Raw genomic sequence first — 49,430 nt, 5'->3', positions numbered from 1 at the left:
GCCCCACCCCCCTCGCCGGACAGCCGCCGTGAGAGCTCGACCCGGTTGGCGACGCCGAGCTTGCGGTAGATGCGCGTCAGGTTCGCCTCGACCGTCTTGGGCGAGACGAACAGCTGGTCCGCGATCTGGCGCGTGGTGTTCCCGGCCGCCGCCAGCTGCGCCACGCGCGCCTCGGTCTCGGTGAGCTCGGCGGGTCCGGCGCTGCGCACCCCGACCCGGCCCAGTTCGCGACGGGCCCGCACGGCGAGGGCCTCGGCGCCGAGGTCGTCGAAGATCCGCACGGCCTCGTCGAGGTGGTCCCGCGCCCCGGCCTTCTCCTTGAATCGCCTACGGACCTGACCCGCGGCGAGCAGCGCCCGCGCCCGGTCGTAGGGCAGCCCGGCTCGGTCGAGGCCCGCGACCGCCGCGTCGGCCGCGGCCGTGGCGGAGCCGACGTCCCCGCCTGCGGCGAAGACCAGCGCCCGCCCGCGGCGGCACGCCGCCAGCCCCGAGGTACGGCCCAGCAGCGCGGACCGCTGCTCCAGCGCGTCGAGGACGCCGGCCGCCCCGTCCAGATCGCCGAGCGCGACCAGCGCCTCGGCGTGGTCGGCCTGCCATCGCCGCAGGAACGGCTCGTGCAGGTCCGCCGCGGTGGCGCGCTCGGCGCAGCGGGTGAACCACGTGTCCGCCCCGCGCGCATCGCCCCCCGCCATGGCGAGGACGGCGCGCAATCCGGCGCCGCGGCACGCGGCCCAGTCGCTGCTGTACGGGCCCGCACCGCAGCCCAGCTCCTCCGCCGCCGCCTCGGCGATCCGCGATCGCCCCCGGTAGGCCGCCACCAGCCCGCGGACGAACCGCGCCTCGACGACGTCGCGCTCCCGCCCGATCGCGTGCGCCGCGTCCACGCCCTGCTCGGCGTGTCGTTCGGCCGCGTCCCACTCGCCGAGCCAGAGACAGGCCTGGGCGAGCTGGAGGTGGGCGAAACAGCGGGAAGTCGTGTCGACCGCGCGGCGGAGGAGGCCGGTGAGGATCGAGTGCGCCGCGGCGGTGTCGTCGTCGCGTGCGAGCAGCACCGCCCGCAGTGCCGCCGCGCTGTCGGCGGGCGGGACCGGCGCGTCGGCCTCGAGCGCGTCGGCTCGGGCCAGCAATTGCTCGTCCCGCTCGCCGTAGGCCAGCGACTCCGTCGCCACCACCGCCTTGACCGCCTCCGCCCGCAGGTGCGCGGACAGTCCGTGGTACTGGTCGGCGAGCTTCAGCGCGTGCCGGGCGTGGTCCGCCGCCGCCGGCGGGTCGTCGGGGCGGGCCCGGGCCAGCAGCACCTGCGCGGTGACCTGCACGTCGGGCTCGTCGGTGGCCGCGAGCGCCGCGGCGCAGTGCTGCGCGGCCCGGGCGGGGTGACGACGGTCGAGGTCCACCTCGGCCAGCACCAGGTGCGCACGGGCGGTCGAGGACGCGGACACGCCGCGGTCACGGACGGTCGCGGCGTAGCCGGCCGCTGCCGGGAGGTCCCCGGCGCGGGCCGCGGCGCGGGCCGCGGCGAGCAGGCGGGCCCAGCGATCCTCGTCGCCGGGCGGGGTGAGCTCGACGGCCAGCGCGAGCAGGCCGGACGCCCGGCCGGCCTCCGCCCCCTCGGCAGCGCGCGCGAGCTCCGCGGCCACCCGCGCGTCAGGCGCACGCTCCGCGTGGCCGAGGTGCCAGACGCGTGCCGCTCCTGCAGTGACGTCGGCGAGCCGTCGATGGAGGTCTCGGAGCCGTGAGCCGGGCAGCACCTCCCGTGCGACCGCACCGACCAGGGGCCGATCCAGCGTCACCCGGTCGCGGTCGATCCTGAGCAGCCCTGCATGCTCGGGGGGCTCGGCCGCAGCCAGCAGACCCGCGGCCTGCAGTTCGGTGGCCGAGGGAGGGAACGACAGGCCGGCCGCGACGAGAACCTCGATGCCCGCGACGGGCAGCGCGCGGATTCGCTCGGCCATCTCGTCGGCGACCCCTGCGGGAAGCACCGTCCGGGGCTCCGCTGTTCCGCCGTCGAGCGCACCGGCCACAGCGAGCGCGAGACCGGGGTTGCCGCCGGCCACCTCCACGGCCCGTCGCAGGTCAGCGGGAGGCAATGTGCGGCCGTGACCTTCCCAGGCGATCCGGTGGATCGTCGCGTCCGGCAGGGGCCCGAGGGCGAGCACGGCCGCGGTGTCGAGAACCGGGCGTGCCCCTTCCGCAACCGTCAGTACGAGCACGGCCCCGGCCGGGGGCAGGCGACGGGCGGCGAAGGCGAGCACCGCGGCCGTGGCGTCGTCTGTGTACTGCGCGTCGTCGATCGCGACGAGCACCGGAGCGCCGGCGGCGAGGTGGGCCAGTACGCCGATCAGCGCGATCCCGGCTTCGCGCACGCCGGGCCCCGCTTCCCCAGCCCGCCGCAGCAGGACCAGCTCGAGGGCATGCCGCTGCGGTTCCGGCAGGAACGCCAGGTCGTGCACGTCGGAGAGCAGGTCGCCGAGCACGGCGTGCGGCAGGCCCCGCTCTGCGCGGGTGGGCCGCGCCATCAGGACGTTGAACCCCTGCTCGCGCGCGGTCGCGACCACCGCGTCCAGCAGGCACGTCTTGCCGATCCCGCGCTCGCCCTCGACGCGGAGCACCCCACCCGCGGTGCGGGCACCGTGCAGGAGCGCGGTGAGCCGGGCGAGCTCCGCGTCGCGCCCGGTAATCGACGGCGACGACGACACGGCCGCGCGCAGACCGGTGGACCACCCCGCGGTCATCAGGCCTCCGTGGAGGATCGGCGACTCGTGCGTAGGAGGAATCGTCGCAAGCGCCCGAAACGTGACGTGTGCCGCAAAGGGCCGCAGCGAGCACGACCCGGTCATGCCGCTCAGGCGCTACGCGGGGTTTTCCCGGGCGTTGATGTGGGCGAGGCGAACCACACAATCCAGCAGCTGCCCGAAGCGCTCGGCCGTGGGCACCCGCCCGTGCCCCGCCTCGACCCGACATTCGAGCCAGCTGACGTTGGGCTGGCTGAAGCCCCGCGAGAAGTCGATCGGGGGCACGAATCTGACGTGCGGGAGCCAGCTGTGACTACCGTGCCCGAGGCGGGCGACCTCGTCGATCAGGCCGGCCCCGCGCAGGCGTTGCTCCAGTTGCGGGTCCGGCTCGGGCAGTCCGATGAACGCGCCCAGCGGCCCGGCGAAGATCGAGTCCGGGTCCAATGATGCGGTGAACACGAGTTGGTCCTCGGCGAACGGATTCAGGCTGACCCTCCGCCGTTGGCAGCTCCACGGCTGGCGTCCGTCCAGGCCGACACACCGGACGGTGAATTGGTCCACGGGATTCGACGGCCCGTGGTCGCCTACGCCTGTGGGCCTCGGGTCGGTCCTCTCGGGCCACGCCTCGATGTGGAAGCCCTGATAGAGGCCGCGTAGATGCAGCTTGCTGACGCCGGCGGTGCTGGTGAGCCGCCCGGTGTCCACCGTCGCACCCGTCAGAAGTGGAGCCAGCGCGGTCAGTCCGGTGTGGACCTGCGCCTTTCTGGCTCGCGGCCGGCCGACGCCGAAGTAGTACGCGGTCGCCACAATGGCGATCAAGCCCAGGGTTTCGACGATCACGAGGTCCTCCCACCCGACCCGAAGCAGGCCCGACAGCCGAACCGACGGTTCCACACAATCCGGAAAGTCTCGCAGCGTGAGGCCGAGACGTTACAAATCCGGCGGGTCCGGCTCCGGCCTTGCCTGAGCATCATCGACGGATGAGCCCCGACCGCATGCCACGCCGGGATGAATCGGCGCGCGTACGGCAGAGCGGTCAGGCTTCGTCGCCGGCCGGGTTCGGGCGCCGCCACCGTCGCAGCGCAGGGTGCGTCCCTGCGATCACCGCCACCGCCAGCACGCACGCCAGTGCCCCGCTGACCGCCGCCGCCGAGGCCGATCCAGGCCGGCGACCAGCCCGGCCCGCGCGTCGCCGAGTCCCGGCCCACCCGCACCGACCGCGTACTGCGCCGAGATGATTCGCCCGCGGAACCCGTCCGGCGTCTCCAACTGCACGAGCTGGTCACCGCGCCGGGCAGCAGCCCGGACGCCGCCCCAGCGACCGCGACTGCGGTGAGGAACAGCCCCAGCGTGTGCGGGTCGCCGCATCGCGCAGCACATCGGGGTGCTTCTTCGGTCCTGCCACAGAGACTCCACGGCCCGACGGCCATGATCACCGGTCTCCGGGCTACCCGGGGAAGCTCAATCCGCCGCTCGGCGCTGCCACGTCGGCGCTCCCAGAGGCCGCTCGCCGCTTCGTCCCGCCGCGGAGTTTGATCACAGGTACTCTGGTCGAGTCAGGTTGGGCGGGCATCGTTACCCAGTGGACGGCATGTGCCGTGCAGGTTGCCGCCTGGCGTTTGCCTCGCACGGTCCCGGGCCAGGTTCCACCACGCCTGACGACCGCCGCGGCCGGCCGGAGGAGAATCCCATGAGCTCGGCTCGACACGGAATCGACAACGACGGCAGGTCCAGCTGGTCCGACGCTCAAGCCGCCTATCAGAGCAGCTGCACGACCCAGAGCAGGCAGGCAGCACGCGTCGTCGCCGGCCGCGCCATCGATCTCGACGACTGCACCGAACTGCTGGCCATGCTCGGGCTCGACGCACGGACGGCCCGCTCAGCTTGATGCCCGCGGGTGCCCCGGTCGCGCCCGTGCATCTCGGCGAGACGGCTGGCCGCGCCCGGAGACAGTAGCCGGCCGCGGTGCGTGGCCGTCGGTGTGTGTTCGTGTACAGCCACGACGTGAAACGTTGTTGTGGGTGTCGGGAGTTTTCCTCCAGGCACGGGCGGAGAAGCCCCCGCCACGGACAGGCCCGGCTCGTCGCATCGGCGGCGCTGACCTTTTCGTGCACTTCTCGGAGATCCAGGGCGGCGGTTACCAGTCGCTCGAGGAGAACCAGCGTGTGCAGTTCGAGGTCGGTCAGGGCCAGAAGGGCCCGCAGGCCACCGCGTCTCCGTCATCTGATCCGACCCCGCATTCCCCGGGCGGTGTATCCACCCGGATCGAGGTCGACCAGCGGGCCCCGTTTCTGTCGAGCGGGGCCCGGTGGGCGGACCTCGCAGTGGAGCGCGGCCGGTTCGTGCCCGGACGTCAATGGGCACGGCAACGCATGTAGCCGGCCCCGGGCCAGCCGGCCGGACATGTCCGAGGACGTGCTCCCCCACCGCCGCAGCGCGGTGACCGGCCAACGGCGCCCACCGGGACCGGGCCTCTCGGCTGCGGGACACTCGGTTCCCAGGAGCATAGTGCAGTGACCAACGACGACGAGCGCATCGCGCTGTTCCTCGACTACGAGAACCTCGCCATCGGGGCCCGAGACGGGCTGGGGGTCTCGCCCTTCGACTTCGGCCCGATCGCCGACGCGCTCGCCGAGCGTGGCCGCGTGGTGTCCCGGCGCGCGTACGCCGACTGGTCGTACTTCGATGAGGACCGCAGGCTGCTGACCAGGGCGCAGGTCGAGCTGATCGAGATCCCGCAGCGCATGGGCGGCGCCCGGAAGAACGCGGCCGACGTCAAGATGGCCGTCGACGCCATCGAGCTCGCCTTCGAGCGCGGCTTCATCACGACCTTCGCCATCGCCACCGGCGACTCCGACTTCACCCCGCTCGTGCACAAGCTGCGCGAGCTGGACAAGCGGGTGATCGGCATCGGCGTCCAGTCCTCGACCTCGGCCCTGCTGCCGCCCGCCTGCGACGAGTTCCTCTTCTACGACCGCCTGCCCGGTGTCGAACCGACGCAGGTGGCCCGCCGTGGCCGCGGACGCGGACGACCCTCGACATCGCCCCCGCCCGAGCCGGCCGTGACGCCGCCCCCGGAGCCCGTCGAGGTGGTCCCGGCCGCCGCCGCCGAGGAGCCTGTCGCGACGAGCGAGGAGCTCGACGTCGCCCCGCTCGTGGCGCGCACGCTCGCCGGCCTGCAGCGCCACTCCGACGGGCCCGTACTGGCGTCCCGCCTCAAGCGCGCGATCCTGCGCAAGGACCCCACGTTCGACGAGGCCGACCACGGGTTCCGCGGCTTCGGGGAGCTGCTGCGCCAGCTCGAGAACCAAGGGGTCATCGAGCTGAGCCGGGGCAGTGCGCAAGGCGATCCGGAGGTGACGTTCCCGGAAGACGCCTCGGCCGACGACGACGCCTTCCGGCTGCTCGTCGACGTGGTCCGGCAGCTGCAGTCCACCGGATCACACCCCCAGCTCAGCGGGCTCAAGGACCAGCTGCGCAAGCGGTTGCCCACCTTCAGCGAGAAGCGCTACGGCTTCAACACCTTCCTGTCGTTCACCAAGGCCGCTCGCGCCCGCGACCTGATCGCGATGGAGTGGGACGACGAGACCGGCGACTACCTCCTGACCGTGCCCACGACATGAGAGGCCCTGCCTCAATAAGAGGTTCTTGAGTCGGCGCCAACACACGATGCTGCAGGCGCAGCGGCAGCAGCTGGGTGACGCCATGGCGGCTCTCGCCGGTCGGCGCCACCGCCAGCGGGACGCCACCGCCGTGGCCCGGTGGCCCGGGGAGCGACGGCGACGAGGGGTTCGCGGAGTGCAGCGGTCGCGAGAGCCAGGTTCATTCCCGGCCGCGATCGCGGGATCGGAGAGCGTGGACGAACCACGACCTGACGGCTCTCCGGCCCGTTGATCAGCCACCGTTCACCGTGATCACCCATCGTCCGTTTCCGCAGTTCAAGGCGATCAACGGCGATCAGCGAGCCATCCCGCAGTTCGCGGTGATCTGACGTAGTAGCGGGGATAAGCGTGGGGATTCCCGCGGGGACGACCCCTCACGGCAACAACGTCAGCGCAGGCACGTGCGCCGGGCGGACGACGGTGAAGTGCCGGCGATCCAGCGTCGCGACCTCGCTCACACCGAGGCGCTCCGCCGGCGCGACGACGGTCGCATCCGTGGTCCCCAACGGCAGATCGCCATAGGTCGTCACCAGTTCGGAGACTCGCCGATAATCCTCCTGACGGAGCTCGACGGGCTCGAAATCCCCATCCGCCAACGCCGTCAGGAACAGCGACTCCAACCGAGCGCCCGGCTCCCGCGCCAGCAGGTAACCACTTCGGCCACGACCGTCCCCGGCACCAGCAACCGACGACCGGCGAGGTGCAGACCTGCGAACAGCTCCACGCACTCGTGGTGACGATCGTCGCCGGCGAGCGCCGCGGCCACGATCGGGCCGGTATCGCAGAGGATCACGCCGGACGGCCGAAGCCCTCGCCCAGGATCTCCTCCGACCGCTCCGCCACATCGCTACGGCTGGCCCGGCCCGAACCGAAGAACGCCGGCGGCCACGACCGCTGCCGCGCCGCACTCCGATGCCGACGGACGTCGGCGAGCACGACCGGCACCTCGTCCTCCGGCAACCGCTCGACAAGCTCGCGCAGCTCATCCCGCTCCGCACTCACGGCCGCCAGAGTAACCATGACCTCAGCCGGGCGACCCGTACGACGCGGGTACCGCCGGCACCCGCCGATGGACGACGCGCACACCCGAGGGTCCACGGCGCCAACAACCACCGCGTTTACGCCGACTACGTCGTCCCGGCGGCCAACGAACTGTTCGCCCGCAACATCAGCACCCCGGCCAGCTTCTCCTATCGGACCGTCCTCCCCCATTTCGCAGTGTGGGGCTACGACGTCTCGGTCGATAGACCCAACGACGAGTTCCTCTCCCTCGGGGAGGCACGCGCGGACGGCAGATCGTTCGTACTGACCGGTACGGGAAGGGTCGTCCTCCAGACGCCGGCGGCCTTCGCTCCTGGCAGCAGGCACCAGGTCACCGCCACCGCGCAGGATGGCGGCGTGGTCGAACAGACGGTAACGGCCGGCCCCGGCGGCCAGCTCGAGATCACCATCGATCTGGGCGGCGACCAGCAGGTGGATCAGACCACGCTGACCGACGTGCTTGCGATCGGCGCTGTGCACTCCACGAGGGTCCAGATCGCGTAGGAAAGGCCGCCATCGGTCACATGCGAGTTGCCCTGGGTGCCCCGTCAAGCATCACGGACGGGGCACCCCGCGCACGCGACAAACCTGAGCTGGCACCATCAGACCCCGGGAAGATCCAACCGCGAATCGGTCTTTGACGTTACGGACGAAATTAGACCACGTGGTCGATACTCGTCCTTGACGTCGGTTGATGACCGAGTGTTAAGGTCGCGGACATGGACGGACGCGCCGCCGAGTACCTGGCCACGGCCCGTCGACGGGTCGCCATGGGCGACGTCGACGCGGCCGGAATTCTGTACTTCGCGGCACCGTACCGCTGGCTGGAGGAGCTCTTCACGGGCTGGCTGAAGGATGCCGGCCACCCGGTGAGTGCGATGCTCCGTAGCCAGGTGGCGTGTCCATGCGTCGCCTCGGCGGCGACCTACCTGGCTCCGCTCTCCCTTGACGATGAGATCACGCTCACGCTGCAGCCGTCGAGCATCGGCACCACCTCCTTCGCGGTGACCGCGGAGGCGCGGCGGGTGGACGACGGCGCAGTCGCGGTTCGAGCCACCGGCTGGCATGTCTGGGCAGCCTTCGACGGTCCGGATCACCCGAACATCTCCCCACAGGTACTGCCGGGGTGGCTGCAGAGCGAACTGACCTCGATCGAACTGACGCAGCCCTGCATCTCCGAGCGCTCGCGCGTGTCACCCGATGCCCAGCTAACCTGAGCTGTCTCGGTGGAACGCTCGTTGATGGCCCACCGGTCGGGCTCGTCGTCGCCCGCGATGTCGATCCGGGCGAACCAGGCCGGCCGGGACCTGGCTGTCGTCCGGATCACGGCGACGTGTGACGGTCCGCCGGCGAAGGTGTGACGGCAGGAATCAGGCACCAGAACCCACGCGGGCGGTCGCGGCGACCGTTTTCGTGAACTGGATGACAAGAGCGGTAGCAAGGAGGTCATCGGCGGTGACGGCAGAGGCGAGATCAGGGCCTGCCCCGAGCAGGGTTGCGCGTCGTCGCGATCGCAAGGTGGCCGACATTCTCTCTGCAGCTGCAGACGTCCTGTCCGAACGTGGTTTCCACGGCATGAGCTTGGACGAGGTTGCCGACCGGCTGGATCTGACCAAGGCCTCGCTCTACCACTACTTCCCGAGCAGGGAAGAGCTGGTCAGTGCCTGCTTGGAGACACTGGCGACCACGGCGAACGAACGACTGCGACAGACAGCCGGTGCGGTGTCCGGTACTGCCGCCGAGCGGCTCGGCATGTTGATCAGGGCTCAGCTGGACATGGTCGTGCGGGAGTACCCGCAGATGGCTCGGTTGTTCCTGCAGCCGCTGGATTGGCCGGAGCTGTACCGCCAGCGCAGCCGGGCGCTGCGGGTCGAGCACGATGAGATCTTCCGCTCGGTCGTGCGGGAGGGGATCCGGAGCGGAGAGTTCAACGTCGACGAGGACGTGGCCATGCACAACCTCTATGGCGCGATGAACAACGTGCCGGTGTGGTTCCGCGGCCGCCGCAAGAAGGATGTCGACGACATGGCCGCAAAGGTCGCCGACAACCTGCTCCGGTTGTTCCTTCCGCCGGCCTCATCGTCCTCCGCGTGATCTTCACTTCCCCGCAGAGCTGCGCTGTACGTGCCACGGTTGGGCCTCGAACTGCACACCGTCCGAAGCCCAATCTGGAAAGGTCCGCGAGAGCGACGAAGCGCTAGCCCACCTGGCGCTGCCGGCCCTGCCAGTAGGGCTCGCGCAGGGCGCGGCGGAAGACCTTGCCAACCGCGGTTTTGGGCACCTCGTCGACGATGTCCAGTGACAGTGGCTTCTTGTAGTTGGCCAAGCCGGTGGCCTTGCAGTGGGCCTGCAGGTCCTCCAGCGTCAGCCGTTCGCCGGGGTGCAGCGACACGCAGGCTTTGACCGCCTCTCCCCATTTCTCGTGGGGCACGCCGATGACGACGACCTCGTTCACCGCGGGATGTGCGGAGATGACGTCCTCGACCTCGCGCGGATAGACGTTGAGGCCGCCACTGATGATCATGTCGTTCTTGCGGTCGACGATCGTGACGTAGTCGTCCTCGTCACGGACCGCGAGATCGCCCATCCGGAACCACCCGTCGACGTAGGAGTTCGCGGTCGCCTCGGGTTGGTTCCAGTACCCGACTGAGACGGCGTCGCCGCGTACCCGCAGTTCGCCCATCTCTCCGCGCGGCATCTCGTGGCCGTCCTCATCGGCCACCCGAACGTCGAAGAACGGCGAGGGCCGACCGCACGATGCCAACCGGTCCGGGTGATTTTCGAGTGCATCGACGTGCTCGTCCGGGTAGAGGATGGTGTTGTAGATCGTGCCGCCCTCGGTGGATCCGTAGCCCTGCAGGAAGATCGGGCCGAAGATCTCCATCGCCTTGCGCAGCACCACCGGCGCGATCGGCGAGCCCGAGTAGTAGATGCAGCGCAGGCTGCTCAGGTCGCGGTTGGCGGCGTCCGGGTCGTGGGCGAGGGCGTTGATGATGGCAGGAGCGAGGATCGTGTGCGTGATCTGCTCGCGCTCGACGACGTCGAAGAACAGCTTCGGGTCGAAGTGGCCGAGCATCACCGAACGGGCGCCGCGGTAGAGCGCGGGGGCGGTCAGGATGCCGGACTGGTGCGAGAGCGGTCCGACGTGCAGCAGCGCGCAGTCCGGACCCATGTCCCCCATGATCGTGGCCAGGATGTTGCGATAGGTGGCCACCCAGTTGCGGTGCTGGTAGATCGCACCCTTGTAGTGCCCGGTCGTTCCCGAGGTGTGGAAGATCAGGTATGGCGTGTCCTCGCTCAGAGCTACGGGCTCGTACGGCGCAGAAGCACTGATCAGCTGTTCGTAGTCGCCGCTATCGGCGAGGCCGATGACCCGTGCCGGCGGCGCCTGGCCCGAATCGATGAGGTCCTGGATGACGGCGCTGAACTCCGGCCCGGTGACGACGACCTTGGGCGTGAGGTCGGTGAGCACCCAGGCGAACTCACGGGCGCCGTCGCGGGAGTTCAGCCGGCCCCGGACGGCGCCGATCATGGAGACCGCGTTGTCGAGCTCGACCCACTCGTTGCGGTTGTTCATCAGGGCGACGACCCGATCCCCCGGCGCCACTCCCAGATCGACTAGGGCCGTGGCGAGCCGACGGCTGCGGTCCCACATCTGCCGATAGGTCAGAGAGCCCGAGTCATCCACCAACGCGATGCGATCGGCGAACCTCCGGACTGCGGACTCGACGAATTCGTGCACCAGGTGAGCCATGCCTCTCCCTTCGAGAGGTGTGCCAGATGAGCGGGTTCCCGAGCCCGCGGGCGTGTCCAGAACGCTAGGGTCGTGCGCGGATTCAGTCAACTATAGAGTCAAAGTTCGTTCAGACAGATACTGTTTGACCCCAAGGTTGACCAAGGTCCACGGCGTCCCCAATGGAGCCTGGACCGAGGGGCGGAGCGGTCGGGTCTGCGGTGACGGACCTGGGAGGGCGGGAACATGAAGATCGACCATCAGGTGGACGCACCGCCGCAATGCGTGTCGGATCAGCTGCGCGAGGCGGAGGCCGCGGGCTATCACGGTGTCTGGCTGCTGGAGGCCGCCCACGACCCGTTCCTCAGCGTCGGGCTCGGCGCCCAGGTCACCTCTCGGGTCGAGATCGGCACCGGGATCGCGGTGGCCTTCGCACGTTCGCCGATGACGCTCGCGATCACCGCGAACGACCTGCGACTGGTCTCGCAGGGCAGGTTCCTGCTGGGTCTCGGATCGCAGATCAAGCCGCACATCACCCGCCGGTTCTCCATGCCCTGGTCCCACCCGGCCGCGCGCATGCGGGAGTACGTGCTCGCGGTCCGAGCAATCTGGAACTCCTGGCACGACGGCACCCCGCTGCAGTTCGAGGGCGAGTTCTACCGGCACACCTTGATGACACCGATGTTTGATCCGGGGCCGAATCCCTACGGAAACCCACCAATCCTGCTCGCCGGCGTCGGGGAGTCGATGACGGGGGTGGCCGGTGAGGTGGCTGACGGCTTCATCTGCCACGGCTTCACCACCGAGCGATATCTCCGCGAGGTCACGCTTCCGACGCTCGGGCAGGGGCGCCGGCGCGCTGGGCGGTCGATGGAGGGCTATGAGATCGCCGGCATGCCGTTCGTCGTCACCGGAACCACCGCCGAGGAATTCGCCGCGGCGAAGCAGTCCACGAAGGAGCAGATCGCGTTCTACGCCTCGACTCCGGCGTATCGGCCCGTGCTCGAAAGGCACGGCTGGGGTGAGCTGCAGAGCCAGCTGAACGTGATGTCGAAGGCGGGCCGCTGGAAGGAAATGGCAGATGTCATCGACGACGAGGTTCTGGAGGCGATCGCCGTCGTGGCGGAACCGGATGACGCCGCCGCCGAGATCAGGCGCCGGTACGGCGACGTGTTCACACGCATGAACCTGTACCTGAAAGCGCCGCTGCCGGCGGAGGCCCTGGAGTCGATCGTGGCGGCGCTGAGGTGATCAGACCGGGTGGTCAGGACCCATGGGCCGGTACTCCTGGACGCAGCCGGCGTACGACCTCCCCGATGAGGTCGTACTGCCGGCGATGATCAGCGGCCGCCGGGAACAACAGGAACTCGTCGACCCCGGCGGCGGCCAGTCCCGCGAGCCGCTCGGCCACCTGGTCCACGGAGCCGGTGGCGACGTAGCGCTCGACCTTCTCGTATGGGATCTGGTACTGGCCGGCGATGAACTCGGCCGGCTCGTTCCGTCCGCCCCCGACATGGACGAACACGAGCAACCCGGTCCGCGGCCGGGGCCGGCCCGCGACCTCGGCCAGCTCCCGCAACTGTTCGCTGGCCCGGCCGATCCTGCCCTCGTCGGCCCACATGCCCAGCCAACCGTCACCGAAACGGGCGGCTCGGCGCAATGCCTGGTCGCTGCGGCCCCCCACCCACAGCGGCGGCATGCCGCCACATGGGAGAAGAGCCGGTACGAACTCCTCATACGGGTCCGGGAGCTGGACCGACCGTCCGCGGAGCAAGTCCGGGAGCACGCGAAGGACCGCGTCGGTCCGTGCCCTGCGCTCGCGGAGCGGTACTCCGGCGGCCGCCCACTCCGCGGGGTTCTCCCCGCCGACCCCGACGCCGAGAACCAGGCGACCACCCGAGACGACCTGCAGGGAGCTGACCTGTTTCGCCGCCCAGGCCGGCGGGCGCAACGCGAGCAGCAGCACCCCGAAGCCCAACCGGACGCGCGTGGTGACGGCGGCGGCCGTGGCGAGCACGATGCTCGACTCGACGATCGGAGTGTGGAAGGCGAGGTGGTCGCCGGCCCACACCGCGTCCACGCCTACCGATTCCAGGTGCCGTGCCGCCGCCGCGATGTCGGCCGTGCCGTTGCCGGCCGGATCCGAGATCGGCAGCATGACTCCGATCTGTGGCGTCACCATCCCGCCGAGAGTCCCCCGTCGACGACGACGGTCTGACCGGTCAGGTAGGACGCCCCCGGTGACGCCAGCAGCAGCAGTGCACCGTCCATGTCGCTGGGCACTCCCCAGCGCCGGGCCGCGACACGCCTGAGCACCCGCTTGTCGAAGCGCGGATCTCGGCGGAGGTCCGCCACCATCTCGGTGTCCACCCATCCCGGACAGATCGTGTTCACCGTGACCCCGTGCGCGGCCCATTCGACGGCGAGGGAGCGCGTGAGACCGTTCAGACCGGCCTTCGAGGCGGCGTAGGGCGCCGCCCACGCTTCGCCGAGCAAGCCGAGGACGCTCCCGATGTTGACGACTCGTCCGTAGCCCCGTTCGAGCATTCCCGCCGCGAGAGCCCGCGTCAGAGTGAACACGCTGCGCAGGTTGAGGGTGAGGATGGCGTCCCAGTCGGCTGCCGCGAGCTCTACTGCGGGCGCCGGGCGCGACAGCCCGGCGTTGTTGACCAGAATGTCGGTGCCTCCCCACGCCGCGGTGATCTCGCCGGCCACCCGTTCGGCTGCGTCGTCCTGTGCGAGATCGGCGGTGATGACGAGAGGCTCGTTGTCCAGCGTCGCCGCGACGTCCCGGAGCTCCCTCTCGCTACGGGCCACCAATGCCACTTGCGCACCTGCCGCGTCGAGGGCCTGCGCGGCCCGCGCACCGATGCCGCGACTGGCCCCGGTAACGACGGCGCGCCGCCCGGCGAGTCCGAAGAGTTCGGTGAGCAGCGGCGCGCTCATGGCGCCGCCCGGAACAGCCGCAGCAGGTGCTCGGCCACTGTGGTGTACATCTGCTCGTAGTCCTTCTGGTGATTCGGTCGAAACCAGACCGGCACGTAGTTGACGGCACCGTGCAGGCAGAGCAATGCGATCCCCTCGTCCTCGACGGTGAATTCTCCGGTTGTGATCCCGTCCTGGATCACCGATCGGAAGATCTCGTCGTGCTGCAGGCGCAGGGCCTTGCTGTGCAGCCGGATCGGCTCGGGCCAGTCGAGCGGCTGCAGGAACAGCCGGGCCAGCTGCGGGTGCTCCCGGACGATGCAGTCCAGCTGCGCTTCGATGAGGGCGACGAGTCGGTCGCCAGCAGTCCCGGTCCCGTCCCGGGCCGCCTCGGCGAGCCGTTGGTTCACGAGTGTCCCGACCCGGCCCAGACAGGCGGTGACGAGCTCCTCCTTGCTCGCGAAGTAGTGGTAGAGCGAAGCCTTGGTGAGATCCAGGCGCTGAGCAATCTCGTCCAGGTTGGTCTCGTGGTAACCCCGCTCGGCCAGCACCTCGGCGGTGGCCGTGAGGATGTCGGAGATCCGGCGACGACGGCGCCGCGCGACCCTGCCCGGTGCCTCGCCGACCGGCTGTTCGGCGGCCACCGTCACCAGCTCCTCGGTCTGCGCCGGGCGGTCCGCTCAGGAGAGAGCAGCCGTCCTGCTCCAGTGGGGTTCGCGCGGGAGCTGCTCGGCGATGATCTTCTGCTGGATCTCGCTGGTGCCGCCGCCGATCGCGAAGAGGCGGGCGTCCCGGTAGAGACGCTCGACCTCGTACTCACGGGTGTAGCCGTAGCCGCCGTGGACCTGGACGGCCAGGCTGGTGACGGTGTTCGCGAGCCGGGCGCTGACGAGCTTGCCGATGGAGCCCTCGATGATCGATGGCCGCCCGGCGTCGACCAGCCCGGCGACGTGCCGGTACAACAGCCGGCACTCGAGGAGACCGCTGGCGATGTCGGCGAGCATGCCCTTCACCGGGCCGATCTGGTTCAGCCGGCTCCCGAATGCGGTGCGGTCCGTGGCGTACCTCGACGCGAGGTCGAGCGCCCGCGCGCACATCCCCGCCGAGATGGCGGGGACCGCCAGCCGCTCGTAGTCGAGCACGTCCATCCCGATCTGCCAGCCGTGGCCGACCGGGCCGAGCCGATCGCTGTCTGGCACCTCGACGTCGTCGAGGACGAGCTCGCACGTGGGCGACGAGCGCAGGCCCATCTTCTCCAGCGCCTTCGGAATCTCGATCCCCGGCAGGTCCATCGGGACGACGAAGGTCGTCAGGGTCTCGCGGATCCCCGGCCCTCCGGTGCGGCACAGGATCAGCAGGCAGTCGGCGATGGCGGCATTGGTGATGAACATCTTGCGGCCGTTGAGCCGCCATCCGGTAGCGGTGCGTTCGGCCTTCGTCGTGATGTTCGCGACGTCGGAACCAGTGTGCGGCTCGGTGACCGCCCAGGCCCCGACCATCCGACCCTCGGCGATGGGCGGCAGCCAGCGGGCCTTCTGCTCGTCCGTGCCGTGCAGACCAACGGCCCGCGCGAGCAGGTAGGTCGGCATGGTCGACATGGCCAGGCCGGCGTTGCCGTAGGCGAACTCCTCGATGCCCTCGTGCATCGCGAGCGAGTTGGGACCGGTGCCGCCGTATCCCTCGTCGATGATCGCGCCGTAGAGCCCGAGCCGACCCACCTCGAGCAGCAGCTCCCGGATCAGGGCCATGTCCTGCGGATGCCGGTCCAGCTCGTGGTTGCGCGGCATGACCCTCTGCTCGGTGAACCGGCGGACGGTCTGGGCGAAGGGCGAGGGCTCGACGGGGCGGGTGGGCGACTGCGCCGAGATGGTCACGATTCCTCCACGATCCGGAACCGGAGTTCGGTCCACTCCGGATGGTCGACGAAATCTGGGGCGACTCTGGCGTCGATCGCAGGCATGCCGGTCAGCCGGGCGACGATGCGCCCACCACCGTCCAGGTCGACCGTCGCGACGGGGTAGGGGACATCGCCGTTGAACGCGGGATCGAACGTGCGGTGGACGACGATGTAGGAGAACACCGTGCCCGTTCCGGAGACCTCTTCCGACCGCCATTCCGGATGCCCGCAGTACGGGCAGGAGGGCATCGCCGGGAACCGCCTCCGGTCGCAGCTCGCGCAGCGCTGCAGGACAATGCGATGGGCGCGCAGCCCGTCCCAGAAGGCCTGGCTGTCGAGATCCGGCACCGGCCGGGGTGCCGCCTGTTCGGTGGCTTCCGTGGTCGTCACGACGTGCTCCTTCTCATCGGCCGGTGAACTGGGGACGGCGCTTGCCGGCGAAGGCCTCGAGCCCCTCGGGGGCGTCTTCGCTGGTGAGGCAGTAGCGGGCGGTGACCTCTCGCTCGAGTCGCAGGCCCTGGTGCACCCCGGTGCCGTCCCACAGGGCCGCGTTCAGGACGCTCTTCGCGTTCGCCACCGCCAGCGGTGACTTCTTGGCGACCTCCGCCGCGAACTCGATCCCCGCCGCACGCAACTGGTCGTCGGCGACGACCTTGCTCACCAGCCCCCAGTCGAGCGCCTCCTCCGGGGTCAGTAGCCGACCGGAGAAGATCAGCTCACGGGCCCGGGCGGGCCCGACCGCACGCGGCAGCAGGGTGAGAACACCGCCGCCGCCCATCTGGCCGAAGGGCAGGTGGGCATCACCGATCTTCGCCGACGCCGAGGCGATCGCGAGGTCGCAGGAGAGCATCAGCTCGATGCCCCCGGCCACCGCGATGCCGTTCACCAACGCAACGAACGGCTTGGGTTGTTGGGAGATCCGGGCGAAGATCCGGTGCAGGTCCTCGAGGAACTGCGGGAAGTCGACGGTGTCGCGCTGCAGCACCTGGTACTTCTTCATGTCCCCGCCGGCGGAGAACGCCTTCCCGGCGCCGGTGATCGCCACCACCCGGACCATCGGATCGGCGGAAAGTTCGTCGAAGATCCGACCGAGCTCCAGGCCCGTGTCCCAGTCGAGGGGATTCATCTCTGCGGGCCGGTTGAGCGTCACGAGCCCGAGCGACGAACCGCGATCGTCGACCGGGATCCGCTCAACGAGAAGCCTGTCGTTCTCCGGCATCGTCCGCCCTCCAAAGTGGGCCATCGGCGTCGCGCTGGCCGTCGATCGGGGTCACTGTCCGCTCCGGCCCGCAGGAACTGCTGCCGCGGACCGAGCGCTCTCTAGCTGCGGCGATCACGCACAACCCGGCGCGGTCAGCAGCTCGAACGCGAACTGAGGCTAACACTGGGTCACTAACTGACGTCAAGGAAAAAGTTCGAACGACTGGTTGACTGACGTCGAGCGACGCGCTTATGTTCCAGACCTCTAGGAGGTGCGATGAGAACAGCTGCTGTCGCCGGCGTCGGTTATACCGAGCTGAGCAAGGCGTCCGGGCGGACGGTCCTCGATCTCGCGACGGAGGCCGGCCGGAAGGCCGCCGAGGACGCCGGGGTCTCCCTCAGCGACATCGACGGGGTGGTGAGCTTCAGCGTCCTGGGCGACTCGGTCTCGAGCGAGGCAGTAGCCACCTCACTGGCGGTGCCGGGCCTTCGCTTCGTGATGGACTTCCAGCAGGGCGGGCAGTCGCCCTGTTTCATGGTCCAACAGGCGGCGATGGCCGTGGCCCAGGGCTACGCCGAGAACGTGCTGGTGTTCCGGGCGCTCAACGGCCGCTCGGGCATCCGAGTCGGCAGCGGGGCGTTCCCCGGCGGAGCGGCGCAATACCGGTACCCGATCGGCTACAACGCCTACCTGATGTACATCGCCATGTGGGCGCGGCGCTACCTGCACGAGACCGGAACCGGCCCGGAGGCTCTCGCGGCCGTCGCGGTAGCCCAGCGCGCCTACGCCGAGATCAACGACCGGGCCATCCAGCGCAAGCCGCTGGACCTCGACTCGTACCTGGCCTCACCCATGATCGCCGACCCGTTCCGCGTCGCCGACTGCACCAGCGAGGTGGACGGTGCCTGCGCCGTCCTGGTGACCAGCCTGGACCGGGCGCGGGACCTCCGCCAACCCCCGGCCGTGATCGCCTCGGCGGCCTACCGGGCGGGCGCCCGGCCGGGCCTCGACATCGGCGACCAGCTGCTCTACGACGACTACACGCGGAACTTCACCAGCCTGCTGCGTGAGGAGCTCTTCGGCCGGGCTGGCATCTCCACGGGTGACGTCGACTTCGCCCAGATATACGACTGCTTCACCAGCGTGGTGCTCATGGGCCTCGAGGGCCTGGGCTTCTGCGGGCGGGGTGAGGCGGGGGACTTCGTGCGGTCGGGCGCGACCGGCCTGGACGGGAGCCTGCCCGTCAACACCCACGGCGGCCTGCTCGCCGAGGGATACCTGCACGGGATGAACACCGTCGCCGAGGCGGTCCTGCAGATCCAGGGTCGAGGTGGAGACCGTCAGGTACGCAAGCACGAGATCGGCGTCGTGACCTCGGGCGCCCTCGTCGACGGATCCGCGCTCGTGCTCACCACCGACCGATAGACGGAGGAACATCATGGCCGAGCTGTCCAACCGGCTCACCGCACTGCTGGGAATCGAGCACCCGATCATCCAGGAGGGCATGGGGCCGTTCAAGACCAATCGCATCGCCGCGGCGGCCTCGGCGGCCGGTGGCCTCGGGACCGTCAGCATGCCCGGCATGACGAAAGACCCGAAGGTGGGTTCCCGACTCCTGCGCGAGAACATCGAGCAGGTCGCATCGTTGACCGACCGCCCGTTCGCGGTGAACGTGCCGGTGGGCCGCGACGACACCGGCACCGTGCTGCCGGTGAGCGAGGCCTACATCCGCGCCGCGGTCGAGGCCCGCAACTCCGACAGCGCTCTGTCTCGACAACTGGTCGCGCTGACCACGAGTGCCGGCTTCCCCGGGGAATTCCGCGCCCTGATCCGCGACGCCGGCCTCATCCACATGCACAAGGTGGGATCCACCAAACACGCGCGGAAGGCCGAGGACGCCGGTGTCGACGTCGTCATCGCCTCCGGCTACGAGATGGGTGGACACACCCACGCGACCCCGATGCACACGTTCGTGCTGGTTCCCAACGTCACCGAGGCCGTCTCGGTCCCGGTCGTCCTGTCCGGCGGCGCACGGGACGGGCGGACCCTCGCCGCGGCACTCGCGCTCGGCGCCAGCGGGGTGGCAATGGGCACCCGCTTCATCGCCACCGAGGACAACACCGACTGGCACGCCTCCTACGCCCAGAAGATCATCGAGGCCGACGAGGGCGACGACACGGTCTTCCCTGCTGTCTACGGGCCCGCGCGCGGCCTGCACAACGCGGGGGTCGACCGGCTCCTGGAGATCGTCCGCACGAACGAGATGAGCCACGACGAGCTCACCCGCTGGAAGGACGAGGCCCTGATCCGCGCCCAGGAAGACGGCGACGTCGAGAACGGGGTCATGCCAGCCGGGCAGGTCGCCAGCGGCATCCACGATCTGGTGGCGATCGGCGAGTTCGTGCCGCGCATGGCCGCCGAGGCCGCCGACATCCTGCGCCGGCTGGCCGGCGTCGGCCAGCCGGTCCACTGATCGTGCCCGGCATCGTCCTGCTCGGCGGCAACCTCCGCACCGTCGTCGATCTCACGGCCCGAGCCGAGGCGGCAGGATTCGACTCGGTCTGGACCACCGAGTTCTACGAGCGGAGCGCAACGGTCTCCCTCGCCGCGATGGCCCAGTGCAGCAAGCGGGTCACGATCGGCAGCGCGATCGCGTACGCCGTGGGCAGGTCGCCGCTGGTGTTGTCGGCGGAGGCTCGTGATCTGGACGAGCTGTCCGGCGGTCGGCTGATCCTCGGGCTGGGTACCGGCACCCGCACGATGCAACGGGACTGGCACGGCGCCGATCCCGACGCCCCGGCATTACGCGTCGAAGAGTTGATCCCGCTGCTGCGGCGCTTCTGGTCCATGGACGACCGCGGGATCGATCACGACGGCCGCTTCTACTCCGTCCATCTGAAGCCGACGGTCGATGTCACCCCGCCGCTGCGCACCGACATGCCCGTCTACCTCGCCGGGGTCAACGCCCGCATGATCCGGGCAGCGGGCACGGTCGCGGACGGCCTCGTCGGTCATCCGATCTTCACTCGACGCTATGTCGAGGAGGTGGTGCGCCCGGCGCTGGCCGCAGGCGTCGACCGGGCCGGCCGGAAGGAGGCGGACGTCGCGCTGGCCGGATATGTCATCTGCTCCATCCACGACGACCCCGCGGTGGCACGGGCCGAGGCCAAGGCGCAGATCGCCTTCTACGCCGTGGTCCGCACCTATGCCGCGGTGTTCGCCCTGCACGGTTACCAGCGCGACGTGGAGAACATCCGCACGGCATGGCAGCAGCGAGACCGGGTGGCGATGATCGCAGCGGTGCCTGATGAGCTCGTCGACGTCATGGCAATTACCGGCACGCCAGAAGAAGTCCGCCAGCGGTTCTTCGAGGACTTCCGAGGCATTTACGACCACGCCCTGCTGTACTCGCCCAGCTTCGGCCTCTCGGACCAACGATTCGCAGATAACCTGCAAGCGATCATCGAAACGTTCGGCCACTGAGCAGGCCCACAGCGAACTCGGACCGCTCGCGGTCGAGTACGGGGCATCGTGAGCCGGAAGGTTTGCCTGCTGAGTGGGCCCTGAAAGTGAGGTCCCCGAGACCTCAACTGACCTGGGCAGCAACCCGGCGACCAGTCCTTCCGGCGATCGTCGCCGCGTTGCTCCTCAACGCGCACGCCTCATCGATCGATCCGAGTGGCATCAGTCTCGCTACACGTCGAGGGCAAGACTCCGATCCATTGGGCCGTGACACCACTCATGACGCGAAATGCTGTCACTCACCGAGGCCAGAGTCGACAACCGCCTCGTCACCGCACAGAGTTTCTGCAGATCAGACATGGGCCCTGGGGATCGAGCCCCGAACCCGCGGATTAAAGGCCGTCGGTAGGTCTCGCCTACGGCATCTACCACCGGCAACAGCAACGGCGCTGACCTACTCGGCCACCCTGGTAACACCAGTTCACACGGTTTCATGTCACGACTCGCGTCACGCCGCGGCCTCGATGACCGACCATCGTGATCGTCTCCACGCCGCCTGTGGCCTGTCGGCCCGACCCGTCTGGGGTGGCGGGCGCTGTCCCCGCCGCCGCAAGGCGACCCGGTACGGCCGGCGAGACTCGCGGTCATCGGCGGCGCGCAGGGCCGTCAGCGCAGCTGGTCGCGCAGCGACACCGGCATCGACGTCGTCCGGGGCCGGTTCCCGGATAACCCATTCCCCCGTTTCCGGCGCCGCGGCGTGGTTCCCGGACTCGGCGCTGTCGGCGGGCTGCGCACGGTGGGCCTGCGAGACGGCATGGAGGTTCGTCGACGAGTTCGTCCGCGCCGTCGGCCTTCAGCGACCTCATCACCCCCTGCGGCTCGACTCTGAAGCTGCGGGTCAAAGGAGGGAGGTTACCCGCATCACAGAGCCTCTACCAGCGACAACAGCATCGATGCCAGCCGCTACACGCTCCGGGCTCACCAGGGATACCAGGGTTTCCTGCCATAGCTCCAGTCACGAGACGCCCACGCATCAAGTCCTGCGCCATCGCCGCGGTCGTGGACGGCCTGACCACCAGCGGGCGCCGCCCGGCGACCAGGGGAGACAGTGACCGCGCCAGCGCCGCCGCCTTTCCCAACGGACGGACCTGTCGCCTGCCAGTACTGGGCCGCCGAGCGGCAGCTCGAGGACATTGAGTTCGCCGCGCACGAACTGCTCCAGCACTTGGAGGATTTCCGAGGCTACGCGAACATCGCGATCCGCGGCTACGTGCGGGCACCGCCCCGCTTTCAGAAATCGATCGCGGGGCGGCGTCGCGATTGGGGCCCTCGAGCCTACCGTCCTGTGAAGAAGTCGAAGGCCAGCCGGTTGAACTCCTCGCGCCGCTCCGACTGTGCCCAGTGGCCGCAGCGGGAGAAGACGTGAAGGTCCGCATTCGGCATGCGCTGCAGCGCGAGGAGACCGCCGTCCACGGGAACCACCCGGTCGTCGCGCCCCCACACCAGCAGGGTCTGGTGGTGCACCTCGTGGAGGTACCTCCACAGTTGGGCGTCCGGCGACGACATGATCGACTGGACAGCTCGCAGGGCTCCGGCGCGCGCGTCGGGGTCCAGCGCCGCCTCAAGCCGCTCCGTGATCAACTCTTCGGTGACCATCGCGGGGTCGAAGACCATCATCCGGACGAAGGCAGCCATTCGCTCCCGGGACGGTCCGGGTGCGTCGTAGAACGAGGAGAGGATCTTCAGCCCCTCGCTCGGGTGCGGAGTCAGGACGTTCACCGACACCCCGGCGGGTCCCATGAGGATCATGCGGTCGATGCGGTCGGGGTGGTCCAGTGCCAGCCGCGTCGTGGTCCCGCCGCCGAGGGAGTTGCCGACGAAGTGCGCCTTCTCCACCCCGAGGACGTCGAGCAGTTCGGCGACGCACCCGGCGGTGAACGTCCAGTAGTCCCCGTCGAAGTCCGGCTTGTCGGACCGCCCGTACCCGGGCTGGTCCGGGACGACCACGCGGAAGTGCTCGGCGAGCGCGGCGACGTTGCCGCCGAAGTTGCTCCACCCGGACGCGCCGGGGCCGCCGCCGTGCAGCAGGACGAGGGTCTCGCCCGCCCCGGCCTCGTGGACGTGTAGCTTCGTTCCCCGGACCGCCACGGTCCGGCTGGTTACGGTCACGGCACCGGCCGTGAATTCGTTGGTCATCTCATTTCCCACCATTCCGGGACAACAGAGCTTTCAGGTCGGTGCTTTCGTCGGCGATCGACGCGCGGTCGACCACTACGCCTCGACCGATCAGGCGTTTCGCGACGGCGATGTCGCGGGCGGTGTCCATGCCGAACGCCGCCACGACCCGGGACCCGCTGAGATAGAAGATCGAGAACCGGCTGTCGTCCGGGGCTCCGCGCAGCACGACTTCGTCCGCGTCCATGGGCAAGCCGGCCATCTGGAGGTTCACTGAGAACTGGTCCGACCAGAACCACGGGATCTCGCTGAACGGCGTGTCCGCGCCGAGCACGTTGCATGCGACCGCGACGGCGTGGTTCTGCGCGTTCTGCCAGTGCTCGGGCCGGATGTGTCGCCCCAGCGCCGGTTCGAACCGGTTGGCGACGTCGCCCGCGGCGAAGACGAACGGGGCGTCCGTGCACCCGCGCGCGTCGACGCGCACACCGTTGCCGGTTGTGAGACCGGCGGCCGACGCCAGGTCGTCGGCGGGCACGGCGCCGACACCGGCCACGACCACGTCGGCGTCCCAGCGCCGCCCGTCCTCGGCGCTGACGGTGACCCCCGCCGCGGACGCGCGCACGCCCGCGACGGGGGCCGAGGTCACGACGTCGATTCCGTGGTTCCGGTAGAAGTCCGCGAGGATTCTCGAGGCGACGCCGCCGAGCGACCGCGCGAAGGGGCCCTCGGCGGCCTCGAGCATCGTCACCGAAGCGCCCCGGGCCACAGCACCCGAGGCCGCCTCGGCCCCGATGAACCCGCCCCCGACGACGAGCACCGACCCGGCCGTCGCCAGGCGGGCGCGCAGCCGGGCCGCGTCGGCGAGCGTCCGGAGCACGAGCACCCGGGAATCGGGGTCGTCGCGGCACCCGTCGAGCCGGCGCGCCACGGCGCCGGTGGTCAGGATCAGCGTCTCGAACGGGTGTCGGTCCCCCCGGGCATCCTTCACGCGACGGTCGTGCAGGTCGACGCCGGTGATCCGGCAACCGAGCCGGAGATCCACGTCGTTGTCCCGGTACCAGGTCTCCGGGTGCACCAGTAGTGTCGCCAGGTCCGGCTCCTCGGTGAGGAGCGCCTTGGACAGCGGTGGCCGGTGGTACGGGGCCGTGGGCTCCTCGCCGAACATCACGATCGTTCCGGCGAAGCCCTGGCCGCGCAGGGTCTCCGCCGCCCGGGCGCCGGCCAGGCCGGCGCCCACGATCGCGACGACCTCACGGGCGCTCATGTCGTGACGTAGACGAACTCGCCGTCGGACCGGACGCCGAAGCGCCGCAGCGGGTGCTGCGCCGGAAGGCAGACCGCCGCGCCCGACCGGAGGTCGAACTGACCGCCGTGCAGCGGGCACTCGATGACGTGGTCCTCCAGGAACCCTTCGGCCAGCGACGCGTCCTCGTGCGTGCAGGTGTCCTGCACCGCGAGGATCTCGCCGTCCACCAGGAACACCGCGATCGGGCCGACCTCGCTGGGCACCCGCACTCCCTCGCCGCCGCGCAGGTCGTCGAGGGGGCAGCGGGCGATCTCCTGTGCCGCGCTCATGCATCCCAGTCCGTCGGCACGTCGGCGAACTGGTGCAGCGCGGCCTCCAGACCCTTGAAGTGCCGCAGCGCCGTGGTCAGGCTGCCCTTGAACTTGATCGGCCCGGTCACGGCCCGCCGGACGCCCATCTCCTTCATGGCGACCTTGCGCCAGGTCTCCGCGGGCGCGGCCAGGTTGAACTTCGGGTCCTTGCCGTCCAGCTTCGGCCCGGCGTAGTCGATGATCCCGTCGTTGTTGACGTGGATGTGGACGGGTGCCCGATCTCGGTCCGAGACGGACATCTCGACGATCATGTCGAGGCCCTTGGTCCCCTCGATCGCCTTTGTGTTGTCCTTCCAGACCTCGGCGTAGTGCTGGATCCAGTCCTCGCTGAGCAGGGGATACACGGCTACTCCTTGAAAGAGGGGAAGTGGGTGCGGTACTCGGGGCGCAGCGCGTCCCAGGCCTGGGAGTCACGGGCCGCGTCCGCGAGGAAGGCCCAGAACTCCTGCCGCGCGTGGCAGAGCAGGTCCAGGGCCGTCGGATCGAGGAAGATCTCCCGATTCGACCGCTGCGACGTCACCCGCAGCCGGGAACCGTTCGCGGTGGTGTCCACCGCCACCCGCACGCCGGCGTACTCGTTCTCGACGCGCAGTTCCGGGCCCGCGGACCCGGCGGGCGCGGCGGCGCCCTGCCCCCGTCGACCCGTCATCAGAACAGCACGCTGATGTTGTCGGAGGTGTAGACGTTGTGGTCCAGGAGAATCTTGCGCTCCAGGATGCGCCAGGACGCTCCGTCTCGGACCAGGATGTCCTCGCGCGCACCGTAGAAGGTGTGCTCGGTGGCCTCCAGGCGGGAGCGGAAGACCACGAAGTTGGACGCCGCCGCCACTCGGCCGTCGCCGGCGTCGGTCGCCGTCACGTTCGTGATGAGTCGGCGGGTGCGCGACGGGGGGATCTCGGCCCAGGCGCTCTTGGCCGACAGGCTCGTGACGCGCAGTTCCAGCGTGCCGAAGTCGTCGTCGAACAGGGCCAGCTCACCGCGCTGCATCCGGTCCGGGTCGCCCTCGCGGGTCACCCGCACCGGCGCCCAGTAGGTGCTCTCGGTGGTGAACAGCTCGATCCACTCGTCGAACCGGCGGTCGTCGAGCAGGCGCGCCTCGTGGTAGTAGAACTGCGCGACCTCCAGGGAGAGCATCGCGGCGTCGGCCGGCCGCGCCTCGTCAAGCAGAGTCATGCGATCGCCAATCTGGTCGTGTGGTCGGACGGTGCGGAGCCGGGCGTCAGCCCTGCGTCGGCGGGAGTCCGGCGTCCGGTCCCGCCTGCATGAACCGGGCCCACAGCTCGTAGAACCGGCGCTGGTTGTTCTCCGACCAGATGCCGCCGGCCACGCCCGGCGCATCGTCGTCGCCGACGATCTCCGCGGCGGACTTCTCCAGGCCCAGGCCGAGCATCATGTTGCTGTTCAGCTGGCGGCCGATGAACCCGCGCATGCCGTTCTGGCACTCGCGCCAGTTCTCACCGTCGTCCTGCTCCAGCAGGCCGGCCGGGCCGAAGGTGAGCTCGTACTGCTTGCGGACCGTGTCCTTGACGTCCTCGGGCAGGCTGCGGTCGAGCACACACCACTGGTGGATGAGGGTCCGATCCGGTCCCTGGGGGTGGTGCACCCGCATCAGGCGGAACTGCTCGAGGTCCAAGAAGGCGAACGTCGGGAACAGGGCGCCGTGGCCGAGCGGGATGAGCCGCGCCAGCGCCTCGCCCTTCTCCCCGGCCACCCGCCTGCGGGTCTCCGCGAGGTACTCGGTCTGGATGTTCGGCAGGGTCCAGTAGGAGTGCAGCGGCTCCTCGCCGCCTTCGTCCTCCGCGACCGGGCGGGTGAACGCGTGGCCGACGAAGCCCATACCCGCCGAGATCTGGTAGCCCTCGTCGGGCATCGCCTGCATGACCCCCAGTTCCGCAGGCCGCGCGTGTGAGTGCTCGACGTGGTACATGTCGCAGGCGAAGTTCTCGCTGGCGAACTTCCAGTTGGTGTCGACCGTCCAGCGGTGCGCCCCGGGGACCACCTCGATCCCTGCGGGGTCGCGCGCGAAGACCAGGTCGAAGTAGGTTGTGAAGTCGCCGAGCCACTCCTCCAGGGACGGGCCGTCGGCCGCCCAGTTGCCGAAGACGAACCCGCGGTAGGACTCGACGCGGGTGACCTCGCGCAGGCCCCACTCCTTCTTGTCGAGCACGCCGGCGTAGCCCAGCCGGAACTTCGGGACGCCCTCCAGCTCACCGGCGCTGGAGTAGGTCCACGCGTGGTAGGGACACTGGAAGAAGCTGGTGTTGCCCTCGTCGGAGCGGCACACCCGCATGCCCCGGTGCCGGCAGGCGTTCAGCATTCCGCGCACGCGGCCGTCGTGGCCCCGGGAGAGGATGATCGGGTCCTCGCCCATGTACGTGGTGATGAAGTCGCCCGGCTCGGCGATCTGGCTCTCGTGGCCGAGGAACAGCCAGGTGTTGGCGAAGATGCGGTCGAGCTCGAGCGCGTAGACGTCCTGGTCCACGAAGATCGAACGGCTGACCAGGCCCTTGTCGTACTGGACTGCACCGACCAGGTCGCGCAGATGTGAGCCCACTGTCACGGCGGAGCTCCTTTCGAGGAAAAAGCTCGGTTAGTAGGTGATGTCGAGGTTCTCTTCCACGCGCGCCAAGAGGTCCAGCGCTTTTCCGAGGGACATCATCTTCTCAATGTTCCCGGTCACCTGCATACGCCCGGTCATGGCGGCTGCCTGGCCGGTGAGCTGGCCACGGGAAATCGTCACATTGGTGTCGTAGTCCAGCTTCGCGTTGATGTCGGCAGTGTGCGCTGGGGCACCGATCCGAACGGCGAACGAGTCTCCGGAAAATTCCATGTGATAGATGTCGGCAGTCGGGCTGTCGGGAACAGAAAGCTGAAATATCGCATGCTGTCCGGCCGCCGCAGCCATAAATGCGGCGTGCTCGCTCGCGGCAGCTGTCAGGCTCTCCGCCCAGTCATCGGAGAGGAATCGAACCGGCAAGGGTACTCCTTTATTGATCGAGCTACCAATGGATCAGCGTGGTGCTGCCTCGAAAGCGCCGGGGGGCGTTTGGGCGATCATCTTGTGTCCCCAGATGCTGGGCCGGTCGTACTGCGCGACGGACCAGTCGGTGCCGACCGAGATCGCGCCCCACCCGTATTCGATGTCGAACCCGGATGGCGAACGGACGTAGAACGAGACCATCTGGTCGTTCACGTGGCGGCCCAGGGTCATGGAGATCGGAATGGAGCGTTCCATGCAGAGGTCGTAGGCCAGACCGACGTCGTCGATGTCGGCCACCTCCAGCATCACGTGGTGCAGCCCGCGGACTCCGGGGATCTGGGTGAGCGCCAGGCTGTGATGGCGGGGGTTGCAGTGGTAGAAGACGAGGTCGATGAATGTGAAGATCTCATCGCTCTTCTTCAGCCCGAGGCCGCCGGTGTAGAAGGACTCCGCCTCCTTCAGATCCGGCACGGCGAGCACCACATGGCCCAGGCCCTGCTCGCCCGTCACGAACCCGGAGATCGGACGGCCAGGCCGGAAGGTCTTCGGCTCCACCTTCTGACCGGACACGATCTCGTGCCTGATCCCACCTGGACCGTCGGCCACCACCATGGACAGGACCCGCCGTTCCTGACACTCCTCCTCGGTACCCCAGCGGCTGGACAATCCGTTCCGCTGTAGGACCTCGAAGCACCTCCCGAGCGTGTCCTGGTCGCCCGCGTCCCACCCTAGGTAGAGCAGCGAGTTGCGCTCGCCGCGGTGGATCGCGAGCCGGTGGTACTGGTCGTCCATCCGCAACTGCAGGACGTCGTCGCGCTCGCGCTCGCGGACCTCCATCCCTAACACCTCGGGGCCGAAGGCCTCCCACTCGGCGAGCGCCGGGGAGGCGACCCCGATGTAGGCCAGTGACTTGACCACCTGCGGTATCCCTTCATTGGTCGTCATCAGAGATCGATTCCCCCGGCCGCCTGCGCCAGCCCGCGGACCTGCATCCCGCCATCGCTGTTGATCACCACGCCGGTGACCGCCGCTGCGTTCTCCGGCGACGCGAGCAGGACGTACGAACCCGTGTGGTCGGCGGGCTGCTGGACGATCCCGAGCGGGTTCGTCGCCCGCACGAGATCCGGAAAGTCCGGAACGTCGAGCAGGGAGGTCTCGGCGTGACCGAGCGAGCTCGCGCCCCGGAGATCGGTCAGCGTGCCGCCGGGCGCGACACCGTTCACCCGGACCCGGGGGGCCAGTTCATAGGCCAGCTGGCGAATGAGCCCGACTGCGGCGTGCTTCGATGCCGTGTAGACCGCTCCCCCGCCGGCGGGCAGGAACGCCCCGTTGGACAACGTGAAGGTGATCGACGGTGAGGTGCTCTCCAACAGCGCCGGGAGCGCTGCCTTCACGCCCAGCAGGTATCCCTTGACATTTACCGCGAAGATCTCGTCGAACGAGCTCGCCAAGGTTGCGCCCGGGGTGGTCGCGACAGGTGCGAAATAGTCAAAGATCCCAGCGTTTCCGATTAACGTGTCCAGGCCACCATAAGCTGCGACCGTCGCCGCCACCGCCCGTTCGTTGTCTTCGAACGAGGAGACATCACCGTCGACGGCGACGACGTCCGGAAAGTGTCCGCACAACGCCGCGATGTTCTTTCCGGAGGAATCAAGGACGGCGACCCGCGCGCCTTCTTCCAGGAAACGTTCCACAACCGCGCGGCCGATTCCGGAGGCACCCCCCGTCACGAGCACACTACGTCCCTCAAGCCAGCCCATGAATCTCTCCTTTGCGTGAGCCGTGTCGTCCGGGCCCACACCGGCATCGCTGCCGTTGATTCGGGGCTCACTCGGCTTATCAGCAGTTGCTCGGCGGACCGTGCCGCGACTCAATGGTGCTGCGCTGCGGCCCGCCGCACATCTCCCTACGGAGGGGTCCACATCCTCCGAGTGGGAGGCACTGACGGCGGGCACCATCCGCGGCGGACGATCGGCCGCCCCGGAGATGCGCCCGCGATACGGGCCGCTCCGACTAGGCGGGCCTGGGCAAGGCCATCGTCACTGTCGCAAGCACGAAGACGCTGGCCACGATTTGGCAGGCCACCGCAGATCGGCGGTAAATTCGCTCGTACCGGACGCGCCGGTCGGAAAGCAGCGTGTCCGAGCCTCGGCGGTGCACGCAGAGGTATCCCCGGTGCCCCAGCATGAGCAGCACCAGGGCGAGCGCTGCCTCAAACACAACACCCCGGGGCATGGGCCTGCCATTCCCGGACGCCGGCGCAGAGTGGTCCGGTGCGGGCGTACCCGGCGCGGAAGGCACGTCGGTCGGCGAGGCGTCGGGCGCCGCGTCCGGATTGGCCGGGCGATACCGGGACGCGTACTCGACGTGGGCGTTCCTGATCTGCCCCTCCACCCAGGGCCGCCAGGTCCGGGCCGCGGATTCGGCGATGAGCTCCTGACGGAGTTGGCCCTGCGCCTCTTCGAAGCTCAGCGGTTTCGCTGGCACGACCTCGACGGCCTGGCCGACGTTCCATCCATTCCGGGTCTGGACAGGGCCGAAGATCTCGCCTTGACCGACCGAGAACGCCATGTCTGCATAGGCCTTCTCCAGGATGTTCGCGGCCACGAGCCCGAGGTCGCCACCCGAGTCCCGCGTGCTGCCGTCCAGGGAGTGCTGCCGTGCCAACGTGGCGAAATCCACTCCGCCTCGCGCCTGCTCGATGAGCTGGTCGGCTTCAGCCCTGCTGGATACGACGATATTGCGCAGCCGGCGTTGTTCCGGGGTGATGAGTTCGTTCCTGCGCTGCTCGTAGGCCGTACGGACGTCGGCGTCGGCGACGCTGACATTCTTGGTGACCTGCTCGAATAGCGTGCCGACCGCGTTCTGGAGCTTGATCTCGTCGAGAACGTCGCGCTCGGAAGCCCCGAAGGTACCCAACGCCTGGATGAACGCGTCGCGGCCGCCATCGGGGAACTGCTGCTCGATGAACTTCGTGAGGATGTCACGGGCGGCCTTGTCGGAGGTGACGATGTCACGCTGCCGCGCGGCTTGGTCGAGCACGATGCTCACCGCGATCGACTTGGCCACGTCCCGGCGAAACCGGTCCAGCCCGGCAGCGTCGGAGGGGGGTTGGATGCCGTAGAGAGCCTGTAGGACCTCGGTGCGCTTCTGAAGCTCCTGCTCCGTGACGAGTCGATCGCCCACCTTCAGCGCCGCACCAGCCGGGAGGCCACTGGTCCACACGATGGCCGCCCCGGCCCCTGCGGCCACGACGGTGAGGAGCACGACAGCCGCGACGATGATTCTCGCCCTGCGACCGACCGGTGGCCGCAGGCGCCGGAGGAGCCCGCCGAGGTAGCGGGTCCAGCGCCTGATGAATGTAGTCATGTGCCCACTCCGGACCGACATGTGCGTGGTGAGGTCGCGACCTCGGCTGGTGGCGCGGCGCCGGATCGATCAGGCAGCAGCCGCAGCACCAAGAGCGCCGCGAGATAGGACAGCGCCACCGAGCCGGCGAGGGCCAGCCCGAACTGACGGATCATGGAGAGTCCGGACCAAGCCAGCGCGGCATAGCCGAGCGCCGACGTCAGCGCGGCGACCAGCACCGATCGGCGTAGCCATCGGTTCCTGCGGCGGGCCGCCTGCGCGAGCAGCACGGTGAACTCGCACCCCGTCGCGGCCGTCAGGGAGCCGAGGGTCACGGTGAGCGGAGACAGCGACAGGCCGACTGCCCAGACCAGCAGCAAGCCCCAGCCGGTGGCCAGGGTGGCGGCCAGTATCGCGCGCACGGCATCCGATCGGCGTCCGAGCCCGGCCACCAGCACGGCGCCTGCGGCGAGGATGCCTAGCATGTTGCCCGCGTAGCGGCCCTCGGAGACAAGCTCGTAGCCGCGGGCAGCGACAACGGGTAGGCCCTCCACGACGACCCGGTACCCCACAGGCGGGGGCGGGAGCGCCCGGCGCATTCCGGCCAGCAGCTGGTTCTGCTGGTCCAGGCTCTGCAGCTTGATCCCGAACGAGCTCACCGAGGAACTGCGGTCGTCACGGACGACTGCCCCGCTCAGGTACGAGGGCAGCAGCCGCGTCGCCGCGTCGATCTGCTCCGGTGTCGGGGAGTCACCGAGGAAGCGCAGCAGATCCGCTGTCGACACGATGGGCCGCAGCTGGTCGCCGTAGCCCACGAGGATCGCGTCCTGAGCACGACGGGCCCAGTCGAGGGCCTCAGGTCGGAGCACATCGTTCCCGTCGAGCACCACCGCGACCTCACCGGAGGAGCCCAGCACCTGCTCCGCCCGCGCCACGTCGTCCAGCGCGCCCAGCCCGCCTGCCAGCCGCATCGGGTCGGCCTCCACCTGCAGTTCCGGCAACGCGGCCCATCCACCCGCCGATAGGACGACCAGCGCGGCCAGCGCGGCGAGCCGCGCCCGCCGCGACTCTGGGGGCGCGGGGCACCGACCATCAATTCCGGGGTCGGGTGCCGGGATCGCGGCTTGTCCAGGCCGCAGGACAACCAGCGCGATCGCCACGGAGAACAGCACACCGATCGCCAGCGCCACGCCGAACTCGCGGACGAAGGGAATCGGGGAGACGGCGAGCGAGGCGAAGCTGGCAGCGCTGGCCAACGCCACGACGAGGACTCGGCGTCGTCTGGCAAGGTTGGCGATGTAAAGGGCGTAGTAGCTGCCGATACCCAGCAGTACCGGTAGGAAGGCCACGACACCGAGCGACATGCTCCGCCCGACCCATCCGAAGGTGGCGAGCGTGAGCACGGTGCCCCCGAGCGCGACGAGCAAGGGTACGGGTCGGCGGCGCCGGTCGCCGAGCCACGGGACGACGAGGAAGCAGAGCCCGACCGCGACGACCGCGATCGCGCCGAGCACCGGGGCTTCGCGCTTGACCTGCTCCCCCAGCGCCGCGGTCACAGCGGGCACGCCGGTGACCGTGATTCGGGCAGCCCCGAGGTCGGCCTGGCTCGCGGCCGAGCGCACGGCGTCGACGAGCCGCTCGGTCCCGGCCTGGTCGAGCCCCTCGCGGGGTCGCACCAGCACAGTGACCGCGAGTTTCGATGGGACGATGAACCGCCACTGAGGCTTGGGAACACCGGCATGGTCGTAGATGACCGACCGGACGAAGCTCGGGTTGTGCAGGGTGGGTAGGCCTGCCGGGAGGCCCTGCACCAGCAGGCTTCCATAGCGCCGGTCGAAGTCGACGACGGCCGCGTCGCCAGCCCTGGCGACGGCCGCCGGACCGGCACCTGCTGCCCGCGCCTGCTGTTCGCCGGCGGCGCGCAGGCCGTCGCGCCGTCCGGTGATCTCCGCGAGCAGGTTCTGGGCTTGGATGGCGACCTGGTTGAGGACGGTGGCCGGGCCGTAGACGACAGCCGCGTCCGGCAGCCGGGCCAACACGCCCTCGAGGGCCAGCAATCGCGGTAGCCGATCGGGACCGAGCAGCGCATCGGGATCCGAGGACTCGACGAGGACCACGATGGGGTCTCCACCGAACGACTCCGCGTGTTGTTGCAGGTCGATCACCGACGGGTCGTCGGCGGGCAGGAACGAGTCCACGCTGGTGTTGATCCGCACGCGTGCCGTTCCGGCCGCTGCCAGCGCGGCCACCGCGAGCGCGGCGAGCGACACCGCTACCGTGCGCCGGCCGGGGCGCCGCGACCCGACGACCCGCCCCGCGGGTCGAAGGCGGCCCAGTCGGGTCCACGGCGGGCCCGGCGGTCCGAGGCGGCGGATCTTCACCCGCTGTCCCGCCCCACCCGGGGGTACGGGCCGGCGAACGGTGTCGGGTCGTTCGCCTGCCCCGGTGGCGGGTATGCGTTCGCTCTGTTCACCAACCCGTCCGTGGCCACCGGGGAGTTCCGGAGCGACTGTTCGCTGAAGATGAACATCGGGCGGGCGTAGCGCCCGTGCACGTCTACGGAGTTGGCGAGCCCGGCTGACCAGTTGGTGAAGAACGCGGCGAGGTCCGGACCGTAAGGCTGCAGGTAGCCCAGCATGGGGTTCAGGTCGGACAGCGCCACCCGGGCCGGCGGGATCAGCGCTCGGGCATCCCGGCCGAACGTCGGCACCCGGTCCAGCGTGGCCGGAGCCCCGTCGAGTGTGCCGGAGAGTGGTGGCATCAGACCTCGCAAGTCGCTGCTGACCGCGGGTAGCTGCCCCAGCGCCGAGCTGAGGAAGGGCGCCGCCTCGTTGAGCTTGGCGGCCACGGGGCGCAGCGCACCGGACAGTCCGACCAGGCTGGTGGAGGCCGTCCGCGCGCTGTCGAGCACCCCGGGCAGCTCGCGCATCGTCGCTTCGATGTCGGTGTTCTCGCCGGACGTCGCGTCGGTGATCCGCTGGGCGTTGCCCACCATCGTCGCGATCTCGCCCTGGCGGGTGTCGAGCGCCTGCAGCAACTCGGTGGTGTTCGCGCTCAGGGTCTTGAGGTCCTCGGATTGGGCGGCCAGTGCGTCCAGCGCGGTCCGGCCCTGCCGCCCCAGTGCTCCCAGGCCTTGTACCGCGCTGCTGACGTCGACCGCACGCTCGGCGGTACCTGCCCCGAGCGACCGTACGGCCAAGCCGAGAGCGTCTCGGGTCTTCGGGTCCAGGCTGTGCAGCACATCGTCGAGCTGTACAGCGGGGGTGACAGCGGAACCCGGCACGGTGGTGCCGTCCGGGAGTGGCGCGCCGTTCCCGTCGTGCACGTCGACGTAGGTCTCCTCGACGAGCGTCTTCGCACCGATTCGCATGGTGACGCCCGCGTGTAGCGGCGCCACTTCGCGGTCCAGGGAGAGAACGACGCGCGCGGCGCCGTTTCCGGTGTTGTCGATCTCTTCGACCTTGCCGACCCGCACGCCCGCCATCCGGACGTCGGAGAAGTAGACGAGGTTGTCGACGTCGGCGACGTGCATCGTCACGCGGTACCCATCCGCGGTGACCCAAGGGATGTGGCCGCCGCTGTTGACCCACAGGTAGCCGAACAACCCGACGCACGCGGTGGTGAAAATGGCCAGGGTGAGCAGCCGCAGCTTGGGCAGCGCGCTGTGGGGGATCTTCATCGCGGGGGCTCCTGGGTGGCCTGCGGGAGCTTGAGGAACGACAAGGTCTCCGGTGTCACGCCGGTGAGGCCGCGGAAGATCCCGCCGTTCGCGTCGGAGAGGCTGAAGGCCGAGTTCGTGTTGTAGACGAACGCCTGCAGGTCGGTCAGGTACGGCAGGAATTGCCTGGTCACCGGATCCAGCCGGCTCGTGGTCGGTTTGATGTCGTGTAGCGCGCTGTCGATGTCGGCGACCAGCGGACGCAGGTCCCCCACCACCGGTCCGGCCTTGTCGACCACCGGTTGGGCGAGGTCCACGGTCTCGCCCACCTGTCTGACGGTGCTCCGCAGGGTGGAGAGCGCCTCTGGAAGCGCGTGGGAGGCCTTGCCGATGCCGTCGAGCGTCGGGTCGAGCTGTTTCGTCAGGTCCTGGGTGGCGGCTGTGGCGTTGCGCAGCTCGGTCGTCACCCCGGGGAGCTGTTGCAACGTCGCGGCGAGCTCCTTGTCGCGACCGGCGAGCACGTCCAGTGTCTGCTGCATCGAATCTGCGAGCTGGGCGAGCCGCACATCCTTCTCCCCGGTGGCCTTCATGATCTCGCCCAGCGCGGTCACCAGCGTGGCTATCTTCTCCCGGCGGGTGCTCAGCGCATCGGCCACCGGCTTCAGCCCGGTGAGGGTGGCGGCGGTGGCGCGGAGCCCGTCCGGCAGCTGGGCGGGGGCGTTGGCCAGCGCGGTGTCGGCCGTCGCGAGCAAGCTGGTCAGCGCGTCGCGACTGCGCTGGTCGAGATGCGAGAGGACTGCGTCGACCTGGATCGGGTACCGCGTCTGATTCTTCGGAATCACCTGGCCTGCGGCAATCGGCGCTCCCGGCGGGCCTCCCGGGTCGACTTCGATGTACATCTCGTTGAGCGGGCTTTTGGGGCGCAGCACGAGCGTGGCGTTGTCGTAGATCACGTGGCCTCCGCCCTTGATCGACATGTGGACCAGGGCCGTTCCGTGGTCGGTGACCTCGGCGTCGCGAATGTCTCCCACCGGCACGCCCGCGATCCGGACCTCCTGACCGTGGCCGGGGCTGATGGCCGGCGCCGACTGGAATTCGGCGGCGAAGTCGAACTCCTGCTGCCACGGCCAGTTCGCCCGCTGCTGGGACAGGATGTAGCCGCCCACCGCCACGCCCACGACCAGGAGCGCCACGATCGCAGTGACGTCGCGGCCCAGTCCGGGAACCGTCCGGATCCGCTGCCACATGCGACGCCGCCGGCTGACGTGGGCCTGCTTCCCGCTCGATGTGTCGGTCATCTCGGCCCCTCCTGCAGGCTGGCCAGCCGGCCTAGCAGCTGTTCGAAGGTGAGCGGTGTCCCTGCGACGCTGCCGGGTCCGAAGCCGGGGTTGAACGGGAGCATCGCGCCATTGGGATCGGTGATCTTGGAGGCGTTCCCGATGTTGGCGCTCATGTAGGCGAACTCCTGGTAGAAGGGCCGGTCGGCCCCGCTGCCCTGGTACGGACCGCTGCCCCTGTACGGCGACAGGACGGTGTGCAGGATCGGTCCGTTGACGCGGTCGAGGACCGGGCCCTTGAGGTCGTCGAGCACGGCAGTCGCGTCGTCGGTGGTGGGCACGAGGCTCTGCACGAGCGGTCGGGCGTCGGCGAGCACGGGCCGCAGGGCCCCGACCAACGTCCGGGTCCTGACGAGGACCGGGTCGGCCTGCCGCAGCAGTGGCCCGAGCTCGCGGGCCGCGGGACGGGCGGCTTCGGCCGTCGTCACCACCCGTTTCAGGGTTCCGTCGAGATCCGCCAGGCCGGCGCGAGCGGTGGCCAGGTCGACGGGCAGCCCGTCCACGGTGGCCGCGAGCGGCTCGCGTTGTTGGTCGAGCACTGCCGTCGTGGTCCGGGAGGCCCCGACGATGTCGTCGAGTTGGCCCTGCTGCCGGGTCAGGGTGCGCGCCGTGTCCTCCAGCCCGCTCACGACGTTGGTCAGCTCTGTGTCGGTTCCGCTCGTACCGCGGAGGGCACCGAGGACCTGGCCGGTCGGCTCCAGCGCGCCCGGTGCGTCCCGCAACAGGTCTCGTACCGCGTCCTGGCCACCCTGGCGCAAGGTGGCGTCGAGGCGGTCGACGGCGTGCTGCGCTCCTACCCTGGCGCCGGGCTGAAGGGGCTCGATCACCTGGCCGAGCTCCACGGGTGCGCGGGTGCGCTCGACCGGGATGGTGCCCTTGAACGTACCGGGATCCCCACCGGGTGCGAGCTCCACGTAATAGTTCCCACCGAGCACCGTGGTGGCGCGGATCGCCGCCGACGGCGCGGTGCCGAGCTTGTCGAGCGCGTCGAAGTCGACCTTCATCGAGACCTCGATGTGGCCGAGGTCGTGTGTGACGCCGCTGACCACGCCGACGGGAACACCGGCGATCTTGACCTCGGTGACGTCGGGCCGCAGGTAGTGGTCCTGGGCGAAGTCCGCCGTGATCGTCCGTCCGAAGCTCAGCATCGTGAGGATGCGGTTCTTCTGGAAGGCGGCCGCTCCGACGAGCGCGCACGTGACCACCAACACGATCCCCAGCGTCAGCGGTGAGACTTGCCTGAGTCGGCGCAGCAAGGTCATCGCGGGCCTCCCGCCTTTTCGGTCTGGGCCTGCCCGGGGGCGGGGTAGGGGTCGCGGTGGACGGTCGGGTCCCGCACGAGGGCCGTCCCACTGGCGGACTCCGGGGCGAGCAGCGGCGCGATCCGCAGGTAGTGACCGGCTTCGTTGCCGTAGGAGAGGGCTTGCGCGGTGTAGGTGAACCACAGCCCGATCTCGGGTGAGTACGGGGCGAGCACCTCGAGCGGGGTGCGCGCCCTGGCCAGCATCGTGGCGGCCTCGGGAGCCAGCGGCCGGGCGTCCGCAAGCGTCTGCGTGAGATCCGAGACGGCCGGCCGCGCGTCCTCTGCGACCGCGGGCACCTTCCGCAGCGGAGCGATGCCCTCCCGCAGAACCCCGCGCACGTCCGGCGTGGCCTCACCGAGTGCGGCCGCACCCGGCTGCAGAGCGGTCATCGCCGACTGCGTGTCCGCGAGCGGGGCCTGCAGAGCGTCGAAAGCCCGCGCCGCCTCCGCCAGCGTGCCGGGTGCCGCGTGAAGGGCGCTCGCTAGCGGGACGCCGCTGTCCACCGCGACGGCCCCGAGGGTGCTGTCCAGCTGATCGATCAGCTGGGAGATCTGGCGCTCCTTACCACTGAACCGCCCAGCGAGGCGGTCGCCGCTCTGCAGCAGGCCGACCAGGTCGGTCTGGTCCGATGCGGCCGCGGTCGAGACGTCGCCGATGTCATGGAGCAGGTCCGGTGCCGCCGCCATCGCGTCCGCCATGTCCTCGCTATGCCCGGTGAGGCCACCGCCGACCTCGCGCAGCGCGCTCGCTGCCGCGTCGCGGGTGGGTTGGTCGAACACGTTCAGCACGTCGTCGAGCTCGTTGGAGCCGGCCGTCTGCGAGATGGGGAGGACAGCTGAGCCGAGCGGTCCAGCTGCGGCTGTTCCCGGACTCAGCTCGAGGAACTTCTGCCCGAGTGCCGAACGCGCCTTGATCGCCGCTCGCGCGTCCCGGTAGACGGGACGGTTTCCGTTCAGCTGCACCTCGACGACCGCATGGCCGTTCACGAGGTCGATGCTCCGTACCTGGCCGGCACGCAGGCTGTTGATCCGGACGTCATCTCCCGGCGATAGCGCGCCGACATTGTCGAAGGCTGCCTTGGCGTAGCTGTAGGGCTGACCGGGAAGACCCTTGAAAGCGAAGATCGCGACGTACAGAGACAGCCCGAACACGCACAGCACCACGACGCCCACGACCGTCGATCGGGCCGCTGCTCTCCTGCGATGGGCAGCCATCTCAGCGACCTCCCAAGAGTTGACCCATAAGACCTTGCTCCTGCGCGGGAGTCAGGCCGGTCGGATTCCCCGCGTCCGGCTGTCCCAGCACGGGGGCTCCCGTCGGCCCGGGCACGTTCGGCAGGTTGACGCTCTGCGGCAGCGCGTCGAGCAGGTGACTGCCACCGGGGATCGGCCCGGTGAGGCTGTTCGGCGTGATGACGACGTAGGCCCGGAAGTAGTGACTGAGCCCGTCGTAACCGTTGGTGGTCAGGGCCCAGAACCGGATGAAGTCCAAGACCGCGCTCAGATTCTCGGTCAGCTGCTGCACGATCGGACGCGTCGAGGCCGCGACGGCACCGAGGTCCTGGCCGGCAGGCCGGAGCGCGCGCACCACCGGTGCCGCCTCATCGAGCAACTGTTTGGCCTCGGTGAGCACCGGCCCGAGGCTCGCGAGCGCGGGGTCGGTGGCCTCGCTGAACTGCTGGAGCTCGCCGCTGATGTCGGTGAGGTTGTCCGTCACCGGCCGGATCGAGGCGAGTGTGGGCGTGGTGGCCTCGGCCACGCCGGCCACCTGCGCGAGGGTTCGGCGGGCGCGGCTCAGGGTCAACGGCAACTGCTGCAGTGAGTCCTCGAGTGCCGACCGGTTCGCGGCGGTGGTGCGCAGCAGCAGATGAGCCGAATCGAGCAGCCGGTCGAGATTTGCGCCGCCGTCGGTGGCGAGCGCCCCCGCGACCGGTTGGACGCGGTCGACGAGTGAGGTGAGGAGCTTGTTCTGATCGTTGAGGATCCTCACCAGCTGGTCGGTGCGTGCCAGCTCCGGCGCCAATGCACGGATCGCGCCGTCGATGTTCTGCCCCTGGCCGTTCACGCCCTCTCCGAGGGTGGTGACCATTGCCGCCAGTGCGGTGCTCGTCGGCTGGTCCATGGCGTTGAGAACGTCCTGTAGGTCGACGGAGCTGCCGGTTCGATCGACCGGGATGGGTTGGTCCGCTGGCAGGATCGGCGCGGATGGCGAGCCGCGGTCGAGATCGATATAGCGCTCGCCGAGCAGGCTGACCGGCCGGATACGGGCGCTCGCGTCCGCGTGCAGCGGAAGCCCCGCCCCGCGCTGAACCTGCATCATCACGAGAGCCCTGTCGTTGCGGACCGAGATCGACGTGACCTCGCCGATCTTGACGCCGCTCGACTTCACCGTATTGCCGATGATGAGCGGGCCCGCGTCGGTGAACTCCGCGCTGAGGACGTCCTTGTCCATCCCGCCGTTCCCCGCGGTGGCGCCGATCACGGTGGCGGCGAGTCCGAGCACCGTAAGTACGGCCACCACCACGACGCGGGCCCGCGGTCTGGTGATCTTCCTCATCGGATTCCACTTCCCGTCGCGTCGGTCCATGGCTGTCCTTCCGACGTGCCCGGTGCGGGAGTCAGGTTCTGCCGGATACCCGGCGGCATGACGCCGGGATTGACGTTGGCCGAGGGCACTCCGCCCTGGACGAGGAACCGGTGGTAGTGGCCCTGGCTGTCGTAGTTGGCCGTCGCCGAGCCCCAGTTCGTCATCCACCCTGCGATCTCCGGGGTGTACGGGCGGAGGAAGGCGAGGGCAGACGCGGCCGATGTGGTCGCAGTGGTCAGCGGCGGCAGCGTGGCGTGTGCGCTGTCCAACAGAGCCGGGGTCGCGCCGAGCACCGTCTGCGCTGCATCAAGGGTCGGCCGCAGATCGGAGACCGCGGGGCGAAGATCAGCCAGCAGCGGGTCCAGGTTGCGGGCCACCCCGGGGAGTCGGTCGGTCGCTGGCTCCAGGTCGGTCAGTAGCTCCGTTGCGGCGTCGGCGGCGGCGGGTACCCCGTCGAGGGTCTGCCTCGCGGTGGCAAGAGTCGAGGGGAGCTCGCGCAGTGCAGCGCGCAGCGCCTCCTGGCGCGCGGCAGTGGTCTCAGTGAACCTGGTGAGCTGGTCCACGGTCGCGCTCACGTCGACCTGGCGTGCGGCGAGGACGCCGGTGAGGTCGCGCAGTCGCGTGACGAGAGACTGGATCGCCGGACCGTCGTCACCGACCGCTTGGAGCACGTGGCCCAGAGAATCCAATGCGGGGCCAACTGCCTGAATGGTCTTGTTGAGGTCGGGCTCCCGGCCGTTCAGCGTCCCGGCCAGCCCCGAGACGAGGGAGTTCAGTCGCTCGCGAGTGTCCGGATCGAGCGCGGCGAAGACAGTGTCGAAATCCACCGGGGCGACCGTCCCTGGCACGAGCGCGCCGTCGGGGAGCGGTGGGTTCTGGTCGGGTCCCGGTGTGATGTCGAGCAGGCGCTCACCGAGGACTGCCTTCCACGCGACACGGGCCGCTGTGCCATCGTGCAGGGGTGCGTACTTCCCGGTCATCTGGACTCGCACGACGGCCTTGCCGTCGCGGGTCGAGATGTCGGTGATTGTCCCGGCATCACTGCCGTTGACCTGGACGGGCGTGCCCGTGACCAGGCCGCTGGCTGCCGGGAGAACCAGGGCAACTTCGTACCCGTGTGCAGCATGGGTGATCGCGTACCCGCAACCCCCGATGAGTACGAGCGCGATCGCGGCAGCGACGAGTCGACGAACGTGACGCATATCACTCCATCCCCAGCGGGCCCGCAGACGATCCCGAGAGGAACTGGCGGACGAACGGTTGGGAGGAGGCAAACGCCTCCTCCGTCGCTCCGTAGTGCACGAGCCTGCCGCGCCAGATGAGGCCGATATAGTCGCTCACCTTGCGGGCTGTGGAGATGTCGTGAGTGACCAGAAGGTACGTACCGCCGTGCTCTCGGTGCATGTCCAGGATGAGGTCGTTGAGCAGGCTGGTCCGGACCGGGTCGAGCCCCGAGTCCGGTTCGTCGAACATCACGATCGCGGGGTTGAGCACCAGGGCCCTGGCGAACCCTGCCCGCTTCCGCATCCCGCCGGAGACCTCGCTGGGCAGACGCGTGGCTGCGTTCTCGAGGCCGACTTCGCGGAGTCGCGTCATGACGATCTCGCCGATCTCGGCCTCGTCCTTGCCGGTGTGCTTCCGCAGGGGGAACGCCACGTTGTCGAACAGGTTGAGCGAGCCGAACAACGCCCCGTCCTGGAAGAGGACCCCGAACCTTTTGCGGAACTCGTACCGCTCGTTCTCGGTAAGGTCGGCGATGTTCTGCCCGAACACGACCACCTCACCGGCGTCTGGCGCCAGGAGTCCCACGAGGTGCTTGAGCAGGACGCTCTTGCCGGTCCCGGACGGACCGAGAACGGTGGTGATGGCGTTGTCAGCGAAGTCGATGCTCAGACCTCTGAGCACCTCGAAACCGCCGAAGGCTTTGTACACGTCACGCACCCTGATCGTGTGTGCCGGCTCGGTTCCCGCGCCGCTGGCCCCGACGCCGGGAGCGGCGGGGGACTCTTGGTGCCACACAGTTCCTCCAGGGGCATGAAAAATTGACGCGCGATCCGCACGAATCGCGTTTTTCGGCTGACTAGTTGGCGATCGGCGCGTTGGGGTTCAACCCCCAGAACACTTGGGTGCCGATCAGTCCGATTACGTGGACGAGCACCATGTTGACCATCATTGACTTCGCGGTGTTGCGGCCGACCCCCACCGGGCCACCGCTTGCCGTGTATCCGTAGTAGCAGGCCACGAGCACGACGGCCGTTCCCATCGCCATCACCTTGGCGAGCGAGAACATCATGTCGAGCGGGTTCTGGAAGAGCCAGAACGTGAACAGGTAGCCGCCCGACGACACGCCCCCGTACTGCACTACGACGACGAGATACATGGAGACGTACATGATCCCGAGGCCGACGACGTAGAGGAACGGCATGGCCATCCACGCGGCCAGCAGACGGGCTCCGACGAGGTAGGCCTTCGACCGGATTCCCATGACCTCCATGGCGTCGACCTCCTCGGAGATCCGCATGGATCCGATCTCGGCGACGAGTCCACAGCCGACCTTCGCGGCCAGGATGTATGCCCACATGTAGGGGGCCATCTCCCGCAGCGAGCACCACGAGGTGAAGATGCCCGTGTAGAGGGGCGCACCTACCTGCTTGAGCGTGTAATTCGCTTCGGTGCCGCACATGGTCCCGACGACGAACTGCATCGCCCAGATGATCGGGGCGCTGGCCATGATGAGGATCCCCGCCTGGTGAAGCACCTCGGACGGGTACAGTCGCACGGCCGACCGCAGGACGGCGATGGCGTCCAGGGACAGGCGCACGATCCGCCCGAACTCCTCCAAGAAGTTCCGGATCCTGCCGGTGATCGAGTACAGCCCGATGTCAAGATCGGGGCGGCCGGGCGGCGGTAGCGGAGGACGATTATTCACGCTGTGGATTGACATGGTGGGGCGCCCTTACCGGAATACCTGCATCTCGGGGTTCAACCCGAGCAGCGTCGCCGTGAATACGTAATTGAAGATCCAGATCGCAACGAAGGCGATGACCACAGCCTGATTAACCGCTCGACCCACGCCGATCGGGCCACCCTCGGTACGGATACCCTTGTAACAGCAGACGACTCCGATGATCAGGCCGAACAGCGTGGTCTTGACAATGCTCCCCCACATATCAGGGGTCGTCGCGTTAGCGAAGAAGTTCGCAATAAAGGCCTTACTCGAAGCGCCAAGAATGAGCGCCGCGACGTAGCCGCCGACCACGCCGAAGCTGAGTGCCACGAGATCGAGCAGCCCGGTGAGCAGCGTGACGGCGATGACCCGCGGCAGCACGAACGTGCGGATCGGGTCCACGCCGAGCACCGCCATGGCGTCGAGCTCTTCGCGGATCTTCTTGGCGCCGAGATCGGCGGTGAGCGCGGTTCCGACGACTCCGGCGACGACCATCGCCGTGATCCAGGGGGCGAACTCCCGGATGCTCGCCATGATGAAGAACGAGCCCAGCCGCTCAGGTACCCCGAACAGGGCGTAGATGCTGCCGCCGGTCAAACCGGGCGCGCCGAGGCCGAGCGCGAACGTCGCCAGGGCCATGGGGAACCAGCACAGCCTGAGCAGCGCGTAGGCCTCATCCCGCACGTCACCCCAGTAACCGACCGGATGACGAGCCGCGCTGTAGAGAACCGCGCCCATAAGCTGCGCCATCTCCCCCGCCTGGACGAGCGAATCCCGGGCCCAGCTCGGGAGCAAGCGGAGAGACCGCGGCGTGCGGGCCGCTGTATCGGCGCGCCGCGTTCCGGTATTCATCATGACCAGCACCCGAGGAAGGAATGCGCGCCGCCGGCCATGGGCGTCGCCCCGGCGACGGCCGCCAGGGCGCAGGATGCGGTGCCCCGGTGATGGCGATACCCAGCCAATCGAACTCCCTCGATCAGGTCCCTGAACAGGTTGATGAGCGGCGTCTCGCAAAGGGATGCCGCTCGCGCCCGGCAACCGTCGTCGGATCTGCGACGCCACGAGCAGCGGCGATTTCCGATCACCGGATTCGCCGCTCGAGGAATGTTGCCGCGCCACGTGCCGGGACTTCGTCTTCCCGCCGGGGGATCTACATCCTCCGTACGGGAGGTGACGGCAGTGGGCGGCCTGGCGCCGGGGCATGGGGGCGACACCGGGCTCACCGACCCCGGCAATCCCGGCCGCCCTGAGAGGCCACCTCAATCGCGCCGCCGCAAGCGATGACCCGGCTCTTCTGCCGCTCGCGCATGCCGACGACGGCCCTTGCCCCGTGTGCTACGGTCGCCCACCGTTACGTTGATCACAGACTGCAACGATGGCAATGCTCTCAGTAGTACCCGCAAGGATGCGGTCGCTCAAGGAGGTGTCATGCAATCTGCTGCTCATCGCGTCGACATCATGAAGGCCCAGGATCCAGGTGATCTGTGGGACACCTCTGGGGTCGTGTTGCCGAGCGCCAATCTGAGCGAACTCCGTGAGGTGATCGCGGCAGCTCAGGCATTGATCACCCGAGAGGACCTGCCGCTGCTGGAGGAAGTCGGTGACTTCAAGTCCGCCGGCGACATGTTGTCCATCATTACCGCGCTGACGAACGAAGCGCTGCGGGGGGATTCCGGGGCGGCGGAAAATCTGGCGACGAGTAGCAGCCTCGTCGAGTTGCTCGTCAAGGTCAAGACGGTGGGCGACCGCATCCATGAGGCCGAACTCGCCCGTCGCACGACGGCCTTCAGGGTAGTTCGCGAGGCACTCGCACATCTGCATGGGGCCAGCTCTGTGGAACAGTTGATCGAGCAGGCGCCCGCGGCGATCTGCCGGCTCGGCTTCGACCGGGCAATCCTCTCCCGTATCGACGATGCCTTCTGGATTACAGAGAACCTCCACTTCGACGGCGATCCGGAATGGGCCACGGAGGTCTGCAAGATCGGCCGTGAGAACCCGCAGAGACTGAACCCGGGACTCGTCGAGTCCGAGATCGTGCGCCGCAAGGTTCCGCTTGTCGTCATGGACGTCCTGCGGAGCCCTCGCGTGCATCGCCAGATTGCCGACGCTACGCTCTCTCGCTCGTACGCCGTCGCACCGATCATGCCGGAGGGCCGCGTCATCGGTTTCCTCCACGCAGACTGTTACTACCAGCGGCGCAACATGGACCAGTTCGACCTCGAGATGCTGTCGATGTTCACGGATGGCTTCGGTTACACGCTCCAGCGAGCGTCGCTGCTCGACCGCCTGGGCAGCCTGAAGGCCGCCGTCAACAGCCTCGCGAACGGTGTCTCGTCTCTGGTCGACGACTTCTCCGGATGCGGGCTGGAATACACCGGTACCCCCCCGGAGTGGCCCGAACTCGCCTCCAACGGCACAGATGTCCATTCAACGGAATCGCCGGAACTGCCGCTGACCCGTCGAGAACGGGATGTGCTGCGCTTGATGGCGGCAGGCGAGACGAACGCCGGGGTCGCGAGCCGCCTGTTCATCTCCGAGGGAACAGTGAAGTCCCACGTGAAGCACATCCTGCGGAAACTCGGCGCGGCGAACCGGGCCGAGGCGGTCTCCCGGTGGTTCACGCTCGAACAGCGGGTACGCACCGCGGGCCGGCAATGAGGCGATAATCCGGCCAGCTTGATCAAGCTAGCGTCCCGGTTGCCCGTCCGGTGATCCGCTCGTGAAAGCACCGGGCTGGACGATGAGGAAGGTTTACGGCGTGAACCCGCGCTCGGACCACCCCGCGACGCCCGGTGGCCGTCGTGGAATGTCGGCACGAACGGAGGTGGGCGTCGCTGTCGTGGTCGGCGCGGCGGTGGCCGTGCCCACCATCCTGGCCAGCTCGGTCCCACTGGGGTTGCTGCCGGGATGCGACGCCTCGGCAGGCGTGTATCTGACCTTGTTGTGGGTCACCATCCGTTCCCCGATAAGCGTTAGGGAGAAGCCCGCGAGGAGAGGGGCAGCAACTCCATATAGCTGATTACGTCCATCCTGGCCTCGAACCAGCGCTCGACCGGACCGTCGCGCCGGCCAAGACCAGTTGTTCGCTTGCACAATGCCTCCTTTGCCGGATTGACCTCTTGTCGATCAAGCGCCGGCTCCGCGGCCATTGAGGCAGACCAGGCTGCACTGCTCCCACTAGCGCCGTCACTCGTATTGCGCAATCCACAGCCGTAATAGCTCAGCTACATACTCGCACTGCTCGTCCAACGTCATAGCTGCGACCGCGTCAGCCTTAGCATGGCGTCCGCCCGCGAGCGGCGAGAGACTGTTCGCCGACTTGGTTAGGCTCGATTGAGACTTACCCGACAGGCCCAAAACATCAGTGATCCCTCTCGTGCCACCGAACTCTTCTTCTGCGTATTCGTGAATCATATAGAAGTCCGCCGCAGTCTGATCCAAACGACCGTTCAGCCACAAGGCATTTCGCAGATTCTGACTGGCGTCGAGGCCCAGACGGGCGCCCGCAGCGAGCTTCTCAATTTCCCCGCCCATTATTCCGTAGGAAATTGTCGAGCCCGCCAGGATCCACTGGTTCCCATCCTCGTCTCGGACGGGCCCGTCCCCCAGTCCAGCGCGCATCTCATCACGACGCTCACCGGCGCCCGACCTCCAAGCACGTAGCACACCCAAGACGGTCTGAAACTTGGCGAGAGCATCGATGCGCACGGCTGGATCAGTGGGGCCGCCCTCAACCCAGAGACGCAGCCCATTCTCACCCTGCGAGCGCTTAATGCAACCTGGGAAGACAACTCCACCAATCTCGATTAAGAGATCTTCGTCCGCACCCTGGCAAAGTGCGGGAGCCGGGAACGAGATCACATGCACAGTATGTCAGCGGGCTCTGCCCGCACCCGGCGCGGCTTCGGAGATCGGGGGCGCACGGCGGTGATGATCCTCACGACGCGCCGAGACGGCTGCCAGGCCGAGGGCTGCGTGGCGGCACAGTCACGGCACAACGCACGCAGTGGACGCCACCAGCCATGGAGAAGCCCAGGCCAGACCGACTGGGCCACCTGGCGGGTGGGCTTCCTTCCTAAACTGCCTGCCACCGCGAGAGCCCACGCCCGAGCTCAGCCATACATCCGGGCGATTGTCCGGCCGAGCGCCTGGGCCAGGCGGACCGGCACCGCGTTGCCGATCTGCCGTGCGATTGCGACCTTGGAACCGCACCACTGGAAGTCCAGCGGGAAGGTCTGCAGCAGCGCCGCCTCCGCATGGGTCAGTGGGCGTGGTTGTGTCGGATGCAGGTAGCGGCCCTTCTCCGGCTTGACGAACTCAGTACGGATGGTCACGGAGGGCCGGTCCTCGCGGAGCCGACCCATGACGTCGAGGGACCCGGTCCGGTGCTTGCGCCAGCACGGCGCCAGGAGCTCGTCCGGGATGTCGAACCGGTTGCCGCCGCGCGGGATGGCCGCAATCCGCTGCTGGGACACGTCGGTCATCTTGCGGGTGGGGTGCAGCTGTGAGGTCTTGAAGGCTCCGGGGAACTCCTTTCCGTCGAACTCGAAGCGTCCCTCGGGCAGGTCGATGGCGTCCGGCGGGACGTATGCCGGCAGGTCGGCGAGAGCCTCTCCAACAGTCACCCACCGATGTGGAGATCCTGCGAGTTCCCCGGTGGGGTCGGGAACCGGCGGTCGGTCACGGTGGCGGCCGATCACGACCGCGCACTTGCGGACCTGTGGTACGCCGAACTCCGCCGCGTTGAGCACATAGGGCTGCAGGCGGTAGTCGGTGAGGGTGCCGTCCTCGACCTCGGCTCGGAGCAGGTCCCACTGAGGTGAGCGGAAGAAGGCCGCGACGTTCTCGATGACGAAGTAGTCGGGCTTGATCCATTCCAGCGTCCGGGCGTACAAACCGCTGACCAGGGCGAATGTGGGGCGGGTGGGGCTCGAACCCACGACCTGACGGATTATGAGGGAACAGTGCGACGCCGCAAACGGCCTCTGCCTGCACTTACGCTGCGGATCCGGCTGCACGAATCGCTCCACGACTCAGGTGTGAACCCTGTTTTGCACCACGTTTGATCCCACGCCCACTCGACGTTCTCAGCCAGAACGGCCCGCGGAGTCCGTCTAGCCGGTCCGCTACATCGGCCCGTGGTTTGCCCACCGCACCCGTTATCGCGAACGCAGACATGTAGCCTCCGCTGAGCGGCCACCTCGACATCCACGACGGAGACCGAAGCATCCTTGGCAATATTGGTCAGCGCTTCGGCGATGACGCTCGGGCTCGTCTTCGGACCAGAGCCCTCCGTCGGGAGCGCTCGCCCCGCTTGTTGTACGGCTAGGTGCATAACGCGACGACGACGCCTCGAGCGGATGCGAGATTTACCGAACGCTCCAGTTCACTGCGCAGATAGTCGTCGAATCTCGGATCACCGCCGTGGGTCCATCGGCCGTCATGCGCGTTCGAACGAGCCCTGATCAGAGCGGCACGCGGTGCGCTGCAGTCCTCGGTGGTCAGGTCGGGCTGCAGCCGCACGACTCGGTGGGGCACGAGCGGCCCTGCTCGTAGGCCGTGCCGACAGTGAGCTCCACGACGACGGTTCCCGCGCGAAGGCCGCCGCACTTTCAAGGGCCCGAGCAGTCCCGCTGAGCCGCACTGCGGGCCAACTGTAGGCACCACAGAGGGGGCGACCTGCCTACGTGGCGGCCTGCGCTCGGACGGCGCGGCCGGGCCCCGCCCTCCGTACGGTCATCCGGTCGTCCTGGTTGCCAGGGGAACCCGCGGTGCGGGTGCCCGGGGGGAGGAGCGCCGATGAGGCAACGAGAGAGCGAGCAGCCCCGCCGCGGGAGCGCGGCGGAGAAGAACGCCCCGCACAACGGCGAGCGGGTCGGTCTGCTGCTGTCCGGCGCCGCCGCTCGCGGCCCCTACCAGGCTGGCGCGTTGGCGGAGCTGCTCCCCACACTGCTCGCCGACGGCCACCGGCCGGTCGTTCTGCTCGGCACCAGCTCGGGCGCGCTCACCGCCGCGCTGTTCGCCCAGTTCGCCCACCAGCCGGCCGCGCAGGCGGGGCAGAGCGTGGTGGACACCTGGACCGGGTTCGGCGACGTGTTCGAAAACCCGCTCTTCCCCCCGATGCCCGCGGCACCGGTGATCACCCGGCTCCTCGGCGGCCGGCTCGTCGGCCGATTCGTCCGCCCGACCGACGCCCTGCTCGACACCACCCCGTTGCGAAAGCGGGCCACGCGCGAGTTCACACCCGAGCAGGTGGCCGACAACATCGACCGCGGCCTCGTCCGATCCCTCGCGGTGGCCGCGACGGTCTGCCCCCCGGCCGGGTCGGCCGCCCGCTCCCGCCTGTTCGTCCAGGGGGCGCAGCCGGTCCGGGCGCTGCGGGGGCACGCGGTCGATGTCGTCCCGGCCGCGCTGGGCGTCGACCACCTGCTCGCCTCGGCGGCCATTCCGGCCGTCTTCCCTCCCGAGTACATCGACGACCCGCCCGCCAGCAGCGGGTACTACATCGACGGTGGCGTGCGGCTCAACGCCCCGTTCGACGCCGCGCTGGCAATGGGCATCGACCGGCTCGTGGTGATCTCCGGGCATTCGGTGAACCCATCCCCGGCACCCCCGCTGCCGGGACCTGGCACCCCGCCGGACCTTGCGGCCACCGCCGCCATCGCGCTGCGGGCCGTCCTCGCCGACGCCCTCAGTGAGGCCACGTCCGCGGAGCTGGTGTATGAGATCGACTCCGCGTGATCTTGGTTGAGTTTATGCGGTCAGTGCCTCGGTTGGCGTGGTCGGCTCGCCGTCGGCCGAGGCGGGCTGTGCGGTGACGATGCG

Annotated in this window: 44 protein-coding genes and 1 pseudogene; 12 read left to right on the top strand and 33 right to left on the bottom strand. The window is 69.0% G+C overall.

Annotated elements, in window-relative coordinates; genetic code table 11:
- Together HF526_RS23240 and HF526_RS23235 are read right to left on the bottom strand one after the other, a co-directional pair.
- The coding region (locus tag HF526_RS23240) for a helix-turn-helix transcriptional regulator (protein ID WP_169383677.1) at window positions 1-2,732 on the bottom strand (2,732 nt) is incomplete at its 3' end.
- A gap of 117 nt (window positions 2,733-2,849) precedes the next feature.
- A complete protein-coding gene (locus HF526_RS23235; RefSeq protein ID WP_169383676.1) occupies window positions 2,850-3,572 on the bottom strand; it encodes a hypothetical protein in 723 nt (240 codons plus the stop codon).
- 850 nt (window positions 3,573-4,422) lie between these two features.
- Between HF526_RS23235 and HF526_RS23230 the strand changes: the two genes are divergently transcribed.
- The 3 genes and pseudogenes from HF526_RS23230 (at window position 4,423) to HF526_RS23220 (ending at window position 6,355) form a co-directional block, all read left to right on the top strand.
- Window positions 4,423-4,620 (top strand): hypothetical protein, encoded by a 198-nt coding sequence (locus HF526_RS23230; RefSeq protein ID WP_169379095.1) that lies wholly within the window; start codon window positions 4,423-4,425, stop codon window positions 4,618-4,620.
- A gap of 202 nt (window positions 4,621-4,822) precedes the next feature.
- A pseudogene (locus HF526_RS35640) lies at window positions 4,823-4,945 on the top strand (cold-shock protein); the annotation flags it as partial.
- A gap of 300 nt (window positions 4,946-5,245) precedes the next feature.
- Window positions 5,246-6,355, top strand: a complete 1,110-nt coding sequence (locus tag HF526_RS23220; RefSeq protein WP_169383675.1) for an NYN domain-containing protein — start codon at window positions 5,246-5,248, stop codon at window positions 6,353-6,355.
- A 413-nt stretch (window positions 6,356-6,768) separates the two neighbouring features.
- On the opposite strand, the gene HF526_RS34715 is transcribed toward HF526_RS23220, so the two are convergent.
- Window positions 6,769-7,014, bottom strand: a complete 246-nt coding sequence (locus tag HF526_RS34715; protein ID WP_239029043.1) for a PIN domain-containing protein — start codon at window positions 7,012-7,014, stop codon at window positions 6,769-6,771.
- Window positions 7,015-7,306: 292 nt separating this feature from the next.
- Between HF526_RS34715 and HF526_RS23210 the strand changes: the two genes are divergently transcribed.
- The 3 genes from HF526_RS23210 (at window position 7,307) to HF526_RS23200 (ending at window position 9,529) form a co-directional block, all read left to right on the top strand.
- On the top strand, window positions 7,307-7,939 hold the full coding sequence (locus tag HF526_RS23210; RefSeq protein WP_169383674.1) for a hypothetical protein: 633 nt from the start codon (window positions 7,307-7,309) through the stop codon (window positions 7,937-7,939).
- 215 nt (window positions 7,940-8,154) lie between these two features.
- Complete coding sequence (locus tag HF526_RS23205; RefSeq protein WP_169383673.1) at window positions 8,155-8,652, top strand: acyl-CoA thioesterase; 498 nt, start codon at window positions 8,155-8,157, stop codon at window positions 8,650-8,652.
- A gap of 238 nt (window positions 8,653-8,890) precedes the next feature.
- Window positions 8,891-9,529 carry a TetR/AcrR family transcriptional regulator gene (locus HF526_RS23200; protein WP_169383672.1) on the top strand — a complete coding sequence of 213 codons (639 nt, stop codon included), beginning with the start codon at window positions 8,891-8,893 and terminating at the stop codon, window positions 9,527-9,529.
- Between the two features lie 103 nt (window positions 9,530-9,632).
- On the opposite strand, the gene HF526_RS23195 is transcribed toward HF526_RS23200, so the two are convergent.
- Complete coding sequence (locus tag HF526_RS23195; protein WP_169383671.1) at window positions 9,633-11,189, bottom strand: class I adenylate-forming enzyme family protein; 1,557 nt, start codon at window positions 11,187-11,189, stop codon at window positions 9,633-9,635.
- A gap of 225 nt (window positions 11,190-11,414) precedes the next feature.
- Here HF526_RS23195 and HF526_RS23190 point away from each other — a divergent pair, with 225 nt between their 5' ends.
- A complete protein-coding gene (locus HF526_RS23190) occupies window positions 11,415-12,419 on the top strand; it encodes a TIGR03617 family F420-dependent LLM class oxidoreductase (protein ID WP_169383670.1) in 1,005 nt (334 codons plus the stop codon).
- Between the two features lie 13 nt (window positions 12,420-12,432).
- Here the strand turns inward: HF526_RS23190 and HF526_RS23185 are convergent, their stop codons facing one another.
- The 6 genes from HF526_RS23185 to HF526_RS23160 are packed head-to-tail and all read right to left on the bottom strand — an operon-like array spanning window position 12,433 to window position 17,209.
- Entirely contained in the window at window positions 12,433-13,350 is a 918-nt protein-coding gene (locus tag HF526_RS23185) for an LLM class flavin-dependent oxidoreductase (RefSeq protein ID WP_169383669.1), read from the bottom strand.
- Window positions 13,344-14,114, bottom strand: coding sequence for an SDR family NAD(P)-dependent oxidoreductase (locus tag HF526_RS23180; protein ID WP_169383668.1), 771 nt, complete (start codon window positions 14,112-14,114; stop codon window positions 13,344-13,346). The genes HF526_RS23185 and HF526_RS23180 overlap by 7 nt, the downstream gene beginning before the upstream one ends.
- The gene (locus tag HF526_RS23175) at window positions 14,111-14,737 is read right to left on the bottom strand and encodes a TetR/AcrR family transcriptional regulator (protein ID WP_169383667.1); all 627 of its coding nucleotides are present in this window, start codon (window positions 14,735-14,737) and stop codon (window positions 14,111-14,113) included. The genes HF526_RS23180 and HF526_RS23175 overlap by 4 nt, the downstream gene beginning before the upstream one ends.
- 36 nt (window positions 14,738-14,773) lie before the next feature.
- Window positions 14,774-15,967 carry an acyl-CoA dehydrogenase family protein gene (locus HF526_RS23170; RefSeq protein WP_169383666.1) on the bottom strand — a complete coding sequence of 398 codons (1,194 nt, stop codon included), beginning with the start codon at window positions 15,965-15,967 and terminating at the stop codon, window positions 14,774-14,776.
- Window positions 15,964-16,380 (bottom strand): OB-fold domain-containing protein, encoded by a 417-nt coding sequence (locus HF526_RS23165; protein ID WP_169383665.1) that lies wholly within the window; start codon window positions 16,378-16,380, stop codon window positions 15,964-15,966. Before HF526_RS23165 ends, HF526_RS23170 begins: the two co-directional genes overlap by 4 nt.
- A gap of 13 nt (window positions 16,381-16,393) precedes the next feature.
- The gene (locus HF526_RS23160) at window positions 16,394-17,209 is read right to left on the bottom strand and encodes an enoyl-CoA hydratase/isomerase family protein (RefSeq protein WP_169383664.1); all 816 of its coding nucleotides are present in this window, start codon (window positions 17,207-17,209) and stop codon (window positions 16,394-16,396) included.
- A 258-nt stretch (window positions 17,210-17,467) separates the two neighbouring features.
- Here HF526_RS23160 and HF526_RS23155 point away from each other — a divergent pair, with 258 nt between their 5' ends.
- From HF526_RS23155 to HF526_RS23145, 3 genes are read left to right on the top strand one after another with little or no spacing between them, the layout of a single operon-like run.
- The gene (locus tag HF526_RS23155) at window positions 17,468-18,616 is read left to right on the top strand and encodes a thiolase C-terminal domain-containing protein (RefSeq protein WP_169383663.1); all 1,149 of its coding nucleotides are present in this window, start codon (window positions 17,468-17,470) and stop codon (window positions 18,614-18,616) included.
- Window positions 18,617-18,629: 13 nt separating this feature from the next.
- Window positions 18,630-19,664: an NAD(P)H-dependent flavin oxidoreductase gene (locus tag HF526_RS23150; RefSeq protein ID WP_169383662.1), complete on the top strand. Its 1,035-nt coding sequence runs from the start codon at window positions 18,630-18,632 to the stop codon at window positions 19,662-19,664.
- A 2-nt stretch (window positions 19,665-19,666) separates the two neighbouring features.
- Window positions 19,667-20,674 (top strand): LLM class flavin-dependent oxidoreductase, encoded by a 1,008-nt coding sequence (locus HF526_RS23145; RefSeq protein WP_338051684.1) that lies wholly within the window; start codon window positions 19,667-19,669, stop codon window positions 20,672-20,674.
- Between the two features lie 1,314 nt (window positions 20,675-21,988).
- Here HF526_RS23145 and HF526_RS23140 read toward each other — a convergent pair.
- From HF526_RS23140 to HF526_RS23040, 21 genes are all read right to left on the bottom strand, one after another.
- Entirely contained in the window at window positions 21,989-22,822 is an 834-nt protein-coding gene (locus HF526_RS23140) for an alpha/beta fold hydrolase (RefSeq protein WP_338051683.1), read from the bottom strand.
- A 28-nt stretch (window positions 22,823-22,850) separates the two neighbouring features.
- Window positions 22,851-24,092 (bottom strand): NAD(P)/FAD-dependent oxidoreductase, encoded by a 1,242-nt coding sequence (locus HF526_RS23135; RefSeq protein ID WP_169383660.1) that lies wholly within the window; start codon window positions 24,090-24,092, stop codon window positions 22,851-22,853.
- The gene (locus HF526_RS23130; protein ID WP_169383659.1) at window positions 24,089-24,403 is read right to left on the bottom strand and encodes a non-heme iron oxygenase ferredoxin subunit; all 315 of its coding nucleotides are present in this window, start codon (window positions 24,401-24,403) and stop codon (window positions 24,089-24,091) included. The genes HF526_RS23135 and HF526_RS23130 overlap by 4 nt, the downstream gene beginning before the upstream one ends.
- On the bottom strand, window positions 24,400-24,789 hold the full coding sequence (locus HF526_RS23125; RefSeq protein ID WP_169383658.1) for an SCP2 sterol-binding domain-containing protein: 390 nt from the start codon (window positions 24,787-24,789) through the stop codon (window positions 24,400-24,402). The genes HF526_RS23130 and HF526_RS23125 overlap by 4 nt, the downstream gene beginning before the upstream one ends.
- Before the next feature lie 2 nt (window positions 24,790-24,791).
- On the bottom strand, window positions 24,792-25,094 hold the full coding sequence (locus HF526_RS23120; protein ID WP_169383657.1) for a hypothetical protein: 303 nt from the start codon (window positions 25,092-25,094) through the stop codon (window positions 24,792-24,794).
- Window positions 25,094-25,618: an aromatic-ring-hydroxylating dioxygenase subunit beta gene (locus tag HF526_RS23115; protein ID WP_169383656.1), complete on the bottom strand. Its 525-nt coding sequence runs from the start codon at window positions 25,616-25,618 to the stop codon at window positions 25,094-25,096. The genes HF526_RS23120 and HF526_RS23115 overlap by 1 nt, the downstream gene beginning before the upstream one ends.
- A gap of 46 nt (window positions 25,619-25,664) precedes the next feature.
- A complete protein-coding gene (locus HF526_RS23110) occupies window positions 25,665-27,005 on the bottom strand; it encodes an SRPBCC family protein (protein WP_169383655.1) in 1,341 nt (446 codons plus the stop codon).
- Between the two features lie 30 nt (window positions 27,006-27,035).
- Complete coding sequence (locus tag HF526_RS23105) at window positions 27,036-27,422, bottom strand: SCP2 sterol-binding domain-containing protein (RefSeq protein ID WP_169383654.1); 387 nt, start codon at window positions 27,420-27,422, stop codon at window positions 27,036-27,038.
- A 33-nt stretch (window positions 27,423-27,455) separates the two neighbouring features.
- On the bottom strand, window positions 27,456-28,370 hold the full coding sequence (locus HF526_RS23100; protein WP_169383653.1) for a VOC family protein: 915 nt from the start codon (window positions 28,368-28,370) through the stop codon (window positions 27,456-27,458).
- Window positions 28,370-29,185, bottom strand: a complete 816-nt coding sequence (gene hcaB / locus HF526_RS23095) for a 3-(cis-5,6-dihydroxycyclohexa-1,3-dien-1-yl)propanoate dehydrogenase (RefSeq protein ID WP_169383652.1) — start codon at window positions 29,183-29,185, stop codon at window positions 28,370-28,372. Before hcaB ends, HF526_RS23100 begins: the two co-directional genes overlap by 1 nt.
- 253 nt (window positions 29,186-29,438) lie before the next feature.
- Window positions 29,439-30,794, bottom strand: a complete 1,356-nt coding sequence (locus tag HF526_RS23090; protein WP_169383651.1) for a peptidylprolyl isomerase — start codon at window positions 30,792-30,794, stop codon at window positions 29,439-29,441.
- Entirely contained in the window at window positions 30,791-33,043 is a 2,253-nt protein-coding gene (locus HF526_RS23085; protein WP_169383650.1) for an RND transporter family protein, read from the bottom strand. Before HF526_RS23085 ends, HF526_RS23090 begins: the two co-directional genes overlap by 4 nt.
- Window positions 33,044-33,150: 107 nt before the next feature.
- Window positions 33,151-34,452, bottom strand: coding sequence for an MlaD family protein (locus tag HF526_RS23080; RefSeq protein WP_169383649.1), 1,302 nt, complete (start codon window positions 34,450-34,452; stop codon window positions 33,151-33,153).
- The gene (locus HF526_RS23075) at window positions 34,449-35,609 is read right to left on the bottom strand and encodes an MlaD family protein (protein WP_338051682.1); all 1,161 of its coding nucleotides are present in this window, start codon (window positions 35,607-35,609) and stop codon (window positions 34,449-34,451) included. Before HF526_RS23075 ends, HF526_RS23080 begins: the two co-directional genes overlap by 4 nt.
- Before the next feature lie 116 nt (window positions 35,610-35,725).
- Complete coding sequence (locus tag HF526_RS23070) at window positions 35,726-36,979, bottom strand: MlaD family protein (RefSeq protein ID WP_338051681.1); 1,254 nt, start codon at window positions 36,977-36,979, stop codon at window positions 35,726-35,728.
- A gap of 47 nt (window positions 36,980-37,026) precedes the next feature.
- Window positions 37,027-38,286 carry an MlaD family protein gene (locus HF526_RS23065; RefSeq protein WP_169383646.1) on the bottom strand — a complete coding sequence of 420 codons (1,260 nt, stop codon included), beginning with the start codon at window positions 38,284-38,286 and terminating at the stop codon, window positions 37,027-37,029.
- Window position 38,287: 1 nt separating this feature from the next.
- A complete protein-coding gene (locus HF526_RS23060; protein WP_338051680.1) occupies window positions 38,288-39,574 on the bottom strand; it encodes an MlaD family protein in 1,287 nt (428 codons plus the stop codon).
- A gap of 50 nt (window positions 39,575-39,624) precedes the next feature.
- Window positions 39,625-40,860, bottom strand: coding sequence for an MlaD family protein (locus tag HF526_RS23055; protein WP_169383644.1), 1,236 nt, complete (start codon window positions 40,858-40,860; stop codon window positions 39,625-39,627).
- 1 nt (window position 40,861) lies between these two features.
- Complete coding sequence (locus HF526_RS23050; protein ID WP_338051679.1) at window positions 40,862-41,677, bottom strand: ABC transporter ATP-binding protein; 816 nt, start codon at window positions 41,675-41,677, stop codon at window positions 40,862-40,864.
- Window positions 41,678-41,738: 61 nt separating this feature from the next.
- Window positions 41,739-42,602, bottom strand: a complete 864-nt coding sequence (locus tag HF526_RS23045; protein WP_169383642.1) for an ABC transporter permease — start codon at window positions 42,600-42,602, stop codon at window positions 41,739-41,741.
- A gap of 12 nt (window positions 42,603-42,614) precedes the next feature.
- A complete protein-coding gene (locus tag HF526_RS23040) occupies window positions 42,615-43,460 on the bottom strand; it encodes an MlaE family ABC transporter permease (RefSeq protein ID WP_239029045.1) in 846 nt (281 codons plus the stop codon).
- A gap of 573 nt (window positions 43,461-44,033) precedes the next feature.
- On the opposite strand from HF526_RS23040, the gene HF526_RS35635 reads away from it, so the two are divergent.
- A complete protein-coding gene (locus HF526_RS35635) occupies window positions 44,034-45,263 on the top strand; it encodes a LuxR C-terminal-related transcriptional regulator (RefSeq protein WP_169383641.1) in 1,230 nt (409 codons plus the stop codon).
- Between the two features lie 528 nt (window positions 45,264-45,791).
- Here HF526_RS35635 and HF526_RS23030 read toward each other — a convergent pair.
- Both HF526_RS23030 and HF526_RS23025 read right to left on the bottom strand, forming a co-directional pair.
- A complete protein-coding gene (locus HF526_RS23030; protein WP_169383640.1) occupies window positions 45,792-46,466 on the bottom strand; it encodes a hypothetical protein in 675 nt (224 codons plus the stop codon).
- A 251-nt stretch (window positions 46,467-46,717) separates the two neighbouring features.
- The gene (locus tag HF526_RS23025; RefSeq protein ID WP_169383639.1) at window positions 46,718-47,545 is read right to left on the bottom strand and encodes a DNA cytosine methyltransferase; all 828 of its coding nucleotides are present in this window, start codon (window positions 47,543-47,545) and stop codon (window positions 46,718-46,720) included.
- Between the two features lie 859 nt (window positions 47,546-48,404).
- Here HF526_RS23025 and HF526_RS23020 point away from each other — a divergent pair.
- Window positions 48,405-49,346 carry a patatin-like phospholipase family protein gene (locus HF526_RS23020; protein WP_169383638.1) on the top strand — a complete coding sequence of 314 codons (942 nt, stop codon included), beginning with the start codon at window positions 48,405-48,407 and terminating at the stop codon, window positions 49,344-49,346.
- Window positions 49,347-49,430 lie beyond the last annotated feature (84 nt).

It is taken from the genome of Pseudonocardia acidicola (assembly GCF_012911935.1).
Classification (GTDB): Bacteria; Actinomycetota; Actinomycetes; order Mycobacteriales; family Pseudonocardiaceae; genus Pseudonocardia; species Pseudonocardia acidicola.
The sequence above is the reverse complement of the archived record's forward strand: the minus strand, read 5'-3'. Positions and strand labels throughout refer to the sequence as shown.

Coding starts and splice junctions, on each gene's coding strand:
- HF526_RS23230 (WP_169379095.1), top strand. CDS start 4,423: ATGAGCTCGGCTCGACACGGAATCGACAACGACGGCAGGTCCAGCTGG.
- HF526_RS23210 (WP_169383674.1), top strand. CDS start 7,307: ATGCCGACGGACGTCGGCGAGCACGACCGGCACCTCGTCCTCCGGCAA.
- HF526_RS23205 (WP_169383673.1), top strand. CDS start 8,155: ATGGACGGACGCGCCGCCGAGTACCTGGCCACGGCCCGTCGACGGGTC.
- HF526_RS23195 (WP_169383671.1), bottom strand. CDS start 11,189: ATGGCTCACCTGGTGCACGAATTCGTCGAGTCCGCAGTCCGGAGGTTC.
- HF526_RS23190 (WP_169383670.1), top strand. CDS start 11,415: ATGAAGATCGACCATCAGGTGGACGCACCGCCGCAATGCGTGTCGGAT.
- HF526_RS23185 (WP_169383669.1), bottom strand. CDS start 13,350: ATGGTGACGCCACAGATCGGAGTCATGCTGCCGATCTCGGATCCGGCC.
- HF526_RS23180 (WP_169383668.1), bottom strand. CDS start 14,114: ATGAGCGCGCCGCTGCTCACCGAACTCTTCGGACTCGCCGGGCGGCGC.
- HF526_RS23160 (WP_169383664.1), bottom strand. CDS start 17,209: ATGCCGGAGAACGACAGGCTTCTCGTTGAGCGGATCCCGGTCGACGAT.
- HF526_RS23155 (WP_169383663.1), top strand. CDS start 17,468: ATGAGAACAGCTGCTGTCGCCGGCGTCGGTTATACCGAGCTGAGCAAG.
- HF526_RS23150 (WP_169383662.1), top strand. CDS start 18,630: ATGGCCGAGCTGTCCAACCGGCTCACCGCACTGCTGGGAATCGAGCAC.
- HF526_RS23135 (WP_169383660.1), bottom strand. CDS start 24,092: ATGAGCGCCCGTGAGGTCGTCGCGATCGTGGGCGCCGGCCTGGCCGGC.
- HF526_RS23130 (WP_169383659.1), bottom strand. CDS start 24,403: ATGAGCGCGGCACAGGAGATCGCCCGCTGCCCCCTCGACGACCTGCGC.
- HF526_RS23120 (WP_169383657.1), bottom strand. CDS start 25,094: ATGACGGGTCGACGGGGGCAGGGCGCCGCCGCGCCCGCCGGGTCCGCG.
- HF526_RS23115 (WP_169383656.1), bottom strand. CDS start 25,618: ATGACTCTGCTTGACGAGGCGCGGCCGGCCGACGCCGCGATGCTCTCC.
- HF526_RS23100 (WP_169383653.1), bottom strand. CDS start 28,370: ATGACGACCAATGAAGGGATACCGCAGGTGGTCAAGTCACTGGCCTAC.
- hcaB (WP_169383652.1), bottom strand. CDS start 29,185: ATGGGCTGGCTTGAGGGACGTAGTGTGCTCGTGACGGGGGGTGCCTCC.
- HF526_RS23090 (WP_169383651.1), bottom strand. CDS start 30,794: ATGACTACATTCATCAGGCGCTGGACCCGCTACCTCGGCGGGCTCCTC.
- HF526_RS23080 (WP_169383649.1), bottom strand. CDS start 34,452: ATGAAGATCCCCCACAGCGCGCTGCCCAAGCTGCGGCTGCTCACCCTG.
- HF526_RS23065 (WP_169383646.1), bottom strand. CDS start 38,286: ATGGCTGCCCATCGCAGGAGAGCAGCGGCCCGATCGACGGTCGTGGGC.
- HF526_RS23055 (WP_169383644.1), bottom strand. CDS start 40,860: ATGCGTCACGTTCGTCGACTCGTCGCTGCCGCGATCGCGCTCGTACTC.
- HF526_RS23045 (WP_169383642.1), bottom strand. CDS start 42,602: ATGTCAATCCACAGCGTGAATAATCGTCCTCCGCTACCGCCGCCCGGC.
- HF526_RS23040 (WP_239029045.1), bottom strand. CDS start 43,460: ATGATGAATACCGGAACGCGGCGCGCCGATACAGCGGCCCGCACGCCG.
- HF526_RS35635 (WP_169383641.1), top strand. CDS start 44,034: ATGCAATCTGCTGCTCATCGCGTCGACATCATGAAGGCCCAGGATCCA.
- HF526_RS23020 (WP_169383638.1), top strand. CDS start 48,405: ATGAGGCAACGAGAGAGCGAGCAGCCCCGCCGCGGGAGCGCGGCGGAG.